This window comes from Variovorax sp. CAN15 (assembly GCF_030462475.1).
Lineage (GTDB): Bacteria > Pseudomonadota > Gammaproteobacteria > Burkholderiales > Burkholderiaceae_C > Variovorax.
Genome location: NZ_JASMRZ010000030.1, coordinates 1 through 56,061 on the forward strand (window position 1 = coordinate 1; position 56,061 = coordinate 56,061).

Annotated in this window: 52 protein-coding genes, 3 tRNA genes and 3 pseudogenes (1 of these 58 only partly in view); 30 read left to right on the forward strand and 28 right to left on the reverse strand. The window is 66.1% G+C overall.

Translation table 11 applies throughout. The annotated features are described in order from the left end of the window. A pseudogene (locus tag QMO14_RS33400) lies at positions 1-99 on the reverse strand (hypothetical protein); the annotation flags it as partial. Between the two features lie 185 nt (positions 100-284). Between QMO14_RS33400 and QMO14_RS18775 the strand changes: the two are divergent. Beyond that, a pseudogene (locus QMO14_RS18775) lies at positions 285-416 on the forward strand (IS110 family transposase); the annotation flags it as partial. A gap of 114 nt (positions 417-530) precedes the next feature. Here the strand turns inward: QMO14_RS18775 and QMO14_RS18780 are convergent. Together QMO14_RS18780 and QMO14_RS18785 are read right to left on the reverse strand one after the other, a co-directional pair. Further along, positions 531-1,226 carry a GntR family transcriptional regulator gene (locus tag QMO14_RS18780; protein ID WP_082548890.1) on the reverse strand — a complete coding sequence of 232 codons (696 nt, stop codon included), beginning with the start codon at positions 1,224-1,226 and terminating at the stop codon, positions 531-533. 282 nt (positions 1,227-1,508) lie between these two features. Next, a pseudogene (locus QMO14_RS18785) lies at positions 1,509-2,443 on the reverse strand (transposase). A gap of 249 nt (positions 2,444-2,692) precedes the next feature. Here QMO14_RS18785 and QMO14_RS18790 point away from each other — a divergent pair. From QMO14_RS18790 to QMO14_RS18870, 17 genes are all read left to right on the forward strand, one after another. Then, a complete protein-coding gene (locus tag QMO14_RS18790) occupies positions 2,693-3,448 on the forward strand; it encodes an SDR family NAD(P)-dependent oxidoreductase (RefSeq protein ID WP_056581660.1) in 756 nt (251 codons plus the stop codon). Positions 3,449-3,458: 10 nt separating this feature from the next. Beyond that, positions 3,459-4,175, forward strand: coding sequence for an alpha/beta fold hydrolase (locus tag QMO14_RS18795; RefSeq protein ID WP_082548893.1), 717 nt, complete (start codon positions 3,459-3,461; stop codon positions 4,173-4,175). A gap of 227 nt (positions 4,176-4,402) precedes the next feature. Then, complete coding sequence (locus QMO14_RS18800; RefSeq protein ID WP_066123738.1) at positions 4,403-5,347, forward strand: LysR family transcriptional regulator; 945 nt, start codon at positions 4,403-4,405, stop codon at positions 5,345-5,347. Then, positions 5,344-5,622: an EexN family lipoprotein gene (locus tag QMO14_RS18805; RefSeq protein ID WP_056581661.1), complete on the forward strand. Its 279-nt coding sequence runs from the start codon at positions 5,344-5,346 to the stop codon at positions 5,620-5,622. The genes QMO14_RS18800 and QMO14_RS18805 overlap by 4 nt, the downstream gene beginning before the upstream one ends. A 236-nt stretch (positions 5,623-5,858) precedes the next feature. Then, positions 5,859-7,859: a conjugal transfer protein TraG gene (locus tag QMO14_RS18810; RefSeq protein WP_301508960.1), complete on the forward strand. Its 2,001-nt coding sequence runs from the start codon at positions 5,859-5,861 to the stop codon at positions 7,857-7,859. Continuing rightward, positions 7,856-8,320, forward strand: coding sequence for a ribbon-helix-helix protein, CopG family (locus tag QMO14_RS18815; RefSeq protein WP_003111089.1), 465 nt, complete (start codon positions 7,856-7,858; stop codon positions 8,318-8,320). The genes QMO14_RS18810 and QMO14_RS18815 overlap by 4 nt, the downstream gene beginning before the upstream one ends. Beyond that, on the forward strand, positions 8,317-9,369 hold the full coding sequence (gene trbB / locus QMO14_RS18820; RefSeq protein WP_056581667.1) for a P-type conjugative transfer ATPase TrbB: 1,053 nt from the start codon (positions 8,317-8,319) through the stop codon (positions 9,367-9,369). The genes QMO14_RS18815 and trbB overlap by 4 nt, the downstream gene beginning before the upstream one ends. Then, positions 9,366-9,749, forward strand: coding sequence for a TrbC/VirB2 family protein (locus tag QMO14_RS18825; RefSeq protein ID WP_056581670.1), 384 nt, complete (start codon positions 9,366-9,368; stop codon positions 9,747-9,749). The genes trbB and QMO14_RS18825 overlap by 4 nt, the downstream gene beginning before the upstream one ends. Then, the gene (locus QMO14_RS18830; RefSeq protein WP_056581671.1) at positions 9,746-10,018 is read left to right on the forward strand and encodes a VirB3 family type IV secretion system protein; all 273 of its coding nucleotides are present in this window, start codon (positions 9,746-9,748) and stop codon (positions 10,016-10,018) included. Before QMO14_RS18825 ends, QMO14_RS18830 begins: the two co-directional genes overlap by 4 nt. Before the next feature lie 15 nt (positions 10,019-10,033). Further along, positions 10,034-12,493: a conjugal transfer protein TrbE gene (trbE, locus tag QMO14_RS18835; protein WP_301508961.1), complete on the forward strand. Its 2,460-nt coding sequence runs from the start codon at positions 10,034-10,036 to the stop codon at positions 12,491-12,493. Continuing rightward, positions 12,490-13,215, forward strand: coding sequence for a P-type conjugative transfer protein TrbJ (trbJ, locus tag QMO14_RS18840; protein WP_056581676.1), 726 nt, complete (start codon positions 12,490-12,492; stop codon positions 13,213-13,215). Before trbE ends, trbJ begins: the two co-directional genes overlap by 4 nt. A gap of 12 nt (positions 13,216-13,227) precedes the next feature. Further along, a complete protein-coding gene (locus QMO14_RS18845; RefSeq protein WP_056581679.1) occupies positions 13,228-13,560 on the forward strand; it encodes an EexN family lipoprotein in 333 nt (110 codons plus the stop codon). After that, positions 13,557-14,942, forward strand: coding sequence for a P-type conjugative transfer protein TrbL (gene trbL, locus QMO14_RS18850; RefSeq protein ID WP_301508962.1), 1,386 nt, complete (start codon positions 13,557-13,559; stop codon positions 14,940-14,942). Before QMO14_RS18845 ends, trbL begins: the two co-directional genes overlap by 4 nt. Positions 14,943-14,966: 24 nt before the next feature. Next, positions 14,967-15,671, forward strand: a complete 705-nt coding sequence (gene trbF, locus QMO14_RS18855) for a conjugal transfer protein TrbF (RefSeq protein WP_066116900.1) — start codon at positions 14,967-14,969, stop codon at positions 15,669-15,671. Beyond that, positions 15,668-16,672: a P-type conjugative transfer protein TrbG gene (trbG, locus tag QMO14_RS18860; RefSeq protein WP_056581687.1), complete on the forward strand. Its 1,005-nt coding sequence runs from the start codon at positions 15,668-15,670 to the stop codon at positions 16,670-16,672. Before trbF ends, trbG begins: the two co-directional genes overlap by 4 nt. A 2-nt stretch (positions 16,673-16,674) precedes the next feature. Next, on the forward strand, positions 16,675-17,943 hold the full coding sequence (locus tag QMO14_RS18865) for a TrbI/VirB10 family protein (protein ID WP_056581690.1): 1,269 nt from the start codon (positions 16,675-16,677) through the stop codon (positions 17,941-17,943). Next, positions 17,940-18,182 carry a DUF2274 domain-containing protein gene (locus QMO14_RS18870; protein ID WP_056581693.1) on the forward strand — a complete coding sequence of 81 codons (243 nt, stop codon included), beginning with the start codon at positions 17,940-17,942 and terminating at the stop codon, positions 18,180-18,182. The genes QMO14_RS18865 and QMO14_RS18870 overlap by 4 nt, the downstream gene beginning before the upstream one ends. A gap of 635 nt (positions 18,183-18,817) precedes the next feature. On the opposite strand, the gene QMO14_RS18875 is transcribed toward QMO14_RS18870, so the two are convergent. The 6 genes from QMO14_RS18875 to tig all read right to left on the reverse strand — a co-directional run bounded on the left by QMO14_RS18875 (position 18,818) and on the right by tig (position 24,969). Next, positions 18,818-18,891, reverse strand: a tRNA-Cys gene (locus QMO14_RS18875). Between the two features lie 63 nt (positions 18,892-18,954). Then, positions 18,955-19,030: transfer RNA gene (locus tag QMO14_RS18880), tRNA-Gly, on the reverse strand. Positions 19,031-19,090: 60 nt separating this feature from the next. Further along, complete coding sequence (lon, locus tag QMO14_RS18885; protein ID WP_301508963.1) at positions 19,091-21,532, reverse strand: endopeptidase La; 2,442 nt, start codon at positions 21,530-21,532, stop codon at positions 19,091-19,093. Between the two features lie 23 nt (positions 21,533-21,555). Then, positions 21,556-22,821, reverse strand: a complete 1,266-nt coding sequence (gene clpX, locus QMO14_RS18890) for an ATP-dependent Clp protease ATP-binding subunit ClpX (RefSeq protein ID WP_176666626.1) — start codon at positions 22,819-22,821, stop codon at positions 21,556-21,558. Positions 22,822-22,928: 107 nt separating this feature from the next. Further along, the gene (clpP, locus tag QMO14_RS18895; RefSeq protein ID WP_176666627.1) at positions 22,929-23,537 is read right to left on the reverse strand and encodes an ATP-dependent Clp endopeptidase proteolytic subunit ClpP; all 609 of its coding nucleotides are present in this window, start codon (positions 23,535-23,537) and stop codon (positions 22,929-22,931) included. A 115-nt stretch (positions 23,538-23,652) separates the two neighbouring features. Further along, positions 23,653-24,969, reverse strand: a complete 1,317-nt coding sequence (gene tig / locus QMO14_RS18900; RefSeq protein WP_301508964.1) for a trigger factor — start codon at positions 24,967-24,969, stop codon at positions 23,653-23,655. A gap of 267 nt (positions 24,970-25,236) precedes the next feature. Here tig and QMO14_RS18905 point away from each other — a divergent pair, with 267 nt between their 5' ends. Continuing rightward, positions 25,237-26,199, forward strand: a complete 963-nt coding sequence (locus QMO14_RS18905) for a tetratricopeptide repeat protein (protein WP_301508965.1) — start codon at positions 25,237-25,239, stop codon at positions 26,197-26,199. Positions 26,200-26,270: 71 nt separating this feature from the next. Here the strand turns inward: QMO14_RS18905 and QMO14_RS18910 are convergent. From QMO14_RS18910 to QMO14_RS18925, 4 genes are all read right to left on the reverse strand, one after another. Then, positions 26,271-26,357 (reverse strand) — tRNA-Leu (locus tag QMO14_RS18910). Between the two features lie 105 nt (positions 26,358-26,462). After that, the gene (locus tag QMO14_RS18915; RefSeq protein WP_301508966.1) at positions 26,463-29,621 is read right to left on the reverse strand and encodes an efflux RND transporter permease subunit; all 3,159 of its coding nucleotides are present in this window, start codon (positions 29,619-29,621) and stop codon (positions 26,463-26,465) included. Beyond that, complete coding sequence (locus QMO14_RS18920) at positions 29,618-30,817, reverse strand: efflux RND transporter periplasmic adaptor subunit (protein ID WP_301508967.1); 1,200 nt, start codon at positions 30,815-30,817, stop codon at positions 29,618-29,620. Before QMO14_RS18920 ends, QMO14_RS18915 begins: the two co-directional genes overlap by 4 nt. A gap of 118 nt (positions 30,818-30,935) precedes the next feature. After that, complete coding sequence (locus QMO14_RS18925) at positions 30,936-32,780, reverse strand: potassium transporter Kup (RefSeq protein ID WP_301509009.1); 1,845 nt, start codon at positions 32,778-32,780, stop codon at positions 30,936-30,938. A gap of 151 nt (positions 32,781-32,931) precedes the next feature. On the opposite strand from QMO14_RS18925, the gene hpnC reads away from it, so the two are divergent. Genes hpnC through QMO14_RS18945 form a run of 4 tightly spaced genes read left to right on the forward strand, consistent with a single transcriptional unit; the run spans position 32,932 to position 36,257 of the window. Further along, on the forward strand, positions 32,932-33,846 hold the full coding sequence (hpnC, locus tag QMO14_RS18930) for a squalene synthase HpnC (protein ID WP_301508969.1): 915 nt from the start codon (positions 32,932-32,934) through the stop codon (positions 33,844-33,846). Next, entirely contained in the window at positions 33,843-34,682 is an 840-nt protein-coding gene (hpnD, locus tag QMO14_RS18935) for a presqualene diphosphate synthase HpnD (RefSeq protein ID WP_301508970.1), read from the forward strand. The genes hpnC and hpnD overlap by 4 nt, the downstream gene beginning before the upstream one ends. A 2-nt stretch (positions 34,683-34,684) precedes the next feature. Then, positions 34,685-35,944, forward strand: a complete 1,260-nt coding sequence (gene hpnE, locus QMO14_RS18940; RefSeq protein ID WP_301508972.1) for a hydroxysqualene dehydroxylase HpnE — start codon at positions 34,685-34,687, stop codon at positions 35,942-35,944. Positions 35,945-35,948: 4 nt separating this feature from the next. Next, entirely contained in the window at positions 35,949-36,257 is a 309-nt protein-coding gene (locus QMO14_RS18945; RefSeq protein WP_301508973.1) for a hypothetical protein, read from the forward strand. A gap of 19 nt (positions 36,258-36,276) precedes the next feature. Here QMO14_RS18945 and QMO14_RS18950 read toward each other — a convergent pair whose 3' ends face one another. Beyond that, complete coding sequence (locus tag QMO14_RS18950) at positions 36,277-36,918, reverse strand: LysE family translocator (RefSeq protein ID WP_301508974.1); 642 nt, start codon at positions 36,916-36,918, stop codon at positions 36,277-36,279. Positions 36,919-37,045: 127 nt separating this feature from the next. Between QMO14_RS18950 and QMO14_RS18955 the strand changes: the two genes are divergently transcribed. Continuing rightward, complete coding sequence (locus QMO14_RS18955; RefSeq protein WP_301508975.1) at positions 37,046-37,351, forward strand: NIPSNAP family protein; 306 nt, start codon at positions 37,046-37,048, stop codon at positions 37,349-37,351. Between the two features lie 4 nt (positions 37,352-37,355). On the opposite strand, the gene QMO14_RS18960 is transcribed toward QMO14_RS18955, so the two are convergent. Further along, on the reverse strand, positions 37,356-38,087 hold the full coding sequence (locus QMO14_RS18960) for an HAD family hydrolase (RefSeq protein ID WP_301508976.1): 732 nt from the start codon (positions 38,085-38,087) through the stop codon (positions 37,356-37,358). Positions 38,088-38,102: 15 nt separating this feature from the next. On the opposite strand from QMO14_RS18960, the gene hemH reads away from it, so the two are divergent. From hemH to QMO14_RS18975, 3 genes are read left to right on the forward strand one after another with little or no spacing between them, the layout of a single operon-like run. Continuing rightward, positions 38,103-39,158: a ferrochelatase gene (gene hemH, locus QMO14_RS18965; RefSeq protein ID WP_301508977.1), complete on the forward strand. Its 1,056-nt coding sequence runs from the start codon at positions 38,103-38,105 to the stop codon at positions 39,156-39,158. Next, positions 39,155-40,003: a bifunctional 2-polyprenyl-6-hydroxyphenol methylase/3-demethylubiquinol 3-O-methyltransferase UbiG gene (locus QMO14_RS18970; protein WP_301508979.1), complete on the forward strand. Its 849-nt coding sequence runs from the start codon at positions 39,155-39,157 to the stop codon at positions 40,001-40,003. The genes hemH and QMO14_RS18970 overlap by 4 nt, the downstream gene beginning before the upstream one ends. Continuing rightward, the gene (locus tag QMO14_RS18975; RefSeq protein WP_301508980.1) at positions 40,000-41,106 is read left to right on the forward strand and encodes a hypothetical protein; all 1,107 of its coding nucleotides are present in this window, start codon (positions 40,000-40,002) and stop codon (positions 41,104-41,106) included. The genes QMO14_RS18970 and QMO14_RS18975 overlap by 4 nt, the downstream gene beginning before the upstream one ends. An 18-nt stretch (positions 41,107-41,124) precedes the next feature. On the opposite strand, the gene QMO14_RS18980 is transcribed toward QMO14_RS18975, so the two are convergent. The 13 genes from QMO14_RS18980 to QMO14_RS19040 form a co-directional block, all read right to left on the reverse strand. Then, positions 41,125-41,688, reverse strand: coding sequence for a thioredoxin family protein (locus QMO14_RS18980; protein WP_301509011.1), 564 nt, complete (start codon positions 41,686-41,688; stop codon positions 41,125-41,127). Positions 41,689-41,821: 133 nt separating this feature from the next. Then, entirely contained in the window at positions 41,822-42,328 is a 507-nt protein-coding gene (locus QMO14_RS18985; RefSeq protein WP_301509013.1) for a DUF1993 family protein, read from the reverse strand. A gap of 66 nt (positions 42,329-42,394) precedes the next feature. After that, positions 42,395-43,270 (reverse strand): alpha/beta fold hydrolase, encoded by an 876-nt coding sequence (locus QMO14_RS18990; RefSeq protein ID WP_301508983.1) that lies wholly within the window; start codon positions 43,268-43,270, stop codon positions 42,395-42,397. Positions 43,271-43,385: 115 nt separating this feature from the next. Beyond that, complete coding sequence (locus QMO14_RS18995) at positions 43,386-44,453, reverse strand: branched-chain amino acid ABC transporter permease (RefSeq protein WP_301508984.1); 1,068 nt, start codon at positions 44,451-44,453, stop codon at positions 43,386-43,388. Positions 44,454-44,472: 19 nt separating this feature from the next. Then, complete coding sequence (locus tag QMO14_RS19000) at positions 44,473-45,456, reverse strand: branched-chain amino acid ABC transporter permease (RefSeq protein ID WP_301508985.1); 984 nt, start codon at positions 45,454-45,456, stop codon at positions 44,473-44,475. Between the two features lie 154 nt (positions 45,457-45,610). Further along, positions 45,611-46,351 carry an ABC transporter ATP-binding protein gene (locus tag QMO14_RS19005; protein WP_301508987.1) on the reverse strand — a complete coding sequence of 247 codons (741 nt, stop codon included), beginning with the start codon at positions 46,349-46,351 and terminating at the stop codon, positions 45,611-45,613. Next, a complete protein-coding gene (locus QMO14_RS19010) occupies positions 46,348-47,112 on the reverse strand; it encodes an ABC transporter ATP-binding protein (RefSeq protein ID WP_301508989.1) in 765 nt (254 codons plus the stop codon). Before QMO14_RS19010 ends, QMO14_RS19005 begins: the two co-directional genes overlap by 4 nt. Before the next feature lie 44 nt (positions 47,113-47,156). Next, a complete protein-coding gene (locus tag QMO14_RS19015) occupies positions 47,157-48,608 on the reverse strand; it encodes a PHB depolymerase family esterase (RefSeq protein ID WP_301508991.1) in 1,452 nt (483 codons plus the stop codon). Between the two features lie 244 nt (positions 48,609-48,852). Next, positions 48,853-50,040 carry a substrate-binding domain-containing protein gene (locus QMO14_RS19020; protein WP_301508993.1) on the reverse strand — a complete coding sequence of 396 codons (1,188 nt, stop codon included), beginning with the start codon at positions 50,038-50,040 and terminating at the stop codon, positions 48,853-48,855. A 132-nt stretch (positions 50,041-50,172) separates the two neighbouring features. Beyond that, entirely contained in the window at positions 50,173-50,400 is a 228-nt protein-coding gene (locus tag QMO14_RS19025; RefSeq protein ID WP_301508995.1) for a hypothetical protein, read from the reverse strand. A gap of 56 nt (positions 50,401-50,456) precedes the next feature. Next, positions 50,457-50,789 carry a hypothetical protein gene (locus QMO14_RS19030; RefSeq protein ID WP_301508997.1) on the reverse strand — a complete coding sequence of 111 codons (333 nt, stop codon included), beginning with the start codon at positions 50,787-50,789 and terminating at the stop codon, positions 50,457-50,459. 40 nt (positions 50,790-50,829) lie between these two features. Further along, entirely contained in the window at positions 50,830-51,954 is a 1,125-nt protein-coding gene (locus QMO14_RS19035) for a DUF4272 domain-containing protein (RefSeq protein ID WP_301508999.1), read from the reverse strand. A gap of 89 nt (positions 51,955-52,043) precedes the next feature. Further along, a complete protein-coding gene (locus QMO14_RS19040; RefSeq protein WP_301509001.1) occupies positions 52,044-53,570 on the reverse strand; it encodes a sigma-54-dependent Fis family transcriptional regulator in 1,527 nt (508 codons plus the stop codon). Positions 53,571-53,705: 135 nt separating this feature from the next. On the opposite strand from QMO14_RS19040, the gene QMO14_RS19045 reads away from it, so the two are divergent. The 3 genes in view from QMO14_RS19045 to QMO14_RS19055 are tightly spaced (each overlapping or abutting the next) and all read left to right on the forward strand, a layout consistent with a single transcriptional unit that may run on beyond the window. Beyond that, positions 53,706-54,404, forward strand: a complete 699-nt coding sequence (locus QMO14_RS19045) for a CerR family C-terminal domain-containing protein (protein ID WP_301509003.1) — start codon at positions 53,706-53,708, stop codon at positions 54,402-54,404. After that, on the forward strand, positions 54,401-55,942 hold the full coding sequence (locus QMO14_RS19050) for an efflux transporter outer membrane subunit (RefSeq protein ID WP_301509005.1): 1,542 nt from the start codon (positions 54,401-54,403) through the stop codon (positions 55,940-55,942). The genes QMO14_RS19045 and QMO14_RS19050 overlap by 4 nt, the downstream gene beginning before the upstream one ends. Next, positions 55,939-56,061, forward strand: partial view of an efflux RND transporter periplasmic adaptor subunit gene (locus QMO14_RS19055; RefSeq protein WP_301509006.1) — the 5' portion only. Its footprint extends 1,080 nt past the window's final position; 123 of the gene's 1,203 nt are visible here — the first part of the coding sequence; it begins with the start codon at positions 55,939-55,941; its stop codon lies beyond the right edge, outside the window. The genes QMO14_RS19050 and QMO14_RS19055 overlap by 4 nt, the downstream gene beginning before the upstream one ends.

Below are 56,061 nucleotides of genomic sequence, written 5' to 3' on the forward strand. Positions count from 1 at the left end.
GTCCACGCTCGGTCCGATCTTGTCGATCAGCAGGCCCAGCGTGTTGTAGCGCAGCTCGTTGGCGTTGGTGTTGCCGTCGATCTCGCTGGTGACGTTGCCGAACGCGTCGTAGGTCTGGCGGCGAACGGTTGACCTCCAGCGCCACCTTGGCCTTGAACGCCGGTGAGAAGTTCCGGCGTGGTCTTCTGCTCATGCTCTCGCTCCATGTCAGCCCGCTCTTCGCGGACCGCTCACAGGGCAGAGTTTTCACTCATCGCCGTGTTCAGATTTCCGGGGCCACCTTTGTGGTCCAGCGGCGCAACAAGAACGTGGCGGCGGTGGCACTCGCCAGCAAGAACGCTCGAATCGTCTGGGCGTTGCTGGCCCGTGATCGGCGTGACGAGACGGGTTACAGGAAGGCGGCCGAGGTCGCGTGATCGAACCTTTGAAGTTTCCAACTTCTTGCTGTACGCGAAATCGAGGCAGGGTCAAACTGCCTGACTTAATCTCCGCGCGCCGGGGCCAATTCGCAGCACCAAGGTACCCAAGTTCTAATTGGTGATGGTCTCTCGCGCAAAGCTCTCGATGTAGTCAACAAGACGATCGGAGGCCGCAGCGGCATCCTTAGAGTGACCCCTGGCTATCGCCTCGGCCATTTTTGAATGCAATGTGGCCGCCAGCGGAAGATCTCCAACCCTGCGATAGTGCTCGAACCAGAACCTGCGCGATAAACCGCGCATGAGCGCCATCGTCTTGGTTATGAACTCATTGCGAGCCGCTTTCCACATGCACTCATCGAGTTCTCGATCTAGCTGAGCAAAAAGCCCTTCGTCGCGCGCGCTAGCTGCATGAAGCAGAGAAGCGCCGATCTGGGCAAAATGCGCCCTCTCCTCCTCTGTTGCCCGCTCTGCTGCGAGTTGTGCGAGAAGACGTTGCACTTCCCTTCGCAACTCCAGCAATCGGAGTTGGGTGCGAATATTGGTTTCGGAAACAAGAACCCCTCGCTTGGGGAGGACCACAACCAGTCCCTCTCCGGCGAGACGCTGGAGCGCCTCTCTGATTGGTGTTCTACCAATTTCCAGCAGTTCCGACAAACCATACTCAGAAAGCACCACGCCTGGTGCTAGCTGCAGAGTAATGATCATCTCCTCAAGCCTCTTATAAGCCTGCTCGGCCAGAGTCGGCGCTTCAGTTCGGTTGGAGTTGGATTTTTGTCTCCTAGAGGAAACAGCGAGCGACTTCTTCATGCAATGCCTTTGCCGGTATAAAACGAGCCCTTCGTCAGCGCGATGGGGCAAAAAACAAGTTGTGTCCTGTTGACATGCTAGCTGAACTTGGACAGCACATGGTCCTCGGCCGCTTCGCAGTGCCCTTGCTCTGGGTCCACTGTATCTGGTCCGTTGTCCGCGACCTCTGCATCACCTACGCGAGGAAAGGTCTGCGCAACGTGATTCGCAGCGCCGATTCGGAAGCATCTTGACTACGCCACGCTACGCATGGTTGCTTCAAATCACTGCCCGTACGCGGCGCTACATGATGGTTTCGGTGCCCTTCGAGGCCGCCCCGCATAAGGCTGCGGACGCACTCATCCCTGCGCGCCCCATCAAGCTGCGCCGAGCCATCCACAGGTTCGACAGCGCGAACAGCGTGACGATCTGAACTGTGTTCTTCGCCAGGCCGCGGTACCGCACCTTCGTGTAGCCGAACTGCCGCTTTAATACACGGAACGGGTGCTCGACCTGGGCTCGGATGCTCGCCGTCAGCTTCTCCGCCTGCTCTGCCAGGAAGTCGGGCTGCAGGAATGGGTTCAGCTTGCGGCGGTCGCCGGCGCGCATCGCCACGTGCCACTGCAGCCCCTGAGCCTCGCCGCGCTTGTGAACGCCGCGGTAGCCGGCGTCGCCGAAGGCGACCTCCTCAACGCCGTGCAGCAAGCTGCCTGCCTGCGTCACGTCGTTCACGTTGGCCGACCAGCCCACGACGCTGTGCACCAGTCCCGACTCTGCATCGACGCGTTCTTCGTCGAACTCGGCGCTGCGATCAGCGTGGCGTCGACCACCTTGCACTTCTTCATCAACAGGCCCTTGGCCTGCAGGATGTCGTTGACCACTCGCAGCATGTCGGTCGCCAGGTCGTGCTTCTCCAGCAGGTGGCGGAACCTCAGGATCGTCGTCTCGTCCGGCAACCGCGCCACGTCGCCTGGCTTGGCGAACTCGCGAAACACGGGCATGTCGTGCAGCGCCTCTTCCATCGCCGGGTCGCTCAGCGCGAACCACTGCTGGAGGTAATGAACCCGCAGCATCGTCTCGATGGCAAACGGCGGCCGGCCCGTCTTCGCCTTCAGGTAGTACGGCTTCACGATCTGCACCAGCGCCGACCACGGAACCACGCGCTCCATCTCCTCCCAGAACTCCCGCTTGCGCGTCTTCTTAGTCGACAGGTTCAGGCCCAGTCCGAGTTGCTTCATGCCGCAGATCATCGCAGGGCGCTGCCGTTCACGCTACGCGGCCAGCGCCTGAGTTTTGCAGACATTCCCTAGAGCCCGAATGACGTAAGCGGCGGCAAGCGAGAGTCAGCCTCGACTCGCGTCAAGCTTCTTAGCCAGCCGACAACGGAATCTTGCTGACATCTTGAATATTACCGAGATATGTGTAAGATGCTAGACGGCCGAGACTCTGAACCCCCTCTGCCCTTTTCATATTGCAAGGAGACGTGTATGAGATTCACTGGAAAAACTGCTTTCGTGACAGGCGCCGCGAGCGGCATTGGTGAAGCCACAGCAAGGATGTTTGCGCGCGAGGGCGCGCGCGTGGTCATCGCTGACCTACTAGAGCAAGAAGGCCAAGCAGTCGCACAGTCGATTACCGAGGGGGGTGGCGAAGCATGCTTCGTCAAGCTAGACGTCACTGAAGAGGAAAACTGGAAGGAAGCCCTTCAGAAGGGGGAGCAATCCTTCGAAGCCATTCATATCGTTGTAAGCAATGCCGGCATAAGCGGTATGGTTCCTGATCATGAAAAGGTCGACTATCTCGACCGACTGACGTCAATCCATATCCGCGGCACCTTCCTAGCCATCCGCCATGGCGCCCGCGCCATCACTCGTGCAGGTGGGGGATCAATCATCACGATTTCCTCCATCGCAGCGTATGCAGGCATGCCCGGTCTCCACATGGGCTATTGCGCCGTGAAAGCCGGGGTGTTGGCCATGACGCGCTCTGCTGCAGGCGAGTACGCAAGATCAGGGATCCGGGTAAACGCCATCGTTCCCGGTCTTCTGCCCCCCATGCGAACCTCAGTGGTGTCCGCTGATCCCAAAATGCGGGAAAAGTTCTTTGAAACCGTTCCACTGGGCGGCACCGGTAAGCGAGAAGACGCCGCGAACGCAATCTTGTTTCTTGCATCAGAAGAGGCTGGGTACGTGACTGGCGCCGAGATACTGCTGGACGGCGGCTTCTTGGCATATCGATACTGAGTCTCGCCCCATGAACACCTTTGTGATGGTCCATGGGGCCTGGTCAGCAGGTTGGGCGTGGTGGCGAATGCACTCTCTCTTTTTGGCAGCGCATCACCGACTCCTGACGCCAACCTGTACGGGGCTGGGTGAACGCTCGCACTTGCTTGGACCTCGTATCGACCTGCATATGCACGTCGATGATGTCGTCCGTGCTATCGAGTCGGAGAACCTCAACCATGTCATCTTGGTCGGGCACAGCTATGGGGGAATGGTCGTGACTGGTGTGGCCGACAGAATCCCCGATCGGATTCAACAGTTGATATACATCGACGCACTACTACCGGAGTCCGATGAGTGCGCATTGGATCTCATGCCAAAGGCTCAGCGAGCCGCCATCCTGGAAGACGTCAAGAACAATGGATTCGGTTGGCTGGTCCCCCCAAGCCCACTTCCGCCGGACACCCCTGACCATGATCAAAAGCTCGCCCAAGGGAGGCGCGGACCGCAACCCCTTGCTACGTTCACATCTCCTCTATGTCTAGCGGGAGAAGCTTCAAACATCCCTTCTGCGTATATTTACTGTACGAAGACTGGTCTGTATGACACCTTTGGTCTTTCGGCGTCCCGCGCTCAAGCCCGAGAAGGGTGGAAATATTATGAGCTGCCTGCTTCGCACAACCCCCACATCACCATGCCAGAGCAACTCACCACCTTGCTCTTGTCAATTGCCGATTTAACCAACTAAAAGGCTCCTCCTCGAGTATCGACGGAGTGTGTCTGCGGCCATCGTTGCACACGTAAGGCCAGGCTCTCAACGATTCGGGAAATGCAATCGTGGCGGGGCGTCATGATCGCTCCGATTTTCATCCGATCTACATCTGTACGGGACGCCAATCGTCGTCCACACAGATCGTTGTGACGAGATTGAGCATGGAGGCTCTGCGATGAAGATGCATTTTGAGAGGGCACTATATGGAGCTTCGTCATCTGCGTTGCTTCTTGGCCGTTGCTGAAGAACTCCACTTCGCACGAGCAGCGGAGAGGCTGCACATTGAGCAGTCGCCTCTGTCGCGCGCTATCAAGGAGTTGGAGGTGGAACTCGGGGCGGTGTTATTTGCTCGCACCACTCGCAGCACTCGATTGACGCTCGCTGGCCGACTGTTCTTGGAACACGTGCGTCGCGTGTTCACTGTCTTGGAGCAAGCCCGCGATAGCGTGAAAGCGGCGGCCAATGGTTTCCATGGGCAATTGCGAGTGGCATTGTCGGACGGCATCACACCGTCGCGCCTACCGGCTCTGCTGGCGCTATGCCGACAAGAAGAGCCTGAACTTGAACTCCGATTCTTCGAGGTACCGCTATCACAGCAGATCAAAGGTCTGCACGACGATCTGTACGACGTGGGGTTTGCGCAGTCTGATGAAGTAGGTGACAGCATCGCCGCCATACCTGTATGGCGAGACGCGCTCATAGTAACGGTGCCAGCCCGGCATCCGCTGCTTGCGTACAAGCGCATTCCTTTGGAGGAGTTGCTGCGCTATCCGCTGGTTCTATGCGATCCACAAGTTTGCGAAGGCCATGCCAGATTCGTAGATCGTGTGCTACGCCGGGCCGGCACGGAGCCGTTGGTCGCAGAACGGGTTGCTACGTGCGATCTGATGATGGTGCTGGTGTCGGCTGGCCTGGCGCTTGGGTTTACGGGTGCCGCGCGCATTGCCGCTAACCCTGACGCAGGTGTGGTGGCCCGACCGCTGGCATTGCGCGTGCCGCCGCTGACAACTTACCTACTGTTCCCCGAAGGCGAGCCGTCCGATGTTCTGGCCCGGTTCATTGAGCGCGTGCAGGCCATTGAATCTCCGGAACCCCCAAGGCCCAAGCCGGGCCATCATTCCGATCCCTTGGAGGAATCCACGCCATGAAGAAGCTCATCCAGTTCCTGCTGGTGGCCGCGCTGACTGCCTGCGGCAATTCCGAGACGCCACAAACGACCAACGTTCCGGAGGCGAATATCCCGACGGTGGAAGAACTGGCGGCCAACCCCGAACGGCTCAAAGAGCTGCGCCAACAATGCAAGACGGATCGCCCCAAGCTGGGCGACGTGCTGTGCAATCGGGTAGCCGAAGCCACGCGCAAGCGGTTCTATGGCGACGGTGAAACGCCGTACACACCACCGAAGGAATCAGCCAAGTTCTGATCGTTGGCGGTTCGCAGCATCGCCTCAATATTTCTGCTCGACACGCCGCAATGCGTTATCGCTTGCGGTGTTTTTCATTGGTTCGCCCCTGCACTAATTCTGTCTTTTTGCTCGACCTTTCTGCTCGAAGCAGTCTTTGACCGGCACTGACCCGACACCCATCCTGACGCCTGCGGCACGTTCTTGTGCCGCCTTCCCCATGAGGAATCAGCGCAGGAGAAATCGGAGGCCAGGTCATGCAAGGGACGAACGTGCTGTTCGGTCAGATCGCCGTGGTATTCGGCATCGTGATCGCCGGCGTGTGGGGCGCCACACAATGGACAGCAGCGGCTCTTGGCTATCAACTACGCCTTGGCTCGCCCTGGTTTGACCTTCTCGGCACACCGATCTACCACCCGTGGAAGCTGTTTGAGTGGTGGTTCGTTTTCGATGCCTACGCGCCGCGCGTGTTCGATACCGGCGGCGCCATCGCGGGCGGCAGCGGCCTGCTGGCGGTGGTGGTCGCCATCGGCATGTCGATTTGGCGCTCGCGCCAATCGCGCCTTGTCACGACTTACGGCTCTGCCCGCTGGGCGAACGCGCAGGACATTCGCATGGCGGGCCTCACGCAGCCGGCCGGCGTGTTCCTGGGCCAGCATGACCGCCAGTACCTGCGGCATGAAGGCCCGGAACATGTCCTGACCTTCGCGCCCACGCGCTCCGGCAAGGGCGTGGGCCTGGTGGTGCCCACCTTGCTGTCCTGGCCCGCATCCGCCGTCATCCACGACATCAAGGGCGAGAACTGGCAGATCACCGCCGGCTGGCGCTCGCGCTTCTCACATTGCCTGCTGTTCAACCCGACCGATGCGAAGTCGGCGGCCTACAACCCGCTGCTGGAGGTACGGCGCGGCGCGCATGAGGTGCGCGACGTGCAGAACATCGCGGACATTCTGGTTGATCCCGAAGGCGCGCTGGAGAAGCGAAACCATTGGGAAAAGACCAGCCACGCACTGCTGGTCGGGGCCATCCTGCATGTGCTCTACGCGGGMRAGGACAAGACGCTGCGCGGCGTCGCCAACTTCCTTAGCGACCCGGCYWGCCCSTTCGAGCTGACCTTGCATCGGATGATGACCACGCCGCACCTCGGCGATGGGGCGCATCCGGTCGTCGCGTCGGCGGCGCGTGAAGTCCTCAACAAGAGCGACAACGAACGCTCGGGCGTGCTGTCCACGGCCATGTCGTTCCTCGGCCTGTACCGCGATCCCACGGTGGCCGAAGTCACTTCGCGCTGCGACTGGCGCATCGCAGACCTGATCGCGGCAGCGCATCCTGTGTCGCTGTACCTGGTGGTGCCGCCTTCGGACATTTCGCGGACGAAGCCGCTCATTCGCCTGATCCTCAACCAGATCGGTCGGCGCCTCTCCGAATCGCTCGATGGCTCCGATGGCATCGAGCGCCGCCACAAGCTGCTGCTGATGCTCGACGAGTTCCCGGCGCTGGGGCGCTTGGACTTCTTCGAGACGGCACTGGCCTTCATGGCCGGATACGGCATCCGCAGCTTCCTCATCGCGCAGTCGCTCAACCAGATCGACAAAGCCTACGGCCAGAACCATTCGATTCTCGACAACTGCCATGTGCGCGTGACGTTCGCCACGAACGACGAACGCACCGCCAAGCGGATCTCCGAGACGCTGGGCACGGCCACCGAGCTGCGTGCCCAGCGCAACTACGCGGGCCATCGGCTCGCGCCGTGGCTGGGCCACCTGATGGTGTCGCGCCAGGAGACGGCCCGCCCGCTGCTGACGCCGGGCGAAGTCATGCAGCTTCCACCCGACGAGGCAGTGGTGATGGTGTCCAGCATGGCGCCGATCAAGGCGAAGAAGCTGCGCTACTACGTGGACAGCAACTTCAAGCGTCGCGTGCTGCCGCCGCCCGCGCTGGCGGACGGGCAGTACGCCGACGCGCCGCCATCGCGGCCCGATGACTGGAGCGGGCTGGCGATTCCGCTGATGCCGGCAGCACCGGGCACGGCATCCGCCGACGACTTGGACAGCACCGACGACGGCGGCCCATGCCGTCAGCCCGAACTCTCCGAAACCGTCGCCTACGACCCCGTGCTGGCCGCGCCTGCGGCCGACCTTGGGCTGCTCGATGACGACGACGACCTGCCGCTTCCCCTTCCTCGCCAGCTTGATCCAGCCATGCAGCGCACGGCCCGGCTGGCTTCCCTCGACCCCAACGACGGAATCGAGCTATGAGCCACTACCGCCTGAACCTCTTTATCCAGCCCGAGCACGCCAAGCGGCTCGATGAGCTTGCCGCCAAGAAAGGCGTGTCCAAGTCGTCCATCGTCGCGGCGGCGCTCGCATCGTGGCTGTCGCCCGATGCCGCCGACCAGCGCGAAGCGGCCATCGCCAAGCGGCTGGATCGCCTGTCGCGCCAGGCCGAGCGCATGGAGCGCGACCAGAACATCGCCATCGAAACGCTGGCGCTGTTCATTCGCTACTACCTCACGGTCAGCACACCAGTCCCCGAGGCGCACCAAGACGCGGCACGCGCGCAGGGCAAAGCGCGCTTCGAGCAGTTCACCGAGCAGCTTGGCCGCCACCTGCTGCGGGGCCGCAGCCTGGTGCGCGACGTGGTGGAGGAACTGCATCCCGACCCGATGCGGATGGAAGACGCGGCGGCAGCCGCGCAAGCGCAGGAGCGTGCGTCATGAGTGCCGTTCCGCAGTCCATGACCGCCACGTCGCTCGACCGCCGCATCCAGATGTTGCGCACGGCGATGGGGCCGCTGATCGCCGCCGCGCTCGAAGACCCGGACGTGGTGGAGGTGATGCTGAATCCTGATCGCACCCTTTGGGTGGATCGGCTTTCTAGTGGGCGCGCGCCGATGGGCGTGGAACTGTCCGAGGCGGACGGCGAGCGAATCATCCGCCTGGTCGCGGCCCACGTCGGCGCAGAAGTCCATCGCGGCCAGCCGCTGCTGTCCGCCGAGTTGCCCGAAACCGGCGAACGCTTCGAGGGCATCTTGCCGCCGGCAGCGCCGGGGCCGGCCTTCGCGCTGCGCAAGCGTGCCATCGGCGTAATTCCGCTGGAGCGGTACGTCATCGACGGAATGATGACCAGCGCGCAAGCGGGCTTTCTCGTTCGCGCCGTGCGCGAGCGGCAGAACGTGCTGATCGCCGGCGCCACCAGCAGCGGCAAGACCACGCTCGCCAATGCTTTGCTCGCCGAAATCGCCGCCACCGGCGACCGCGTGCTGGTGCTCGAAGACACGGTGGAGCTGCAATGCGCGGCCCGTGACCACGTTCCTCTGCGCACCCGCGCAGGCGTGGTGTCCATGACCGAGCTGGTGCGCTCGTCCATGCGCCTGCGGCCTGATCGCGTCGTCGTTGGCGAAGTGCGCGGCGCCGAGGCGCTGGATCTCATCAAGGTGTGGGGCACCGGCCATCCCGGCGGCATCGCCACGATCCATGCCGGCTCCGCACTCGGCGCGCTGCTGCGCTTGGAGCAACTGATTCTCGAAGTGGCGGTGAACCCGCCCCGTGCGCTGATCGCCGAGGCGGTCAACGTGGCGATCCACATCGCCGGGCGCGGGCGCAAACGCCGCATCGAGAGCATCGCCCGCGTCGTCGGCTTCGACGGCGTGGGCTACCAACTGGCGGACGCGCTGGAAACGCCGTTTCCCGAGCTGCCGCCGCTTCCCAATGCCGCACCCGCTGCGGCGACTTCCCCATCCCCTGACTCACTTGGAGAACTGCCATGACGCAGATGACCATTCCTGCTTTCCGTTTTTCTGCAAATCCGGCTTTGCGCCACGCGCGGCTGCGCTGCCTGGCCCGCCCTGCGGGGCAAGGGCTGCTGCTGGCCGCGCTGCTGCTGTTCCTAGCCGGAACCGCGCAGGCCGCCGGTTCCTCGATGCCGTGGGAAGGCCCGCTGCAATCCATCCTCGAATCCATCCAGGGGCCGGTGGCGCGAATCGTCGCGGTCATCATCATCATCGCCACGGGCCTCGCGCTCGCCTTCGGCGACACGTCCGGCGGATTCCGCAAGCTGATCCAGATCGTCTTCGGTCTGTCCATCGCGTTTGCGGCTTCCAGCTTCTTCCTGTCGTTCTTCAGCTTCTCCGGCGGGGCGGTCGTATGAGTGCCCCGGACACCTTCAGGGACGGCTTCGAGGTGCCGCTGCATCGCTCACTGACCGAGCCGATTCTGCTTGGCGGTGCGCCGCGCACCGTGGCGATCGCCAACGGCACGCTGGCCGCCGCTGTCGGCTTGGGCCTGCAACTGTGGATTCCCGGCGTGGTGCTCTGGATCGTCGGCCATTCGCTGGCGGTGTGGGGTGCGCGCGTCGATCCGCAGTTCATGCAGGTCTTCGCCCGGCACATCAAGCACCGCCCGCTGCTGGACGTGTGAGGGGAGGACGCCGCGATGCTGAATCTCGCCGAATACCGCCAGCGCCCGGCCTTGCTTGCCGACTGGCTGCCCTGGGCCGGGCTGGTCGCGCCGGGCCTCGTCTTGAACAAGGACGGCAGTTTCCAGCGCACGGCCCGGTTTCGCGGGCCTGACCTCGACAGCGCGACGCAAGGCGAGCTGGTCGCCACGTCGGCGCGGTTGAACAATGCGCTGCGCCGCATGGGATCGGGCTGGGCGCTATTCATCGAAGCCGAGCGCCGGCCTGCGGCCGACTATCCGCACTCGGAGTTTCCCGAGCCGCTTTCGTGGGTGGTGGAGGAAGAACGCCGGGCCGCCTTCGAGGAATCGGGTAATCACTTCGAGAGCGGCTATCACCTGACGCTGCTTTACCTGCCGCCGGAAGAATCCCGCGCTCGTGCAGCCAGGATGCTCTACGAGAACACGCCGACGAATGGCGTGGACTGGCGCGAGCGGCTGCAAGCCTTCGTCGCGGAAACGGATCGCGTCATCGACCTGCTCGACAGCGTGATGCCGGAAATTGACTGGCTCGATGACGCGCAGACGCTGACCTACCTGCACGCGACCATCTCGACGCTGCGCTATCGCGTGGGCGTGCCCGAAGTGCCGTTCCACATCGACGCGCTGCTGACCGATTCCGCGCTGGTCGGCGGCCTGGCGCCCATGCTGGGCGACCAGCACCTGCGCGTGGTGTCGGTGCGAGGTTTCCCGACCTCGACCTGGCCGGGGATTCTGGACGACCTCAACCGCCTGGGGTTTGGGTATCGCTGGAGCACGCGCTTTCTGTGCCTCGACAAATCCGAGGCGGAACGGGGGTTGGGGCGCTTGCGCCGCCAGTGGTTCGCCAAGCGCAAGAACGTCATCGCGCTGTTGCGCGAAACGATCTTCCAGCAGGAAAGCCCGCTGGTCGATACCGACGCGAACAACAAGGCGGCGGACGCGGATGCCGCCTTGCAGGAACTGGGCAGCGATCAAGTCGCCTTCGGCTACCTGACGGCGACCGTCACCGTCATGGACGAGGACGCCGGCGCAGCCGACGAGAAGCTGCGCATGGTGGAGCGTGCCATCCAGGGCCGGGGCTTCGTCACCATTCCCGAAACGCTCAACGCCGTGGATGCGTGGCTGTCGTCCATTCCGGGCAACGCCTACGCCAACGTGCGTCAGCCCATCGTCTCGACGCTGAACCTGGCGCACATGATGCCGGTATCGGCGGTATGGGCCGGGCCGGAGAAGAACGACCATCTCGACGGCCCGCCGCTGATCGTCACGCGCACCGATGGCGCCACGCCGTTCCGGCTGGTGACGCACATCGGCGACGTGGGCCACACGCTGGTCGCGGGGCCGACTGGCATGGGCAAGTCGGTCTTGCTTGCCACGCTGGCGATGCAGTTCCGCCGCTACCGCGGCTCGCGCATCTTCGCCTTCGACATGGGGCGCTCGATGCGAGCCACGATCCTCGGGCTGGGCGGCGAGCACTACGACCTCGGCACGGATGGCGAAATCGCTTTCCAGCCGCTCGCACGCATCGACCGCGAGGGCTACCGCACCTGGGCCGCCGAATGGATCGAAGGCCGCTTGCTGCACGAAGGCGTGGCGGTCGGCCCAGACGAGAACGCGGCCATCTGGTCGGCGCTGGGAAGTCTCGCCGGTGCGCCGGTGGAGCAGCGCACGATGACCGGGCTTTCCGTGCTGCTGCAATCGAACACGCTTCGGCAGGCGTTGTCGCCCTATGTGCTGGGTGGCGCGCACGGCAAGCTGCTGGACGCCGACCACGACCGGCTGGGCATGGCCGACGTGCAGTGCTTCGAGATGGAGGAGCTGATGCACAGCAAGGCCGCCGTCATGGCCGTGCTGCATTACCTTTTTGCGCGTTTCGATGAACGCTTCGACGGGGCGCCCACGCTGCTGATCCTCGATGAAGCGTGGCTGTTCCTCGACGACCCGGTGTTTGCCGCACGCATCCGCCAGTGGCTCAAGACGCTGCGCAAGAAGAACGTCAGCGTCATCTTCGCCACGCAGAGCCTCGCCGACATCAAGGATTCGAGCATCGCGCCCGCGATCATCGAGAGCTGCGCGAGTCGGATTTTCTTGCCCAACCCGCAGGCGACGGAACCGCAGATTCGCACGATCTACGAAGGCTTCGGCCTGAACAGCCGGCAGATCGAGATCGTCGCCACCGCGAGCCCCAAGCGCGACTACTACTACCAATCCCGCCTCGGCAATCGCCTGTTCGACCTCGACCTGGGGCAGGCGGCGCTGGCCTTCGCGGGCGCTTCCACGCCGCAAGACCAGCGCGACATAGACCGCGTGCTGCTGGACGCCGGCGTGCCCGGCTTCGCGGGCGCCTGGCTGCGCCATCGCGGCCTCGATTGGGCGGCCGACCTGCTGGCCTCGTTCCCCGGCCTCGCGCCGGGTTCTTTCCGTACCACCGACCACCCACAGGAGAACCTGCCATGAAAAAGCGTCTTGTCGCCGCCGCCATCTCGGCCATGCTTTGCACTGCCACCGCCCACGCGCAATGGGTTGTGATCGACCCCACGAACCTCGTGCAGAACACGCTGACCGCGATCCGCACGCTGGAGCAGATCAATAACCAGATCCAGCAGCTCCAGAACGAAGCGCAGATGCTGATGAATCAGGCGCGCAACCTCGCCAGCCTGCCGTCCAGCGTGGTCGGCCAGTTGCGCGCCAATCTGGCGACCACGCAGCGGCTGATCGACCAGGCGCGCGGCCTGGCCTACGACGTGACGAATCTGGATCGGGAGTTCCAGCGCCTGTATCCCGAGCAGTACGCCGCCACCGTCAGCGGCGACCAGATGTACCGCGATGCGCAGGAGCATTGGCGGAACACGCTCAACGGCTTGCAGACCACCATGCGGATGCAGGCCCAGGTGTCGCAGAACCTGGGCGAAGACGAAAGCGTGCTGGCCGACCTCGTGGGCAAGAGCCAGTCGGCCGAAGGCGCGCTGCAAGCCATGCAGGCCATGAACCAGTTGCTGGCCTTGCAGGCCAAGCAGTCGATCCAGTCGCAGCGGCTCCAGATCACGCAAGATCGGGCCGCCTCGCTGGAGTTGGCACGGCAGACCGCGGCCACGGAACGCGCCCGCGAGGTGCGGCGGCGTTTCCTGGGCGATGGCACGCCATACACGCCGCAGCGCGTGGATTTCTACGGCAACTGACGGGAGGCCGCTATGCGATGCGTCCTCGTCCCGTCTGTTCTGGTACTTGCTGCGCTGCTGGCCGCTTGCAGCGAACAGCCGGCTGACCACCTTGCCGATGCCTTGGCCGCCGATCCCTTGCGGCTCAAGGCATTGCGCGCGCAATGCGCGGACGACCGGCAGGCCACGGGCGAGGACGCTTGCCGCGCCGCCGCCGAAGCCTTCCGGCGGCGCTTCTTCTCCGGCCAGGCTGGGCCGGATGAATACCAGACGCTGGCCGACCTGCCGCCGATCCCGCCGAGCTTCGAGGAACCGGCCGATGGCATGGCGCCGGCCGTTCCCGCCGAACCGAAGGACACGCCATGAATGACGTGACCATCATCGACCAATTCCTCAACACCTTTGCCGCTTATATCGACTCGGGTTTCGGGCTGCTGCGGGGCGAAGTGGCGTTCCTCACGGCCACGCTGATCGTCATCGACATGACGATCGCCGGCCTGTATTGGGCCATGAGCCATGCCACCGGCCAGGGCGAGGACGTGATCGCCAAGCTGCTGCGCAAGGTGCTCTACGTCGGTGCCTTCGCCTACATCATCAATAACTTCAACTGGCTGGCCAGCATCGTGTTCCGCTCGTTTGCGGGATTGGGCATCACAGCCACCGGCTCGGCCATCACGATGGAGAACTTCTTGCAGCCGGGCCGGCTGGCGAAAACCGGCATCGACGCCGGGGCGCCGATTCTGGAGCAGATCGGCGAGATGGCGGGCTTTCCCGAAGTGTTTGTGAACCTCGACCCCATCGTGGTGATGTTCCTCGCGTGGCTGGTCGTGGTCTTGTGCTTCTTCGTGCTGGCGATCCAACTGTTCATCACGCTGATCGAGTTCAAGCTGACCACGCTCGCCGGATTCGTGTTGGTGCYGTTCGCGCTCTGGAACAAGACCGCGTTCCTCGCCGAGAAGGTCTTGGGCAACGTGGTGGCCTCCGGCGTCAAGGTGCTGGTGCTGGCCGTGATCGTCGGTATCGGCTCAGGCTTGTTCGCTCAGTTCCAAGTCCATCCTGCCGAGCCGTCCATCGACCACGCGCTGGTCATCATGCTGGCCTCGCTCACCTTGCTGGCGCTCGGGATCTTCGGCCCCGGCATCGCCACGGGCCTCGTCTCCGGTGCGCCGCAGCTCGGCGCTGGCGCAATGGCCGGTGCTGCTGTCGGCGCTGCCGGCACGGCCGTCGCCATCGGCGCCGCCGCGACGGGCGTGGGTGGCGCCGTGGCTGCTGGTGCGCGCATGGCCCCGGCTGCCGCCAAGCTGGCCGGTAGCGGTGCGCGCGCCGCTACGTCGGCGGCCAGCAGTGCGAAGTCGGCGTTTCAGGCCGGTTCCGCCGCCGCTGGCGGCGGCGCAAAGGGCGCGATGGCGGGCCTGGGCAACGTCGCCAAGACCGGCGCGCGGGCGGCCGGGCGAGGCGCTGCATCCCGCGCTTCCGCTGCCGGGCAACGCATGGCCGCTCCCTTCCACGCTGGCTGGAATGGCGCTGCTGCCGATGGTGGCGCGGGCGCGGCATTCGGTCAGGGTGCCGCAGGCGAGGCCGCATCCGGCGCCGCTACGGCGCAGACACAGGAACGGCCCGCTTGGGCCAAGCGCCTGCATCGCCGCCAGCAACTCACCCACGCCGCGACCACCACCGCCCACACGCTGCGCGGTGGCGATGGCGGCGGCTCCGGCCAGGGGCCGAGCCTGCGCGGCTCCGACGAATAAAGCGATTCATAAGGAGAACTGACCATGCGATTCAAGAAGCCGCAGGTGCGCTATGCCGACACGCCGCAACCTGCCACGCCGTACCAAGCCGCCGGCCAGGTGTGGGACGACCGTATCGGCTCGCCGCGCGTGCAGGCGAAGAACTGGCGGCTGATGGCCTTCGGCTGCCTGACGCTCGCGCTGCTGATGGCTGGCGGCCTGGTGTGGCGCTCGGCGCAGTCCATCGTGACGCCCTACGTCGTGGAGGTGGACAACGCGGGCCAGGTCCGCGCCGTGGGCGAGGCCGCCACGTCGTACCGGCCCACTGATGCGCAGCAGGCGTACTACATCGCGCGCTTTGTGACGCTGGTGCGCTCGCTGTCCATCGACCCCATCGTCGTCCGCCAGAACTGGCTGGACGCCTACGACTACACGACCGACAAGGGCGCAGCGGTGCTCAACGACTACGCGCGTGTGAACGATCCGTTCGCACGCATCGGCAAGGAGTCGGTGACGGTGCATATCACCAGCGTCGTGCGAGCCAGCAACACCTCGTTCAACGTGCGCTGGACGGAACGCCGCTACGTCAACGGCGCCGCGGCCGGGCTGGAGCGGTGGACGGCCGTGGTGACCATCGTGCTCCAGCTACCACGCACCGAAGAACGCCTGCGCCGCAATCCCTTGGGCATCTACGTCAATGGTCTGTCGTGGAGCCGCGAGCTGGATTCTTCCGAAGGAGCCAAGCCATGAATGATCTTCTCCGTAAATCCGCTTTGCCAGTGATCCTGCTTGCATCCACCGCCTTGTTTTCGGGCTGCGCCACGCAGGGCAAGCCGCCGCCCGTGATCTCGCTCGATGAGCCGGTGCTTGCCCAGCCGCTGCCAGAACCTCCTGCGCCGGTGGAGGTGGTGGCCGTGCCCGAGGTGCTGCCGATGCCGGCGCAGTTGAAGCCGTTGCCCGAAGCCGAGGACGCCAAGCCCATGCCGGAGCCGGCAGACGAGAAGGTGCGCGTCTCGCGCGCCAATGCCGAGGCCCGCGTCGCACCTACGCGCGAGGGCTACGTCAACGCGATTCAGGTGTGGCCGTTCACCGACGGCGCGCTGTATCAGGTCTATGCGGCCGTGGGCCGCGTGACCGTGGTTTCGCTCCAGCCGGGCGAGGAGCTGGTGACGGTCGCCGCCGGAGATACCGTGCGCTGGATCGTGGGCGACACGTCCAGCGGACGCGGTGCCGAGTTGCGCGTGAACGTGCTCGTTAAGCCGATCCGCTCGGGCCTCAGGACCAATCTTGTCATCACCACCAGCCGCAGGACGTACCTGTTGGAGCTGGCCTCGACGGAAAAGACGTGGATGGCGTCGGCGTCCTGGGAATATCCGCGCGACCGGATGCTGGCCTTGCAGCGCCAGGCGCAGGCGGCCAGCGCAGTCGCGCCGGTGGATTCCGGCTTGTCGTTGGAGAACCTGCGCTTCCGCTACGCGGTCAGCGGCAGTAATCCGCCGTGGAAGCCGCTGCGCGCCTTCGACGACGGGCAGAAGGTCTATATCCAGTTCCCCGCCGGCATCGCGCAAGGCGAGCTGCCGCCGCTGTTCGTGATCGGGCCGGAAGGCGACGGGCAACTGGTCAATTACCGCTTCCGCTCGCCGTACTACATCGTGGATCGGCTGTTCGGCGCGGCCGAACTGCGCCTGGGCGGTGACAAGGGCGACGTGGTGCGGATCAAGCGCACGGACGGCGTCGCGCGGAGGAACTGACCATGAGCCAGGACGACACCCCCGACCTCGCCACGCCGCAGGCGGACAAGGTCGCACCGGAGGCGGTGGCGCTGCGCGCCCAGCCGCGCCCGGTCACACGCCTGAACCGGCGCACGCTGGCCATCCTCGTTGGCGGCCTATCGGTCGCCGTGCTCGGCGCCACGATTTGGTCGCTGCAGCCCCCGCGGCGCGCGGCCAGTGAGCAGACCGAGCTTTACAACGTCGAGCGCGTGTCGAAGTCCGAAGGTCTGGATGGCCTGCCGGCGGACTACTCGAAGCTGCCGCCGAAGTTACCCGAATTGGGGCCGCCGCTGCCGGGCGATCTTGGCCCCGCCATCGTCAACTCGCAGCAGCCCGTGACGCCAGCATATGCGCCACCGGGCCATGATCCCGAGGATGCCTTGCGCAAGGAGGCCGATGCAGCGGCGGCTTCGTCGGTGTTCTTCCGCTCGGGTGGCCAACGTGCAGCCACGGTGGCGCAGGCAGCGCCGGTGGCGCCTGGCGCAGCAAGCACGCTCGCGGCCTTCGATCCGCTCGCCGGCGGGCCGGCCTCGACGGCGGCCCAGCCTGCCGACCCGACTGCCGTGCAGAACCGGCAAGACCAGAAGGAGGCGTTCCTGAAAGGCGGCGCTACGGAAACCCGCAACTCCGGCAACTTGGCGCTGCCGGCGTCGCCCTATCAGGTGATGGCCGGAACGGTGATCGCTGGCGCCTTGGTCACGGGCATCAAATCAGACTTGCCGGGCGACGTGATCGCCACGGTGACAGAGCCGGTCTTTGACACGGCCACAGGCAAGTTCCTGCTGATCCCGCAGGGATCGCGCATCCTCGGGCGCTACAACAGCCAGGTCAGCTACGGGCAGAGCCGCGTACAGGTAGTGTGGAACCGGATCATCCTGCCCGACACGTCCTCGCTCACGCTCGACAACCTTGTCGGCACCGACCCGGCCGGTTACGCCGGCCTGGAAGACGATGTGAACTGGCATTGGAATCGCATCGTCGCGGGCGCTGTGCTGACGACGCTGCTGGGCGTCGGCGCCGAGCTGGCCGCGCCTGATAACCGCCAGAACGGCAACCGCATCGTCATCGCCGGCCGTGACAGCGCCCAGGACAGCATCAACCAGGTCGGCCAGGAGATCACCCGGCGCAACATGAACATACAGCCGACGTTGACGGCGCGCCCCGGCTTGCCGGTGCGAGTCATCGTTAACCGGGATCTCGTGCTGCGGCCCTATCAGCCGCTGTTCTTCAACCGGGGAGCTTCGCAATGAGCACGACCAAGAAGCTGCGGCTCGGGCCGCTGCCCAAGACCGAGAGCGTCAAGCTGACATTCGCGTGCCCGGCCAGCCTGAAAGCCGACCTCGACCGCTATGCCGCGCTGCACGCGCAGTCGTATGGCGAAGCGGTCGATGCCGCGACGCTGATCCCGCACATGCTGGAGGCATTCATGGCTGGGGATCGAGGCTTCAAGCGCACGCAGCCCAAGAACGGAAAAGCCGCCCCTGCGTGAACAGGGGCGGCTCTAGATTGGTGCCCGAGGCCGGAATCGAACCGGCATGACCGTAAGGTCGAGGGATTTTCTTACCACTTCGACTTTCGCCGCCAACGCGCATGCGCTGTTCGTGGTCTGGAGCACGCCTTCACCATAGCCTTGCGGCCGTAGGTGCCCGCCGTCTGCTCTCTACACCTTCCCAAACTGTTGCTTGGGCTTGGCTCGGCGTTGGCTCGGGTGCAGAAGCATCCAGGGCTTTCGCCGATTTTGACGGGCTTCACTCCGGGCGTTTCCCCCCGAAGGCTCAAATTGTTCAAGTCCCTTGTGTCTACCGATTTCACCACTCGGGCGTAGCGTGCAATGCGCTGGAAACACCTACCTCCATCTACTGGCGCCTAGCTGGCTCCTGACCGTCAAGCCAAGCTATGAAGCTGCATCATGGACGCTCGCAAACCGTTGTCACTATTGGCCTTCTGGCCCGTTGGCGCAAGCAAGAAGGACTTGACAAAACAGATTTTAAGTCCGATGTGTCTACCAATTTCACCATCCGGGCGTCAGGTTGGACATCGACGATAACCCAAACAAAACAAGCCCCGGCAACGTCGGTTGGCGGGGCTTGGTATTCGGGGTCGAATCAGTTTGAACCGAGAGAGTGGAGGCGCGATCCGGAGTCGAACCGGACTAGACGGATTTGCAATCCGTTGCATAACCGCTTTGCTATCGCGCCACGCAGAAATACGAAATCAAACTAGCGAAAAAAAGGGAAGCTGGAGCTTCCCTTTTTCAAAACTGGAGCGGGAAAAGAGTCTCGAACTCTCGACCTCAACCTTGGCAAGGTTGCGCTCTACCAACTGAGCTATTCCCGCGTTTCGAGCCTTGAAGTATATACCAATTCTTCGAGGCCCCGCAACTCTTGAAGGCGCCGATCAGTGTTTGACCGAGCCTTCAGAAGCCGGTGAAGTACCGCGCTGCTTGGCCAGTTCGGCCATTGCAGCAGCGGATGCAGCCACTTCCTCATCGGACAGCGGTTCGGGCATTTTCTCGAGAGCGATCTCGAGCACCTTGTCGATCCACTTCACAGGCACGATCTCGAGGCCGTTCTTCACGTTCTCGGGAATGTCCTGCAGGTCCTTGGCGTTCTCTTCCGGAATCAGCACGGTCTTGATGCCGCCACGCAGGGCCGCCAGCAGCTTTTCCTTCAGGCCGCCGATGGCCGTGACCTCGCCTCGCAGCGTGATCTCGCCCGTCATGGCGACGTCTCCGCGTACGGGGATGCCGGTGAGCGCCGACACGAAGGCCGTCGTCATCGCTGCACCGGCGCTCGGGCCGTCCTTCGGCGTCGCTCCATCGGGCACGTGGATGTGGATATCGCGCTTCTCGAACACTTCGTCCTTGATGCCCAGGCGGCGCGAGCGGCTGCGCACCACGGTGCGCGCGGCCTCGACCGATTCCTTCATCACGTCGCCCAGCGAGCCGGTGCGGCTGATGATGCCCTTGCCGGGCATGGTGACCGCCTCGATCGTCAGCAGGTCGCCGCCAACTTCGGTCCAAGCGAGGCCGACCACCTGGCCGACCTGGTTCTGCTTCTCGGCCAGGCCGAAGGTGTACTTGCGCACGCCGAGGAAGTCGTTGAGGTTCGCGCCGGTGACCGTGACCTTCGGCGTGAGCTGCTTCAGCAACAGCCCCTTCACCACCTTGCGGCAGATCTTCGACAGCTCGCGTTCGAGCGAACGCACACCCGCCTCGCGCGTGTAGTAGCGCACGATGTCGCGCACCGCTTCCTCGGTGACCGCGAGCTCTTCGTCCTTGACGCCGTTGTTCTTCATCTGCTTGGGCAGCAGGTACTTGATCGCGATGTTGGTCTTCTCGTCCTCGGTGTAGCCCGAGAGGCGGATGACTTCCATGCGGTCCAGCAGCGCCGGCGGGATGTTCATCGAGTTCGAGGTGGCGACGAACATGACGTCGCTCAGGTCGAAGTCGACTTCCACGTAGTGGTCGCCGAAGGTGTGATTCTGCTCGGGGTCGAGCACCTCGAGCAGCGCGCTCGAAGGATCGCCGCGGAAGTCCGTGCCCAGCTTGTCGATTTCGTCGAGCAGGAACAGCGGATTGCGCGTGCCGATCTTGCTCAGCCCCTGCAGCACCTTGCCCGGCAGCGCGCCGATGTAGGTGCGGCGGTGGCCGCGGATCTCGGCTTCGTCGCGCATCCCGCCCAGCGCCATGCGGGTGTACTTGCGGCCGGTCGCCTTGGCGATCGACTGTCCCAGCGAGGTCTTGCCCACGCCCGGAGGCCCCACGAGGCACAGGATCGGCGCCTTGACCTTGTCCACGCGCTGCTGCACCGCGAGATATTCGAGGATGCGGTCCTTGACCTTCTCCAGGCCGTAGTGGTCGGCATTGAGCACGGCCTCGGCATTGGCGAGGTCGTGCTTGATCTTGGTCTTCTTGCTCCAGGGCAGGCCAACCAGCACGTCGATGTAGTTGCGCACCACGGTGGCCTCGGCCGACATGGGCGACATGAGCTTTAGCTTCTTGAGCTCGCCCTCGGCCTTCTTCAGGCCTTCCTTGGACATCTTCGCGAGCTTGATCTTCTTCTCGATCTCCTCGATGTCCGCGCCCTCTTCGCCTTCGCCGAGCTCCTTCTGGATGGCCTTGACCTGCTCGTTGAGGTAGAAGTCGCGCTGGTTCTTTTCCATCTGGCGCTTCACGCGGCCGCGGATCTTCTTGTCGACGTTCAGGATGTCGACCTCGCGCTCGAGCTGGCCGAACAGGTTCTCCAGGCGCGCCTTGACGTCGTCGAGGTCGAGCACGGCCTGCTTGTTGTCGAGCTTGAGCGGCAGGTGTGCGGCGATGGTGTCGGCAAGGCGGCCCGGATCGTCGATGCTCGAGATCGAGGTCAGGATCTCGGGCGGAATCTTCTTGTTCAGCTTGACGTACTGGTCGAACTGCTGCATCACCGCGCGGCGCAGGGCCTCGACCTCGGTGCCTTTCTCGCCGCCTTCGGGCGCCTCCAGGGGCGTCACGTTGGCCGAGAAATGGGTCTCGCCGTCATCGATGCGGTTCACGCGGGCGCGCTGCTGGCCTTCGACCAGCACCTTCACCGTGCCGTCGGGCAGCTTGAGCATCTGCAGGATGGTCGAGACGCAGCCGACCTCGAACATGTCCTCGACGGAGGGCTCGTCCTTGGCGGCGGCCTTCTGGGCTACCAGCATGATGCGGCGCTCCGCCTCCATGGCCAGTTCGAGCGCCTTGATGCTCTTGGGGCGACCCACGAACAGCGGGATCACCATGTGGGGAAACACCACGACGTCGCGCAGCGGCAGCAGCGGCAGGTCGAGGGCCTCGGGAGGCAGAGGGGTATGGCCAGACATGCAGATCCTTCGCGTCTTTGGCTTTAAGCCTTTTTCGCAGCTTCGCGGTACACGAGCAGCGGGGGCTTGTTTTCGTCGATGGTCGATTCCTCGACCACCACCTTGTCGACATTGGTCGCGTTCGGCAATTCGAACATGGTGTCGATCAGCGACTGTTCAAGGATCGAGCGCAAGCCGCGTGCACCGGTCTTGCGGGCCAGCGCCTTGCGGGCGATCGCCTTGAGCGCCGCCGGACGGATCTCGAGGTCCACGCCTTCCATCTGCAGCAGCTTGGTGAACTGCTTCACCACGGCATTCTTGGGCTCGGTCAGGATCTGGACCAGCGCGTCTTCGGAAAGCTCGGCGAGCGATGCGACCACGGGCATGCGGCCCACGAGTTCGGGGATCAGGCCGAACTTGATCAGATCTTCGGGCTCGACTTCGCGGAACACCTCCGTGAGGCTACGCTGTTGCTTGCTCTTGACCGAAGCGCCGAAGCCGATGCCCGAGGCCTCGGTGCGGTTTTCGATGACCTTCTCGAGGCCCGCGAACGCGCCGCCGCAGATGAACAGGATGTTGGTCGTGTCGATCTGCAGGAAATCCTGGTTCGGGTGCTTGCGCCCGCCTTGCGGCGGCACGCTGGCCATGGTGCCTTCGATGAGCTTCAGCAGGGCCTGCTGCACGCCCTCGCCCGACACGTCGCGGGTGATCGAGGGGTTGTCGGACTTGCGCGAGATCTTGTCGATTTCGTCGATGTAGACGATGCCGCGCTGGGCGCGTTCGACCTCGTAGTTGCAGCTCTGCAGCAGCTTCTGGATGATGTTCTCGACGTCCTCGCCGACGTAGCCGGCTTCGGTCAGCGTGGTGGCGTCGGCCATCACGAACGGCACATCGAGCATGCGCGCCAGCGTTTGTGCCAGCAGCGTCTTGCCCGAGCCCGTGGGGCCGATCAGCAGGATGTTGCTCTTGCTGAGCTCCACGTCGTCGCCCTTGGCCTTTTCCTTGTGGCGCAGGCGCTTGTAGTGGTTGTAGACGGCCACCGACAGCATGCGCTTGGCCGGCTCCTGGCCGATCACGTAGTTGTCGAGGTTGGCCTTGATCTCCAGCGGCGTCGGCAGGTCGTTGCGCGCCTCGCGCGCTTCCTCACCCGCCGGGAGTTCGTCGCGGATGATCTCGTTGCAAAGGTCGATGCACTCGTCGCAGATGAAGACCGAAGGGCCCGCGATCAGCTTCTTGACCTCGTGCTGGCTCTTGCCGCAGAACGAGCAATAAAGCGTTTTTTCGCTGGAGGAGCCTTTTTTATCGGCCATGGACATTTGCCTCGTTACAGGGTAGGGACAATGATAACTAAACAAAAACGGCGTTTCCCGTGTGGAAAACGCCGTTTTTTGCCAATTGGCGCCCTCGGCGCCGGCGTTCAACCGCGCTTGGCGACGACCTGGTCCACCAGGCCGTAGTCCTTGGCCTCGTCGGCGGTCAGGAAATAGTCGCGTTCGGTATCGGCCTTGACCTTTTCCAGCGGCTGGCCGGTGCGCTCGGCCAGGATGCGGTTCATCTGGTCCTTGGTGCGCAGGATGTCGCGCGCGTGGATCTCGATGTCGGTGGCCTGGCCGCGTGCGCCGCCGAGCACCTGGTGGATCATGATCTTCGAGTTGGGCAGCGAGAAGCGCTTGCCCTTCTCACCGGCCGCCAGCAGGAAGGCGCCCATGCTGGCCGCGAAGCCAAGACACATGGTCGACACGTCGGGCTTGATGAACTGCATGGTGTCGTAGATCGCCATGCCGGCGCTCACGCTGCCGCCCGGGGAGTTGATGTAGAACGAGATGTCCTTGTCCGGGTTCTCGCTCTCGAGGAACAGCAGTTGGGCCACCACGAGGTTGGCGGTCTGGTCGTTGACCTCGCCCACCAGGAAAATGATGCGCTCCTTGAGGAGACGCGAGTAGATGTCGTAGGACCGCTCGCCGCGGCCCGACTGCTCGATGACCATCGGGATCATGCCGAGGGCCTGGATATCCTGTGCGCTCATGAATTTGCTCTCCGGGAAATGGGATCGTTCGCTGTTTCTGAACTGTACGCCTGAGTGAAATGGGGCTCGTGCCGCAAAGCACAAGCCCCATCGGCGTAGCGGGCAGCCAGGGAGATCAGCCCTGCTGCTGAGCCATCAGCTCGTCGAACGAGACCGACTTTTCGTTGACCTTGGCCTTGCCCAGCACGAAATCGGTCACGTTGTTCTCGATGACCACGGCTTCGACWTCGGCCAGGCGGTTGTTGTCGCTGAAGTACCAGCGCACCACGTCGGCCGGCTTTTCGTAGCTGGCGGCCAGCTCGTCGATGTGGGCCTTGATCTGCTCGGGCTTGGCCTGCAGGTTGTTGGCGCGCACCAGTTCGGCCACCACCAGGCCCAGGCGCACGCGGCGCTCGGCTTGCGGACGGAACACTTCCTCGGGAATCGGGGCCTTGTCGGCGTCCTTGATGCCGCGCTGCTTCAGCTCGGCGCGGGCGCCTTCGATCATGCGGCTGACTTCGGACTGCACGCTGGCGTTGGGCAGGTCGAGCTCGGCGTTGGCCACCAGGGCGTCCATCACGGCATTCTTGTTGCGAGCCAGCAGGCGGAACTTCACTTCGCGCTCGAGGTTGCGCTTGATGTCGGCGCGCAGGCCTTCCACGGTGGCTTCGGCGATGCCGAGCGACTTGGCGAGCTGCTCGTTGACTTCGGGCAGGTGCGAGGCTTCGATCTTCTTCACGGTGACGAGGAAGTCGGCCTGCTTGCCGGCCACGTCCTTGCCGTGGTAGTCGGCGGGGAACGACAGCGGGAAGGTGCGGCTGTCGCCCGACTTCATGCCGCGCACGGCGTCTTCGAATTCCTTGAGCATCTGGCCTTCGCCGACGACGAACTGGAAGTCTTCGGCCTTGCCGCCCTGGAAGGGCTCGCCGTCGATCTTGCCTTCGAAGTCGACCGTCACGCGGTCATCGTCCTGTGCAACGGCGTCTTGCGCGCGCTGGGCGAAGGTACGGCGCTGCTTGCGCAGGATGTCGAGCGTCTTGTCGATGGCTTCTTCGCCGACTTCGGCCGAGAGCTTCTCGACTTCGGCGCCCGACAGGTCGTTGATCTTGACGTCGGGGAACACTTCGAAGACGGCGTCGAAAGCCAGCTGGCCTTCGGGCGACTCTTCCTTCTCGGTGATGCGGGGCTGGCCCGCGACGCGCAGCTTGGCTTCGTTCGCGGCTTGCGAGAAGGCCTCGCCGACCTTGTCGTTCATGACTTCGTAGTGCACCGAGTAGCCATAGCGCTGGGCCACGACGTTCATCGGCACCTTGCCGGGACGGAAGCCGTCCATCTTGACGGTGCGCGCGAGCTTCTTGAGGCGCGAATCGACTTCGGACTGGATGGTGCCGACCGGCAGGGTCAGCGTGATCTTGCGTTCGAGCTTCTCGAGAGTTTCAACGGTCACGGTCATGATGTCTTCCTGGTAAGGGGGCTGGTGCGCGGGGCCTGCATCTTCTTTATCAATACAGATCAAGGACTTACACGCGCTCGCGGGATTTATGCGGAGGCAAGCGGATGCCGCCTGCAAAACTGGGCAACCTGCGATTCTAATCCGGCGGGAAAGCGGGTTTTCACCGGGATGAGCCACGGTGCTGACACTGGTCAGGTTTGGCCAATATTGGGCTCCTAGAGTGGCCATCATTCATCGTCCTGCCCAGGAACGCACAGGAAAACCCTCATGCTCCAGCGAATGCTCGCCGTCCTCGCCCTCACTCTCGCCGCGGCATTCGGCCTGCCCTCCCTCGCGCAGGCCAGGACCGACGCACCAACCCCGAAAGAACCGACCATCCAGCAGATCTACGAGGCTGCCAACGGCGGCCGCATGTCCGACGCCGACGCGATGATCTCGAAGGTCCTGAAGGACCATCCCAACAGCGCCAAGGCGCATTTCGTGCACTCCGAACTGCTCGCGGCCGAAGGCAAGCTCGACGACGCGAGAAGCGAACTGACGAGGGCGAGGACGCTGTCGCCCCAACTCGACTTCGCAAAGCCCGAGGCCGTCGAACGGCTCACGAACAAGCTCGACAAGCCGGTGCCACAGGCCAGGAGCACGCCCTCCCGCGTGAGCGAGCCCGCTGCGCCGGCACCGCGCGTCACAGAGAGCAGAACGAGTTCCGTACCGTGGATGCCCATCGCCCTGCTGGGGCTGCTGGTCGTCGGCTACCTCGCCTTCCGGCGCCGGGTCGCGCCGCCCGCGGCACCGGTCGCCCCGTCGTACGGCCCCGCACCGGGCATGCCCGGCATGCAGGGCGCGCCAGCAGGCTACGGAAGCTACGGCCCTGGCGGCAACTGGACGCCCGCGCCACCGCCCGCCGCCAGCCCCGGCATGGGCCTCGGCTCGGCCCTTGCCACAGGCGCGGCCGTGGGCGTCGGCGCGATGGTCGCGCAGGAGGCTGTACGCCACTGGATGCACGGCAGCGACAGCAACGTGATCGACAACAGGGACAGCGGCACGACCCGCATCGCCGACAACGGAAACACCGAAATGGGCCGAGGCCTCTGGCCCTCGTCGACCACCCCGGAGCCTGAGCGCATCGTCGACAACGATTTCGGCATCAAGGACACGAGCTCCTGGGACGACGCAAGCAGCAGCGGCGGCAGCTTCGACAGCGATAGCGGCAGCAGCGACAACGACTGGTGAAAAGAAAAAGCCCCGTTCCTTGCGAAACGGGGCTTCATGACTGCTCGATAGATCAGGCTACATAGCAGGGCTGGTGCGCGGGGCCGGACTCGAACCGGCACGTTCTTGCGAACGTCAGGACCTAAACCTGGTGCGTCTACCAATTTCGCCACCCGCGCGATGCCAATCTTTTTTTCAGGTGAATGCAAAAGCGGACGGGCTTTCGGCATCACGGATTCCCGTGGGCCAAAGACCATCCGCTTGAAATCGGTCAGCCAGCGATTTTAGACGCTAATCGGGTGCGTTTCCGGCTCGCGCTTCACACGGAATGCGGCGGCGTACATCGCGGGCAGTGCAAGCAGGGTCAACACCGTTGCCACGATCAGGCCGCCCATGATTGCGACGGCCATCGGCCCCCAGAACACGCTGCGCGACAGCGGGATCATCGCCAGCACCGCCGCGGCCGCCGTCAGCACGATGGGCCGCAGACGCCGCACCGCCGACTCCACGATCGCGTCCCACGCCGGCACGCCCGCCGCGCGGTCGAGCTCGATCTGGTCGATCAGGATCACGGCGTTGCGCTGGATCATGCCCATCAGCGCGATCACGCCCAGCAGCGCAACGAAGCCGAAGGGCCGGTTCAGCACCAGCAGTGCGCCGGCCACGCCGGCAATGCCCATCGGGCCGGTGATGAACACCAGCAGCGAACGGCTGAAGCTGTGCAGCTGCAGCATCAGCAGCGTGAACACCAGGAACAGCATGATCGGCACGCCCGCCACGATGGAGGCCGAGCCCTTGCTGCTTTCCTCGACCGCGCCGGCTACCTCGATGCGGTAGGCGCCCTGCCCGGCCGCAACCCAGCCGGCTTCCATTTCGCGCAGCTTCGGCAGCAGTTGCGTGGTCACGGTGGCGCCCTGCAGGCCCTCGACCACGTCGCCCTGCACGGTGATGGCGTAGTCGCGGTTCTCGCGCCACATCACGCCCGGCTCCCAGGTGAACACCGGCTTGGCGATCTGCGTGAGCGGGATCGAACGGCCCGAGGTCGTCGGGATGTAGGCGTTGCCGATGTCCGAGATGGCCTGGCGCTCGTCAGGCGCCTGGCGCAGCACGATGTCGATCAGCAGGTCGTTCTCGCGGTACTGGCCCACGGTGGTGCCGCTGAACATGGTCTTGGAAGCCTGCGCGATGGCCTGGCTGGTCACGCCGAGCGCGCGCGCCTTCGCCTGGTCGATCTCGAGGCGGATCACCTTCACCGACTCGTTCCAGTTGTCGTTCACGCCACGCATGTTGGCGTTGTCGCGCAGCACGGCCTTCACCTCGTCGGCATGGCCTCGCAGCAGCGCCGGGTCGGGGCCGATCACGCGGAACTGCACCGGATACGGCACCGGCGGCCCGTTGGGCAGCAGCTTGACGCGGCCGCGCACCTCGGGGAACTCCTGCGCCAGCACCTGCGGCAGCTTGATGCGCAGGGTCTCGCGCACCTTCAGGTCCTTGGGCAGCACGATGAGCTGCGACACGTTGGTCTGCGGGAACACCTGGTCCAGCGGCAGGTAGAAGCGCGGCACGCCGGAACCGATCCAGGTGCTGACAGTGCTCACGCCGGCCTCCTGCATCACGCGCTTCTCGACGCGCCTGGCCACTTCCTCGTTCGCAGCGAACGAGGTGCCCTCCGGGAACCAGAGGTCGACCAGGATCTCCGGCCGGCTCGAATCAGGGAAGAACTGCTGCTGAACCTTGCCCATGCCGACGATGCCCAGCGCGAAGATCAGCACCGTGGCGCCGATGGTCATCCAGCGGTGCTGCACGCACCAGTTCACCGAGCGGCGGAAGGCGTTGTAGAACGGCGTGTCGAAGAGCTCGTGCGGCGGCGCGTTCGCGTCGTGCGGCTTCACCTTGAGCAGCAGCGTGCCGAGGTACGGCACGAAGTACACCGAGACGATCCACGACAGCACCAGCGCGATCACCGTCACCGCGAAGATGGCGAAGGTGTACTCGCCCGTCACCGACTTCGCGATGCCGATCGGCAGGAAGCCCGCCGCCGTGATGAGCGTGCCCGTGAGCATCGGCTTGGCCGTCACGTCGTAGGCGAAGGTGGCGGCGCGGACCTTGTCGTAGCCCTCCTCCATCTTCCGCACCATCATCTCGACCGCGATGATCGCGTCGTCCACCAGCAGGCCCAGCGCGATGATGAGCGAGCCCAGCGATATCTTGTGCAGCCCGATGCCGAAGTAGTTCATCGCGAGGAAGGTCACGGCCAGCACCAGCGGAATGGTGATCGCCACCACCAGCCCCGGGCGCATGTCGATGTACCAGCCGAAGCGCCCGCCCTTGTGCAGGCCCAGCGAGATGATGCTCACGGCCAGAACGATGGCCACGGCCTCGATCAGCACGCCCACGAATTCATTGACCGAACTGGCCACCGCCACCGGCTGGTCCTGCACCTGCGCCAGCTTCACGCCGGCCGGCAGGCGCTGCCCGATGGTCACGGCGGTGGCCTTCAGCGCCTTGCCCAACGCGATGATGTCGCCGCCCTTGGCCATCGACACGCCCAGCGCGATCACTTCCTTGCCCTGATGGTGCACCTTGACCGACGGCGGATCGATGTAGCCGCGGTGGATGTCGGCGATGTCGCCGAGCTTGAGCTGGTTGCCCGAGCTGCCGCGGATGGGCATCTCGCGCAGCTGGTCGACGCTGGTGAACTGGCCCGCGACGCGCACCTGCACCACGTCCAGCGGCGACTGGATCGTGCCCGCGCTCTCGATGGCGTTCTGCGAGCCGAGCTGCGAGAGCACGGCGTTGAAATCCAGCCCCAGCTGCGCCAGGCGCTTCTGCGAGATCTCGATGTAGACCTTCTCGTCCTGCACGCCGAACTGGTCGACCTTGGCAACGTCCTTCACGCGCAGCAGCTGCTGGCGCACGTCGTCGGCCATCGTCTTGAGCTCGGCGTAGCTGAAGCCTTCGCTCTCCAGCGCGTAGATCACGCCATAGACATCGCCGAAGTCGTCGTTGAAGAACGGCCCCTGCACGCCGGCTGGCAGCGTGGCGCGCATGTCGCCGATCTTCTTGCGCACCGTGTACCAGACGTTGGCCACCTCGGTGGACTTCGACGAGTCCTTGATGTTGAAGATGATCTGCGACTCGCCGGGCTTCGAATAGCTGCGGATCTTGTCGGCGTAAGGAGCTTCCTGCAGCGTGCGCTCGAGCTTGTCGGTGACCTGCTCGGCCACCTGCTGCGCGGTGGCGCCGGGCCAGTAGGTGCGCACCACCATCGCGCGGAAGGTGAAGGGCGGGTCTTCGTCCTGCCCGAGCTGGAAGTACGCGAAGGCGCCCAGCACCATCAGCACCACCATCAGGTAGCGCGTGAGGGGCGCGTGGTCCAGCGCCCATTTGGAGAGATTGAAGCCGGAGGGCTTGTCGGTGGGGGTCGCCGCGCCGCCGCTCATTTGGCGGCACCCGCTGCGATCTCCTTGTTCGTCGCGGCAACGGCCGTGACGGGCTGCGCCGACTCCTTCGCACCGGCACCGGCGGCAGCAGCAGCCGCCTCCCTGGACTGGTAGATGGTGACCTTCTGCCCCGGCGACAGCACGTGCACGCCGGCCGCCACGACCATCATGCCGGGCGAGATGCCGCCGGCGATCACGGCCTCGTTGCCGTCGGCGGTGGCCACCTGCACGGTCTGCGAGCGCACCGTCATGGTCGACTTGTCGAGCACCCACACGGCCGAGCCCTTGCCTTCCTGGCGCAGCGCGCTGGTCGGCAGCTTCATCACCGGGGCTGCCGAATGCGCCAGCGCCTGCGGGCGCGCGTAGACAGTGGCCCCGATCGGCGGCGCGGTGGCCGCGTCGATGGAAACCTTGACCGAATAGGTGCGCGTGACCGCATCGGCGCTGGCCGCCACCTCGCGGACCTGGCCCTGCAGTTCGTTGCCGCCTGACCAGCCGCGCACCGTGACGGGTGAGCCGGCCTTGATCAGCGTGGCGCGGTCTTCAGGCACCGCGAACACCACGTCGCGCGCGCCGTCCTGGGCGATGCGTACGACCGGCGTGCCGGCCTGCACGACCTGGCCGGGCTCGGCCTCGATGGCGGTGACGATGCCGGCCACGTCGGCCACTAGCGTCGTGTAGTTGGCCTGGTTGCCCTGCGAGGCGAGTTGCGCCTGCGCCTGTTCGAGCTGGGCCTGCGCGGCCTTCCAGGTGGTTTCGCGGCGCTCCAGCTCGGCGCCGCTGATGAAGTTCTGGGCGCGCAGCTCGGTGTAGCGCTTGAGGTCGGCCGCCGCCAGGTCACGGTTGGTCAGCGCGGCGGCCTGCTGGGCGCGTGCCGCTTCGGCGGCGAGGCGGTAATCCTGCGGATCGAGCTGGGCAAGTACCTGCCCTGCCTGCACATGCTGGCCGAGCTCGGCCTGGCGCCTGGTGATCTTGCCCCCGACGCGGAAGCCCAGGCGCGATTCGACCCGGGCTCGCACCTCGGCCGAGAACTCGGGCTGGGCGTCGAATTCGCTCGTGCCGACGGTCACGAACTTGACCGCCCGGACCGGGTCTTCGGCCGCGGGCTTCGGGGAGCAACCGGCAAGAAGCACGGCGGGAAGCAGCAGCCAGGCGGCGCTGCGCACACGGAACGGGGAGACGATGGAGGCGGTCATGAGACACCCTGGAGAGGACGAACCGAGTCATTACTGACCCACTGGTTAGTAATCTAGGGTAAACGTGAACCAGTGTCAATGACCCGCTGGTCACTAGGGCGGCCGGCCGCCAAAAAACCTAGGTGCGCTGGCCCATTTCCACGAGGCGGTTGTCGGGCAGCTCGAAATAGTCGGAAGCCCGCCCCGCATTGCGCTGCAGCCAGCCGAAGAGCGCACGCCGGACCGGGTTCATGCCCGGCAGGTTCTCCTCCCCCACCGAGGCACGCGAGACGAAGTACGAAGTCTTCATCGAGTCGATCGCCAGCGTCTTCTGGTAGGCCAGGATGCGGATGAATTCCGGCACATCGGGCCGCTCCATGAAGCCGTGGCGCGCCGTGACCATCCAGATGCCCTCCATCAGCTGCTCCGCCTCGATGCGGATGCGTGCATCGACGCGCGGCGTGTCGCAGGGCAGCACGCGCAGCACGATCACCTGCTCATGCAGCACCTGGTTGTGCTTGAGGTTGTGCAGCAGCGCATGCGGCACCGCCGTGGCGTCGGGGTTCAGGAACACCGCCGTGCCGCTCACCCGATGCGGCATGTGCTGCGCCAGCGATTCGACGAAGGGCCGCAACGGCAGGCTTTCGGCCGCGGCCGCCTCCAGCCCCAGGCGGCGGCCCTTGGCCCAGGTGGTGAAGACCACCATCACCACGACCGCTACCGCCAGCGTGAGCCAGCCGCCCTCTGCGATCTTGAGGCTGTTGGCCACCACGAAAGTCAGGTCGACCACCGCGAAGGCCGTCACGCCGATCACCACCGCCACCTTGTTCCAGCGCCACAGCCCCCAGGCGACGATGCCGGCCAGCAGCGTGGTCGTCACCATGGTGATCGACACCGCGATGCCGTAGGCCGCCGACAGCGCCCCGGAGCTCCTGAAGCCCAGCACCAGCAGCAGTACGCCCACCATCAGCAGCCAGTTGACCGCCGGCACGTAGATCTGCCCGATGGCCGTGCCCGAGGTCTGGATCACCCGCATGCGCGGCAGGTAGCCCATGCGCATCGCGTGCGCCGTGAGCGAGAACGCGCCCGAGATCACCGCCTGCGAGGCGATGACCGTCGCCGTCGCGGCCAGCACCACCATCGGCAGCACGCCCCACGAGGGAAAGAGCCGGAAGAACGGGTTGTCGATGGCAGCCGGGTTCGCCAGCACCAGCGCGCCCTGCCCGAAGTAGTTCAGCACCAGACCCGGCAGCGCGATGAAGAGCCACGCCAGCCGGATCGGCTTCGCGCCGAAATGACCCATGTCGGCATAGAGCGCCTCGCCGCCCGTGAAAGCCAGGAACACCGCGCCCAGCACCGCCAGTGACTGCGCCCGATGCTCGACAAGGAAGCCCAGGGCGCGCCGCGGATCGAGCGCCGCCAGCACCTGCGGCTGCTGCAGCACCTGCCACGCGCCGGCCACCCCCAGCACGACGAACCACAGCAGCATGACCGGCCCGAAGATCTTGCCGACCGTGCCCGTGCCCTTCTTCTGCACCATGAAGAGCGCGATCAGGATCGCCACCGTGATCGGCAGCACCGCGCGCTGCAGCACCGGCGCCTGCACCTCCAGCCCCTCGACCGCCGACAGCACCGAGATGGCCGGCGTGATCAGGCTGTCGCCATAGAACATGGCAGCGCCCACCAGGCCCAGCAGGCCGATGGCGTTCCACACCCACGGCCTGGTCTTCGGCCCCGCCACGGCGCTGCGCGCGAGCGCCTGCAGCGCCAGGATGCCGCCTTCGCCGTCGTGGTCGGCGCGCAGCACGAACACCACGTACTTCAGCGTGACCACGAACATCAGCCCCCAGAAGATCAGCGAGAGCAGCCCCAGCACCGAATCGGGCGAGAACGGCACGCCGTGCTCGGGGTTCATCGTTTCCTTGAAGGCGTACAGCGGCGAGGTGCCGATGTCGCCGAAAACGACGCCCAGCGCCGCCACCATGAGCGCCGGGCCCGCCGGGTGCGCCGCCTCGCCGTACGCTGAAACCTGGGACCCGGAAGCCGGAGCGGATGCTTTCATGAAGCGGGAAGTTCGTAGTGGCGACGCTGCGAGCATAGTGCCGGGGCATTGCGCCGTCGCTGACAATCGTGGCGTGTCCGCCACTCCCCAACATGCCGCGCCGCCGGCGCACTACGAAAACTTCCCCGTAGCCTCCTGGCTATGCCCGCCGCATCTGCGCCCGCCGATCGCCGCGATCTACCACTTCGCCCGCACCGCCGACGACATCGCCGACGAAGGCAGCGCCTCGCCCGCCGAGCGCCTTGCCGAACTGCGCGCCTACCGCGAAGAACTGGCCACCGCCGCCCGGGGCGAAGTGCTCCCCGAATCCCGCTGGCCCCATGTGTTCGGCCCGCTGGCCCACAGCATCGTCCGGCACGGCCTGCCCGAGGACCTGCTCGCCGACCTGCTGAGCGCCTTCATGCAGGACATCGAGAAAACCCGCGACCACGGCACCTATGCCGACCGCGCCGAACTGCTCGACTACTGCCGCCGCTCCGCCAACCCCGTCGGTCGCCTGCTGCTGCACCTGTACGGCGTGCACGACGCCGAGGCGCTGGTTCAGAGCGACGCCATCTGCAGCGCCCTGCAGCTCATCAACTTCTGGCAGGACCCGAGTGTCGACCTGCCGCGCGGCCGCTTCTACTTTCCGCTGACCGACTGCGACCGGCGCAGCCTCTCGCCCGAGAACTTCAAGGTCTTCGCGCCGCTTTCGCAAGCGGAGCCTCCGCAGGAAGCTATCAATCTGATAGCAGTCGTGTCGCACTGGGCGCGCGAACTCATGACCGAGGGTGCCCCCCTCGTGCACCGCCTGCCCGGCCGCGCCGGCTGGGAGCTGCGCTTCGTGGTGCAGGGCGGGCTGCGCATCCTCGACAAGATCCAGGACCTGGGCTTCGACACCTTCACCCAGCGCCCCGCCATCGGCAAGCTCGACGCGCCGGTGCTGCTCTGGAAGGCCCTGCGGATGCGGAGACAATCACGCCCCATGAAAGCAGCGCCTCCCCGATGACCCCCGAGCAATACGTGCAAGACAAGGCCGCCGCCTCGGGCAGCAGTTTCTATTACGCCTTCCTGTTCCTTCCCAAGCCGCGCCGCGCCGCGATCACGGCCTTCTATGCCTTCTGCCGCGAAGTCGACGACGTGGTCGACGAGGTCAGCGACCCCGGCGTGGCCGCCACCAAGCTCGCCTGGTGGCGCACCGAGGTTGCCCAGTCGTTCGCCGGTACGCCTCGCCATCCGGTGATGCAGGCGCTGATGCCGCACGCCGCGGCCTACGGCATCGAGGCCCGCCAGCTCAGCGAGGTGATCGACGGCTGCCAGATGGACCTCGACCAGACGCGCTATCTCGACTTCCAGGGCCTCGCGCGCTACTGCCACCTCGTGGCCGGCGTGGTCGGCGAGGTCGCCGCCCGCATCTTCGGCCAGACCGATGCCCAGACCACCGCCTACGCCCACAAGCTCGGTTTGGCGCTGCAGCTCACCAACATCCTGCGCGACGTGGGTGAAGACGCCCTGCGCGGTCGCATCTACCTGCCCGTCAACGAGTTGCAGAAATTCGACGTGAAGGCGCACGAGCTACTGAACCGCGTGCACTCCGAGCGCTTCGTCGAGCTGATGAAGTTCCAGGCCGCCCGCGCCCACTCCGCCTACGACGAAGCGCTCGCCCTGCTCCCGCTGGCCGACCGCCGTTCGCAGAAGCCCGGCCTGATGATGGCCAGCATCTACCGCACCCTGCTGCGCGAGATCGAACGCGACAACTTCCAGGTGCTGAACCAGCGCGTGAGCCTGACGCCGGTGCGCAAGTTCTGGCTGGCTTGGAAAGTCCAAGCCCTCGGACGCATCTGAGCTTGAGCAAGAAGACCGCCGTCATCGGCGCCGGCTGGGCCGGCCTTGCCTGCGCGGTGGAGGCCACGCGCCTCGGCCATGCCGTCACGCTGTTCGAGGCTGCGCACATGCCGGGCGGCCGGGCGCGGCGGGTCGACAACATGCACGGGCTGGCGCTGGACAACGGCCAGCACATCATGATCGGCGCGTACACCGCCACGCTGCAGCTGATGCGCGATGTGGGCGTGGATGTCGAAGGCGCGCTGCTGCGGCTGCCGCTCTCGCTGCGTTTTGCCGATGGCGGCGGGCTGAAGCTGCCCCGGCTGCCTGCGCCGCTCGACCTGCTGGCGGGCATCTTCACGGCGCGCGGCTGGACGTGGCGCGACAGGTCGTCGCTGCTGCGCACCGCCATCGGCTGGAGGCTCTCGGGCTTTCGCTGCGAGCGCGGCACGACGGTTGCCGATCTGTGCGCCGGGCTCACTCCGCGCGTGATGCGGGAGCTGATCGAGCCGCTGTGCGTTTCCGCGCTCAACACGCCCGTGGCGCAATCGAGCGGTGAAGTCTTCCTGCGCGTGCTGAAGGACGCGCTGTTCAGCGGAAGCGGCGGCGCCGACCTGCTGCTGCCGCGCGCCGATCTCGGGGCGCTGCTGCCCGATGCCGCGATCCGCTGGCTGACGCAGCAAGGCGCCACGGTGCGCACCGGCACGCGCGTGCGTGCCATCGCATCCGAAGCCGGGCTGTGGCTGGTCGACGGAGAAGCCTTCGACCAGATCGTGCTGGCCTGCGCGCCGTGGGACGCGGCGCGGCTGGTCCGCGCCTCGGGCCTGCCTGCGGACCGCTGGTGTGAAACCACCGAGGCGCTGCGCTTCGAGGCCATCGCGACCATCTATGTGCGTGGCGCCAGGCCGCTGGCCGAGCCGATGCTCGCGCTTCGCAGCGATCCGGCCAAGGCACCGGCCCAGTTCGTTTTCGACAGGAGCCGGCTCGGCGGCATGCAGGGTGTGCTTGCGATGGTCGTGAGCGCGAACGAGGCGTCGCGCGAGGTGCTGGAAGAACAGGTCATCGCACAAGCCGCCGCCCAGCTGGGCCAATCGAACCTGCAGCTGGTGCAGACCGTGATCGAGAAACGCGCCACCTTCGCCTGCACGCCCGGCCTCGCGCGGCCGCACTCGGTCATCGCACCGGGCCTGCAAGCCTGCGGCGACTACATCGAAGGCCCCTACCCCGCCACGCTCGAAGGCGCGGTGCTCAGCGGGCTCGCCGCCGCCAGATCGCTGGATTGACGCCATGACGACCGGACTGCGCTACCTCGACTTCGACTACAGCGAAGACACCGAAGGCCACGGCACCTTCGACGCCATGGCATCGACTCCGCCCGACAAGACGCCCGAAGTGCGGGCCGAAGTCGCCCTGTTGCTGGCCTGGGCCGAGGCGACCTTTCCCGATGCGCGCGGCGCCCTCGACGAAGGCGCGGCGTGGGACTTCGACCTGCAGGAATCGAGCGAGGACGATCCGCGCTACGACACCATCACCCTCTCGATCAGCGGCAACGCCGACTTCTGCGCGGCACTGCGCGAGCGCTTCGGGCTCGACTGAGGAAGGCGGAAAGCGGGAATCAGGCCGCCTTGTTGCGCAGGCGCAGCAGGCTCAGCCCCAGCAGCACGAAGGCTCCGCCCGACACCTTGTTGAAGATGCGCGTGCGGCGCGGGTCGGAGAGCTGCCTGCGCAGCAGCCGCGCCAGCAGCACATAGAACGAATGCGCGATCACCGAGGCAGCTGCGAAGGTACCGGTCAGCACCGCGAACTGCGTGAGGATCGGCGCGTCCTGCGTGAGGAACTGCGGGAACAGCGCGGAGAAGAAAAGAATGCCCTTGGGGTTGGTCAGCGCCACCGTCATCCCGTGGCCGAAGAGGCGCCAGCTCGAACGCGGTGCCGCGCCGCCCTGGCTGCCCTGCACGTCGGCGAACACGCTGCCCTGGCTGCGCCATTGCTTGATGCCTAGGTAGATCAGGTAGGCCGCGCCAGCCAGCTTCAGCACCATGAAGGCATGAGCCGAGGTGGAAAGCACCACGCCCAGCCCGGCCATCGCGGCGGCCGACACCATGAAGAGCCCCGCCGCGTTGCCCAGCGAACTGATCATCGCGCGTCGCGGCCCCGCGCTCATCGAGTTCGAGACCGCGAGCAGCACGGCCGGCCCCGGGGTGAAAGCGACGAGCAGCGTGACGCCGCAGAAGATGAGCCAGTTGGAGAGATGCACTTTGGGGTTCCTGCCCGGCGCGAAGCCGCAAGACGTTGAGACAGCCGGGAAACTATAGTCAGCCCGGCGCGCGGCTGCAGACGCCGCGCCAATATCCCTCGGCCCGCATCACGGAAAAACGGACACCATGGTCACCTGCTACCTGCGATACATCGTCGACGCCTACAAGCTCAAGGAATTCGAGCACTACGGCAAACTCTGGATTCCACTGGTCGAGAAATTCGGCGGCAAGCACCACGGCTACTTCCTGCCCTCGGAGGGCACGAACAACGTGGCGCTCGCGATGTTCACCTTCCCGAGCCTGGCCGCCTACGAGAAGTACCGCGCCGACTCGATGCAGGACCCGGAATGCCAGGCCGCGTTCAAGTACGCGGAAGAAACCCGCTGCATCGTGAGCTACGAACGCAGCTTCTTCCGCCCGGTCTTCAGCTGACGCCTCAGCCGCCCAGCGCCATGCACAGCGCGTGCAGGTTCGGCACGATCAGCTGTGGCCGCGCGCCGTGCACCCAGGGGCGTTCGTCGCGCACCAGCCAGGCGGCCTGCATGCCGGCATTGAGCGCGCCGACCACGTCCAGCTCGGCATCGTCGCCCACGTGCAGCACATCCTTGGGCAGCAGGCCGACCGACGCGGCGGCGGCGCGGAAGATGGGCGCGTGCGGCTTGCCGCTGCCGAAGGCGCGTGCGTTGAAGGCGGTGCGGAACCAGCGGCCCACGCCGGTCTTGTGGATGTCGGCGTTGCCATTGGAGACCGCCACCAGCGGATAGCGTTCGCTGAGCCACTTCAGCGCCGGCAGCGCGTCGTCGTACAGCGTCACGCGCTGGCGCTCGGCGAAGAAGGCGTCGAAGGCCGGGTCGGCCAGCGCCGGGTCTTCGCCCGCGCGGGTGAGTGCGGTGCGGATCGACTCTCGGCGCAGTGCGCTCAGGTCGTGCGCGAGGTCTGAGCGCTCCTTGGCGGTGGCTTCGCGCAGCTCGCGCAGGATGCCTGGCGTCATCAGCAGCGTGGCCGTCTTGGGCGCCTCGCGCAGCAGCCACGCATGCAGCACGGCCTCGGCGCGTTCGATGGTCGGCCAGATCGGCCAGAGGGTGTCGTCGAGGTCCAGTGAGATCGCCGAGATGCGCTTGAGATCGAGAGGCGCGGCGCCCGCGGGCACCGGGGAAGCGGAAGTCATGCCTGAGAATATCGCATGCCTTCGACCCAAGAGAACGCCTCTCCGAGTACCCCCGGTTCCCCAAGTGCCCCCCGCACCGCGGTGCTCTGGTGCAACCTCGGCTCGCCCGACGCCCCCACCGCGGCCGCCGTGCGCCCCTACCTCGCCGACTTCCTGGGCGACCCGCGCGTGGTCGAGATCCCGAAGGTGCTGTGGGCACCGATCCTGCACGGCATCATCCTTCGCACGCGGCCTGCCAAGTCGGCCGCCAAGTACGCGAGCATCTGGATGCGCGAAGGCTCGCCGCTCAAGGTATGGACGCAGAAGCAGGCCACGCTGCTGGCCGGCTGGCTCGGTGAGCGCGGCCATCGCGTGACGGTGCGCGACGCGATGCGCTACGGCAGCCCCTCCATCGCCTCCCGGCTCGACGCGCTGAAGGCCGATGGCGCCACCCGCGTGCTGGTGCTGCAGGCCTACCCGCAGTACTCGGGCACCACCACCGCGAGCGTGATCGACGCGGTGAATGCCTGGAGCAGCAGGCAGCGCCGCGTGCCCGAATTCCGCTTCGTCAACGACTACCACGACGACCCCGCCTACATCGAGGCGCTGGCGCAGAGCATCGAGAAGCACTGGAAGACCGACGGCCGCGGCGAGGTGCTGCTGATGAGCTTCCACGGCATTCCCGCGCGCAACATCGCGCTGGGCGACCCGTACCAGGCGCAGTGCCTCGAAACCGCACGCCTGCTCGCGGCACGGCTGGGCCTTTCGAGCACCCAGTACCGCGTGACCTTCCAGTCGCGCTTCGGCAAGGCCAAGTGGCTGGAACCCTACACCGAGCCCACGCTGCGCGAACTCGGCGCCTCCGGCGTGAAGCGCGTCGATGTGGTCTGTCCGGGCTTCCCGGCCGACTGCCTCGAGACGCTCGAAGAAATCGCCATGGAAGGCCGCGAAGCCTTCCTGCACTCGGGCGGTGAAGCCTTCAGCTACATCCCCTGCCTCAACGACAGCCCGGCATGGATCACCGCGCTAGCGGGCATCGCCGAACGCAATCTGGCGGGCTGGCCCACGCAAGGAACAAGCACCACCCAATGAAGCAGGACCTGCACGAAGCCAACCGGGTCTCGTGGAACGCGGCCACCGTCGCGCACAACAGCCACAAGGGCGACCAGGCCGCCTTCTTCCGCAAGGGCGGCTCCACCCTCTTTCCCGAGGAAGCCGGTCTGCTCGGCGACGTGACGGGCCTGTCGGTGCTGCACCTGCAGTGCAATGCCGGGCAGGACAGCCTGAGCATCGCGCGCCTGGGTGCCGAGGTGACGGGCGTGGACATCTCCGACGAGGCCGTCGACTTCGCGGCGCGGCTGTCGCAGCAGTCGGGCATCGCGGCGCGCTTCGTGCGCTCGGATGTCTACGACTACTTCCGCGATGCGCAGGCGCGCGGCGAGCGCTTCGACATGGTGTTCTGCTCGTACGGCACGCTGTGCTGGCTCTCCGACATCGGCGCCTGGGCGCGCGGCGTGGAGCAGTTGCTCAAGCCCGGTGGCCGCTTCGTCTTCATCGAGTTCCATCCTTTCGCACTCGTGTTCGACCCCGCCTGGAAGTTCCACTACGACTACTTCAACGAAGCTCCCGTGCCCGAGGAAGGCGTGAGCGACTACGTGGCCGAGTCCGGCGACGGCCTCGTGCGCGAGGGCTACGAGCGTGGCGTGGAAAACTTCAGCAACCCGCATCCGAGCTTCGAGTTCACATGGGGCGTGGGCCAGGTGACGACCGCGCTGTCGCAGGCCGGCCTCGTCATCGAGCGGCTCGACGAGTACCCGTACGCCAACGGCTGGAAGCCCTTCGAAGGCATGCGCGACATCGGCGGGCGCCGCATGGCGCCGCCCGAGGGCATGCCGCGCATTCCGCTCATGTATTCGATCTCCGCACGCAAGCCATGAAGCTCTTTCACGCCCTCGGTGGCCTCTTTCTGCTGGCGCCCTTCCTGGCCAGCGCGACCGGAACCGTCGAAGTGCCCAAGGGCGTGTGGGAAGGCACGCTCGGCACCAAGGCCATCGTGGCCTGCTTCAACGCCGAATTCCCGAGCGGCAGCTACTTCTACAAGCAGTACAAGAAGGCGATCCCGCTGAGTCGCGTCGAAAAAGACAGCTTCTGGCACGAAGCCGGCGACACCGGCCTGTGGTCGCTCGACCCTGCCAAGGGCAACACGCTGACCGGCACCTGGAAGAGCGTGAAGGGCACGCCCGTGACGCTGCCGATCAGGCTCGACCTGGCCGACACCACTGGCGACGACCGGGCCTGCGGCAGCGAAGGCTACGCGGGCCAGCTCGAAGCGCCGCCAAAGATCGAAGTCGGCAAGAAGGAGGAATACGCGCCCGGCCGCAGCTTCCGCCGCCTGCGCTTCGCCGGCCAGGAAACCATCGAGCTCTCCGGCCCCGAGCCCACGCTGGCGGCCATCAACCGCGAGCTGCGCCGCGACTTCGACACCAGCAAGGACACGATCAAGGAGTACTTCGACAAGCGCCGCGAGTTCCTCGGGCGGGTCGGCGTGCCGGCGGAAGACGAGAACACCGCCGATCCTTCTTACTGGAGCTCGCAGTGGCTCAGCATCCGCAACTACACCTGGGCGGCGGGCATGGGCCGTAACGGCATCTCCTGGTTCTATCGCACCTGGGACCTGCAGACGGGCAGGCAGGTCGACCCATGGTCCTGGTTCGGCCTGCGCTCGCTGTCGAAGTCGCGCCCGGCCGAGGCAGGGAGGATCTCCGGCACCGGAGGCGCCTCGATGACACCTAAGCTGCGCCGCTTCCTGTTTCGCTACGCGGGCATCGACGCGTCGAAGGCCGAGGACAACTGCCGGTCCAACTACGAAGAAGGCGCCTACTACGACCTGACGCTGGAAGCCAAGGGCATGCGATTCGCCCAGCCCGCCTATGGCAACGGCTGCGAAATCGAGGTCGAAGTGCCCTACGCCGACCTCGATCCGGTCCTCGCGCCCGCAGGCAAGGCCGCGGTGCGGCGCATCCTCGAATCGGGCAAGTAAAGCTGGCTCTGCCCAGGCTCAGGCCGGGGGCCTGCGCGCCAGCAGCACCTCGATCGCGGCCTCCATCTCGGCGTATTCCCCTTCGCCGAAGTGCTGCCGCATCACCTGCCCGTTGCTGTCGGCCAGGTAGAACGCGGGCCAGTACTGGTTGTTGTAGGCCCGCCAGGTGGCGAAGCCGTTGTCCTGCGCCACCGGGTAGCGGATGTTGAAGCGCTCGATCGCGTCCTGCACATTGCGCGTGAGCTTCTCGTAGGCGAACTCGGGCGAATGCACGCCCACCACGGTGAAGCCCCGGTCCTTGTAGGTCTCGTACCAGCGCACCACGTGCGGCAGCGTGCGAATGCAGTTGATGCAGGAGTAGGTCCAGAAGTCGACCAGCACCACCTTGCCGGCCAGCCCCTTCATCGTGAGCGGCCCGGAGTTGAGCCACTTGTCGATGCCCGTGAACTCGGGGGCCTTGCCGTAGTCACGCAGGCCCGGCGAAGCGGCCAGCGCGCTGCGCACCGGCCAGGCGCCGCCCGCGGCGGCGGCCAGGGCGGAAGCTCCGGCGGCGAGCCCCGAGAACGCCCTTCTGGACATCATGTTCATGATCGCAAACCTCGCTCGTGTGTCAGACCGACAGCGGTCAGGCGCGATTGTTCGCGGCGCACGCGCTGCGTGCGCATGTGTCACGGCAATTTGAAGTTTGTCCCGGCGGCGTGAAGGGCCGCCCTGGTCAGAACTTGCCCAGGTAGTCCATCTTGCCGATGGGCATGCCCTTGTGGCGCAGCACGTCGTAGGCCGTGGTCACGTGGAAGAAGAAGTTGGGCAGCGCGAACTGCAGCAGGTAGCGCTGCGCCGTAAAGGTGGCCTCGCCCTCGCGCGTCTTGATGGTCACGGCCCGGTCTTCATGGCCGTCGATCAGCGCGCGGTCGACCGTCTCCAGGAAGTCCTGTGTCTTCGCGATGCGCGCGACCAGGTCGTCCCAGGTCTTTTCCTCGTCGGCAAAGCTCGGCGCGGTGACGCCGGCGATGCGGGCCGTGCCGAGCTTGCAGGCATCGCTCGCGCGCTGGATCTGGCCGGCCAGCGTCAGCATGTCGGGCGCGAGGCGCGCATCGACCAGCGTGGCCGGGTCGATGCCGTTGGCCTTCGCGTGCGCGAGACTCTTGTCGAGGATATGGGTGAGCTGGCCGAGTCCGCGCGTGAAGACGGGCACGGACAGGTCGTACATCGAGAGCGCCATAGTGTTCGAGGCCTTGTGGTCGGCCGTGTGGTTGAGGTGGGCGGCGATTTTCACGCCGCCGCTGCCTCAGCGGCCGGCCGCCCGGATAAACCCCTCGATGGGATCAAGTTGTTCGGGCACGTTCAGCGCGGGAGCGTGACCACAGGCAGGAACTTCGATCACCTGCAGCCGGCCGGCCGCGCCGGGACCGCGCCGCTTCATCTCCTCGATCACGCCGGGCAGCACCAGATCGGACTCGACCCCGCGCAGGCACAGCACCGGCACCTCGATGGCGTCGTAGTGCGGCCAGATCAGGTAGTCGTTGTCGTGCGCGCTGAACTGCCGGACCATGGCCGGGTCGTAGTGCGGCGTCACGCGGCCGTCGGGCAGCCTGCGCGTGGAGGTCTCGGTCAGCCGGCGCCATTGCGCGTCGCTGAGCCAGCCGTAGGGCTTGTAGACAGTGCGGAAGAAGGCTTCGAGCTCGGCCACCGTGTCGAATGCCGGCGGCTCGCCCGCGTAGGCACGGATGCGCTCGATGGCCGGCTGCGCCAGTTCGGGCGCGTTGTCGTTGAGCACCAGGCTCGCGATGCGCGCCTTCATGCGCGGCTCGAAGAGGCCCGAGGCGCAGACGGTGCCGATGGCCCCGCCCATCGAGGTGCCGACCCAGTGCACCCGCCCGAGCCGCAGCTCGTCGCACAGCGCATTGGCGATGCGCGCATAGAACGAGAGCTTGTATTCCTCGTCGGGCAGCGGGCTCCATTGGCTCAGCCCACGGCCGATGGTGTCGGGGCAGATCACGCGGAAGCCGCGCGAGGCGAAGTGCTGCGCCAGCTCGTCCATGTCGCGGCCGGTGCGCGCCAAGCCGTGCCAGGCAATGACCACGGGCGCCTCGGGCGAGCCCCATTCGAGCCAGTGGATCTCGCGGCCGGCAAGCTGCGCGTAGCGGGAGAGTGGCAAGTTCATTTCTGTGAGTTCCGTTCAGGCGTGCCGCGGAACCGGCTTCGCCGGGCCGCTGGCCCGGCCGCCTGCAAGGGGGTAGGAGTAGCGACACGAAGTGCGTAAAGCCTGGGGGTGAGCTTCATTTGGCAGCCCTTGCTCGCAGCTTGCCGACGATGCCGGTGGGGAAGTAGTAGACGGACAGCACGAACAGCACGCCCAGCCACAGCAGCCAGCGGTCGGGCGACAGCAGCGCGGCCAGCCACGGCAGGCCGCTCGCGGCCTCGCTGCCGATGCGCAGCAGGTCCTGCAGGTAGCTCTGCGCCACCACGAACAGCACCGCGCCGATGGCCGCGCCGTAGATGGTGCCCATGCCGCCGATCACCACGATCAGCAGCACGTCGATCATGATCTCGAAGCTCAGCGAGGTGTCGGGACCGTTGTAGCGCAGCCAGATGGCGAGCATCGCGCCGGCCAGCGTGGCAAAGAGCGCCGACAGCACGGCGGCCGTGGTGCGGTACACCACCACCCGGTAGCCGATGGCCTCGGCTCGGAACTCGTTCTCGCGAATGGCCTGCAGCACGCGGCCGAAGGGCGAGTTCACGATGCGCAGCAGCGCCAGCACCAGCACCACCGCCGCCACGAACAGCAGGTAGTAGCACAGCAGCCGGCCGTCGAGCGAAACGCCGAGGAAAGGCTCTTCCGCGAACTCGAAGGCAGGCGAGATCAGCTCGGGCAGCTTGAAAGTCAGGCCGTCTTCGCCGCCGGTGAAGTCGGACATCTGCGAAGCCAGCGTCTGGAAGGCCGAGGCCACGGCCAGCGTGATCATCGCGAAGAAGATCGCGCGCACCCGCAGCGAGAACAGCCCGATGGCGAACGAGAGCAGCAGCGAGATCGCCAGCGACGCGCCCAGCCCCACCAGCACCGCGCCCCAGTTGGGCCCGAGCCGCGAAGCCGAGATGGCGATGCCGTAGGCCCCGATGCCGAAGAACATGGTGTGCGCGAAGCTCACGATGCCGGTGTAGCCCAGCAGCAGGTCGAAGCTGGCCACCAGCACCACGAACACCAGGATCTTGGCCGCGACGCTCAGTGCCTTCACGCCCGGGAAGATGAACGGCGCGAAGGCCAGCGCGACGAACATCGCCAGCAGCAGCACGGCGAGCAGCCGACTGCGAGGCATGTCGTTGGAGAGGAGTCGTTTCAGGAACATGTCTTCTTCCTCCTCTTCTTCAGCGGTTCGCCACCGGGTACACGCCCTGCGGGCGCCACAGCAGCACGGCCACCATCAGGAAGATGCTCGCGAACTGCGTGAGCGTGGGCACCAGGAAGCCCACGTAGTTGGTCATCAGCCCCACCAGCAGCGCGCCGATGAGCGCCCCACCCGTCGAGCCCAGCCCGCCGATGATGATGACGATGAAGATCAGCACGTTGACCTGCGCGCCCATCTGCGGCACCAGGTTCTGCTGGAACAGCCCCCACATCACGCCGCCCAGGCCGGCCAGCGCGCTGCCGACCACGAACACGCCGACGAACAGGCGCCCGATGCGGTAGCCCAGCGACTCGACCATCTCGCGGTCCTGCACACCGGCGCGTATGAGCAGGCCGATCTTGGTGCGCCCCAGCGTCCACGCGAGCACGCCGAACACCACCACGCCCACGGCCACCGCGAGCAGGCGGTATTTGCTGATGGCCGCGTCGCCCACCAGCAGCGAGCCGCGCAGCGCCTCGGGCAGCGACAGCGGAATCTGCGCCGGCCCCCAGATCACCTTGATGAGTTCCTCGCCGATGATCATGCCGCCCATCGTGATGAGGATCTGCTTCAGATGCTGGCCGTACACCGGCCGCACGATGAAGCGCTCGAAGGCCAGCCCCACCGCGCCGGCCACGAGCATCGCGACCAGCATGGCCGGGAACACAGCCACCAGGTTGCGCCACAGCTCGCCGGAACCGGTCCAGTCGCCCATCAGGCCGAGCACGCTGCTGGCCACGAAGGCGCCCAGCGCGATGAACACGCCGTGGCCGAAGTTCAGCACGTCCATGAGGCCGAACACCAGCGTGAGGCCCGAGGCGATGATGAAGATGATCATGCCCATCGCCAGCCCCGCCACGGTCAGCGTGAGCCAGGTGGAGAAGGAGCCGGTGAGCGGCAGCGCGGCGAGCGCGAGCACCGGGGCCAGCAGCAGCGGCTTCCAGTCGAAGTCGAGGGCTTTCATTGCTGCGCCTCCTCTTGCCCCCTCTCCCGCTTGCGGGAGAGGGTTGGGGTGAGGGCCGACGGCGCCGAGACAAAAGCACAGCCGTTGCACAGGCCGCCTGCCCTCACCCTAGCCCTCTCCCGCAAGCGGGAGAGGGAACAAGACACGGAATACGTCATAGCGCGAGACCCAATAGAGATTGCTGAAGTTGCGCGTCAGCGGAGAACTCCGCCATGGAACCGGCGTGCACCACCCGGCCGTTGTCCATCACCGCGACGGTGTCGCCCAGCCGCTGGGCGAAGTTGATGTTCTGCTCCACCAGCAGGATGGTCACGCCGCTGCGCTTGAGCTCTGCGAAGGCGTCGATCATGTTGTTGATCATCACGGGCGCCAGGCCCTTGCTGGGCTCGTCGATGATGAGCAGCTCGCGCGGCTCCACGATGGCCCGCGACACCGCGAGCATCTGCTTCTGCCCGCCCGAGAGCTTGCCCGCCGGGTGGTTCCAGAACTTCTCGACCGCGGGGAAGAGCTTGAAGATCCACTTCAGCCGCGTGTCGTCGATCTGCTGAGCGTTCTTGGCGCCGCGCGCGGCCAGCAGCATGTTCTCCTTCACCGTGAGGTCGGAGAAGATGCCCATGTTCTCGGGCACGTAGGCGATGCCCAGGCCGGCGATCTGCGGCGTGTGCTGGGCGGTGATTTCCACGACCTTGTTGCCATGGCCGAAGCGCACCCTGCCCTGCGACGCATGCCACAGGCCCATGATGGTGCGCAGCGTGGTCGTCTTGCCCGCGCCGTTGCGGCCCAGCAGCATGGTGAGCTGGCCGCGCGGCACGGCAAGGTCCACGCCGTGGAGGATGTGATACGCCCCGATGTGCGTGTGCACGCCTTCGAGGGTCAGCAGGTTGTTCGTGCTCATGCGGCCTCCTTCGCGACGCCCAGGTAGGCTTCTTGCACCACCGGCGAGGCAATCACCTCGGCCGGTTCGCCGTCGGCCACCAGCGTGCCGTTGTGCAGCACGATGATGCGGTCGGCAAGCTCGCGCACCACGTCCATCTTGTGCTCGACCAGCAGGATGGTCTTGCTCTTGTCCTGCTTGAGCTTGCGGATCAGGTCGAGGATGACGGGCGCCTCGGCCGCATTCATGCCGGCCGTGGGTTCGTCGAACATGAAGACCTTGGGCTCCAGCGCCATCAGCAGAGCCACTTCGAGCTTGCGTTGGTCGCCATGCGGCAGGCTCGCCACCGTGGCGTGCTCGCGCGACTTGAGCGCCACGTCGGCCAGGATCTGGTCGGCCCGCTCGGTCAGCGCCTTGTGGTCGCTCCAGATGCTCCACAGGTTGAGCCCGCGCCGGTGCGCGCCCTCGCGCGTGGCCTGCACCGCGAGGCGCACGTTCTCCAGCACCGTGAGGTTGGGAAACAGGTTGGTGAGCTGGAAGGCCCGCCCCAGCCCCGCGTGCGTACGTGCGGAGGGGGACAGGCCCGACAACGAATGCCCGTCGAGCGACACGGTGCCCGCGCTCGCCTTGAGCTGGCCCGAGATCAGGTTGAAGTAGGTGGTCTTGCCCGCGCCGTTGGGGCCGACGATGGCCGTCAGCGTGCCCGGCGCGAAGGCGCAGCTCACGCTGTTGACGGCCACGTGCCCGCCGAAGCGGATGGTCAGATCTCGGGTCTCAAGCATCGTCGTTGGTCATTGCGAATCGAAAGGAAGAAAGGGCGGCGGCCTCAACAGGTGCCGATCACGTAGTAGTTGGGGCCGGTCTGCTTCAGCGTGGTGATCGCGTAGATGTTCCACAGCCCCATGGACTGGCCCGAGCCATAGGCATAGGTCAGGCCCCACAGCGCGTAGGCGCGCCCGGCCACGGTGTGCGTGTAGTTGCTCGCGGTGTAGCACGTTCCGCTGCCGGAGCCGCCGAGGGTGGTGCCGCTGGCGGGCGCCGACATCGCGCCTTCCACGTTGCTCGCGTCGAGCGCGGCCACGGTCCAGCTGTAGGTGGTGGAGGCTGCCAGGCCGGCGTCGGTGTAGCTGGTGGCGGCCACCGGAGAGGCGTTGACCTTGCTGCCGCCGCGGTACACGTTGTAGCCGCTGGCGCCGCTCACGCCGGCCCAGCCGATCACCATGCTGCTGGCGGTCGCGCCCGAGGTGCCGACGCCGGTGGGCGCCGGCAGGCCGCTGCCGCCGGAGGAGCCCGTGACACGGTCGATCATGGCCTTCATCGCGGCCATCTGCGGGCCCGACTTCTTCGCGTAGGCGGCGTTGTCGTAGCCCCACCAGTCCCAGCAGCTGTTGGTGGCCGCCGTGCTGGTCTGCGGATAGATCAGCACGATGTTGTTGGTGTCGGCCCAGCGGTTGTAGCCGGTCTTGCGCACGTACTGGTCACTCACGTCGGTGTAGTTCTGCTTGCAGCCGTGCAGCACCAGGTGCACGCGGCACGAGGTGGTGGTGCAGGCCTGGGGCACGTAGATCCAGCCGGTGGCGGCCATGCCGTGGCCGCTGATGAATTCAGACTGGTTGAACTCGGTGAAGGTGCCGCCCAGCGTGCCGTTGTTGCGCGGGTTCAGTGGTCCGTAGAGCTGCGTGAGGATCTCGCCCGCGAGGTCGAAGCCGCAGTTGTTGATGTAGGGCGCGGCAGTGGTGCTGCAGGCGCTGCCATAGTCGTCCGTGACCATCGCGTGGCCGGCGCCGATGTTGTTCTTGTAGACGATGTTGGCCGCGGGCACGAAGCTCTGGTAGTAGGTCTTCAGGTCGTCCATCACCGCCTGCTTGACGGTGTTGTCCGAGGTGCCCGAGAACATGTAGACCCTGGAGCCGCTCATGTTCGACACCGGGTCGATCGCGCCGCTGGCGGCCCAGCTGTTGGTGGTGCTCACGAGCGACGAAACCGGGATGCTGGTGCTGTGGGTCATGCAGCGCCCGGTGGCATTGAGCACCGAACCTTCGGCGCAGTAGTACGGGCCGCCCGCCACCACGCCCGCACCGCGCTTGAAGGTGGCCGAGTACGCCACGTGCAATTGCACCGCCATGAAGCCGCCGGCCGACAGGCCCGACACGCTCACCTCCGCCGGGTTGGCGCCGAGAGACGGCAGCGGCACCGCCGCCGTCGCGGCATGCGCCGCCACCGTCATCGCCGCGGCCGCGGCAAGTCCCTTCCAGTTCTTCCATTTCATCGCTGGCATCGCTGTCTCCTTCTGTTGTGGGTATCGAACGCTTGCTTTGCTGACTGACGAATCGATTCGGCCGTGGGAACAACACGCCGCCGCGAAGAAAGGCGCAGGCTGGCGCTTCGCCCGGCGGCCTTCCGGGGCGAAACAGAGAACATTCAAGAAGCACCGCGGAACCGGCTTTGCCGGGCCGCAGGTGTTGCCCCCGGTAGGGGGTTGGCGCAGCGACACGAAGTGCGCGCAGCCTGGGGGCGAGCTCTTACCTCTTGTTCTTGATGGGGATGTCCATCTCTTCGGGTTTGATCTCGTGCACCAGCTCCGGCACGCCCCAGGCGAATGCCGGGTCGACCTTGATCTTGAAGTGGTACATCGACTGCATCGCCTGGTGGTCTTCCTTGCGGAAGGTCATCTTGCCCTTGGGCGTGTCGAAGCTCATGCCTTCCATGGTGCTGATGAGCTTGTTGGTGTTGGTGTCGCCGCCCGTCTTCTTGAGCGCGGTCACCACCGCCATCGCGGCCGAGAAGCCGCCGGCCGTGAAGAAGTCCGGCGGCGTCTTGAATTCCTTGTAGTGGGCCGACACCATCGCGTCGTTCACCGGGTTCTTCGGGATGCCGAAGTAGTAGTAGGCCGCGCCCTCCATGCCCGGCAGCGCCTTGTAGGCGGCCATGGCCGGAAGGATGTTGCCGCCGGTGGCGATCTCGATGCCGTAGCGCTTGAGGTCGAGGTCGACGATCTTGAACGGGTTGCCCGCGCCGGCCCAGACGATCCAGATGATCTTGCGGCCCGGCTGGTCCTTCAGCTTGTCGATCAGGCGCTGTGCGCCGGCGGTGAAGTCGGTGGTGGCGGGCGGCAGGTACTCTTCATGCACCAGCTTGGCCTTCTTGAGCGCGGAGCCGAAGGCCTTCACGCCGTCGCGGCCGAAGGCGTTGTCCTGTGCGAGTGTGGCGACGGTGACGCCGGGCTTGTCGATTGCCACCGCGTTGGAGATCGCGTCCTGGCTCGAATTGCGGCCAGTGCGGAAGATGTACTTGTTCCACTTGTCGCCGGTGATCGAGTCGGCCACTGCCGGCTCGACCAGCAGGATCTTCTTGTATTCCTCCGCCACCGGCAGCATGGCCAGCGCCACGCCCGAGGCGGTCGGGCCGATGGCCAGCGCGGCCTTGTCGTCGGAATAGGCCGCCGCCAGCAGCGACTTGCCGAGGTCGGGCTTGCCCTGGTCGTCCTTCTCGATGACGACGATCTTCTTGCCGTTGACCATCATCGTGCCTCCGGTGGCGTAGTTCAGGCCCATCATCAGGCCGGTCTGCGTCTGCTTGCCGTAGGCTTCCAGCGCGCCCGTCTTGCTGTAGATGTGGGCGATGCGGATTTCGTTGGACTGAGCCCAGGCCGGAGCGGCGGCTGCGCAGGTGGCAAGCGTGGCAAGGGCAACGAGGTGGCGACGGTTCATTCTTTGTCTCCTGGAAAAGGTGACTGAATATTGCACAGTTCGTGCCATCCGCTAAGCCATTGATAACAAACGTTTCTCCATTCGGAAGGAACGCTCTTCGACTGAATTCAGAACACTTGCGATGTCTGGATTTCAGTCGAATGTCTGATTTTCAGTCAGGGTTTTCGCGGAGGCCTTGCGCTCGGCGATCCACTGTTCGAACTGGCGCTCGGCCTGCATCCGGAACTCGTTGCGCGCATGGTTGCAGGCCGCATGCGCGAGGCGCCGGTGCTTCGAGGAGCGCACGCCGCCGAAGGTCGAATCCACCAGATGCTCGATGGTGGCGGACTCGGGGCGCCCCGCGGGTTCGTCGAAGTCCATGGCCAGCCCGCACCAATGGCAGTTGGGCCCGAAGGTGGAGCGCAGTGCCTTGACGCTCACAGGTTCGCGTACTCGAGGATTTCCTGGCCCATCAGCGTGCAGTCATTGCCCGACACGTAGTAGATGAGCCGCATCCGGTACTCGCCCTTGTAGACACTGCCCCACACCTCCAGCACCTTGAACTGCTGCTTCTTGTTGGCTGGGTTGCGGATCGGCGGCAGTTCCTTCACGTCGGGGCTGATGCGGATGCGGTCGTCCTCGCCGAAGTGGAAGGTCAGCAGCTTCTTTGCGCGGGCGACGGCTTCGCCGGAGCACTGGGGCGCGGCGTTGGCCAGGCCGGCGGCGCAGCACGCCGCGGCAAGGACGAGGGAACGGATCGGTGTTTTCATTGATGGCGGGGTCACGGAATGACAGGAACGAATGCGATTGTCATGTGGGTGTGTCGACGTCATCCCAGGCGCTGTCCTCGAAGCGCACCAGCCAGTTCAGCACGCGATGGCGCTCCAGCACGACGCCGGCATCGACGCCCTGCACAGGCCCCTGGTCCTTGAGGCGGGCCTGGCGCACGAGCCAGTGCAGCCGGTAGTGCATGTCCAGCGCATCGAGGATCTCGCCGTTCGAGCGCATCTTCATGGCGTGCATCACGCCTTCCGTGTCGCCGGCCTCCAGCATCAGCCGCGCGGCCAGCGGCACATCGCAGATGGCCGATGGAAACGGCAGCGCATCGGCCAGCCCCAGCGCCCACTCCAGGACGAACAGGCATTCGTAGCGCCACACGAACTGCGCCACGGTCGACTCGTCCGGCGCGTCGTCGGCCAGAAAGGCCTGCTCCGCGGGCGACAGGCTGGCCTGCGCCGAGCGCAGCCGGTCGAACAGCATGCCCGTGGACAGAGGCTCCCCGGTGCCAACTGACTCCGCGCGCGCGGCTACCGCCAGCAGCGCGAACGCCCTGCCCGCCATGTCCTGCGGCGTGCGCGGGCGCAGCTCCGGCTCGCAGACGAGCGGCGGCAGGTGCGAGGGCACCGCGAGCCGGCGTGCGGCGAGCAGCGCCTCGGTGCGCGCCTTGCGCTGCCAGGCTTCTTCGGGGTATGGCACCGCGGCCTCGGGATCGGGCTCCTGGCCCCCTGCGGACAGCAGCACCCGTCCGTTTGGGTCGCGAATGTCGCCATCAGGCAGGAACACGAGCGCATTCGCTCGTTCCGCCCACGACGACAACGCGTCGAGTTGCGACTCGTCGACCGACAGGCTCAGATGCTGCTGCACCCGCTGGATGTGGCGCATCGCGTGATAGCGGTTGCGCGACATCTCGCCGTCTCCCCTGCTCAGCACGTAGCCCACGAAGCCCGAGAGATGCGGCGCGAGTTCCGGATCAGACAGGTCGCGGCGCGCATGCAGCGTGTGGGGGAAGTCGAGCGCCGGCACGTCGGCTCGCGTGCAGTAGGCATTGACGAGCACGCCCTCGGCGTGCTCCGGTGCAGTTGGCGCCGTGGCCGTCGGAGCCGGTGCGTTGGCCGAGCCAGTCAGCGCTTTCAGTCGTGTCAGCAAACCCTTCATGGAATCCTCTCCCGTTCGATTGAATCCGGCCGGATCCTGTCGAGATCCGGCAACGTTGGGCGACCTCGGCTGCCATCGGCCGCCGCCGTTCACTGGTTTGTCATGCGCTCGTACAGCGTCGCCCGCGAAATCCCCAGCAGCCGTGCGGTCGCCAGCTTGTTGCCGCCCGTCGACGCCAGCGCCGCCGCAATCGCCTTTTGCTCCAGTTCGGCCACCTGCTGCGCCAGTGGGCGCAGCAGCGCGGCTTCTTCATCTGCGTCGTGGCCGCTCTGCAGGGTGGCCGGCAGTTCGATCTGCTCCAGCCCGGCTTCGCGCAGGATGCGCTCGAGCTGCACGGCGTCGATGCGCTGGGAATCGCTTCGCATCGTGACTTGCTCCAGCACGTTGCGCAGCTCGCGAATGTTGCCGCGCCAGTGCTGGCCGGCGAGCAGCGCGAGCGCATCGGGCGTGAGTTCGGGCGGCGCCTCGCCGCTGCGCAGCGCCATGTCCTCGCCCAGCGCCTCGACCAGCGCGGGAATGTCGGCGCGCCGCTCTCGCAGCGGCGGCACGCGCAGCGGCAGCACGTTGAGGCGGTAGTACAAGTCTTCGCGGAACTGGCCGCGGCGCACCAGCTCCGGCAGGTCGCGCGAGGTGGCTGCGATCACGCGGGCGTCGAAGGGGACGAGCTTGTTGGAGCCCAGCGGCTCGATCTCGCCTTCCTGCAGCGCGCGCAGCAGCTTGGCCTGCAGGCCCAGCGGCATGTCGCCGATCTCGTCGAGGAACAGGCTGCCGCCATCGGCCAGCTTGAACTTGCCTTCGCGGCCCTTGCGGTCGGCGCCGGTGAAGGCGCCGGGTGCGAAGCCGAAGAACTCGGCCTCCAGCAAGGTGTCGGGCACGGCCGCGATGTTCACGCTGACGAACTGGCCCTTGGCTCGTGCGGACGAGGCATGAATGGCGTGCGCCAGCAGCTCCTTGCCGGTGCCGGTCTCGCCCAGCAGAAGCACCGGGCTCGTCGATTGCGCCGCGCGACGCGCATGCCGCTTCACCTCCACCGCCGCCGGGCTGCTGCCGATGAAGCTCGCGAAGGTGTACTTGGAGCGCCGCTGGCCATCGCCGGAGTGCTGGTAGAGCGGGTTGTTGCGCTGGCTCGCGAGTTCGCGGCGCGCGTCGTCGAGGTCGCGCTGCAGCAGCGCGAACTTGCTGATGAGCGGCTGCAGCGTGGTCTCGGGCTGGTCGAACAGCACGATGCCGATCGCGCCGATGACCTTGCCCATGCCGCCCTCCGCGCCCTCGCGCTCTTCGCGCAGCGGAATGCGGCTGACGACGAAGGTGCCGGCCTTGTTGGTCAGCAGGTCGACCAGGATGGGCTCGCCGGTTTCGAGCACGCGCCGCATCTGGGTGTTGGGAATCACGTCCTCCACCATGTGGCCCATGAACTCGTCGATGGACGAGAAGCCCAGCGCCGGCAGGAAGCGCCGGTAGCCTTCGTTCACCCACACGATGCGCCCGGTGCTGTCGACCAGGAACATGCCCTGGCTGATGCTCGAAAACAAATGAAACATCGAGCGCGCGGCGAGCGCGAGAATGCCCTCGGCATCGAGAGGCAGCGAAGGTGTTGCGGTGGGGGCTGCAGGCATGCCGGGATCGTAGCGCGGGCAGGACCCGCTCCTTAAGCCTTAAGGATTCGCTTCGACGAGCACAGTCCGGAAAAGACCTTCAGGAAGCCTTAAGTTAATCAATCGTTTGATTTTGTGCATGGTGTAATGCCGGGCATGAACGCGAGAGACCCGACCACCCAGGCACCTCGCCGCGCGCCGCGCGCAGACGGCGCCGAGGCGCGCCACCGGCTGCTGCATACCGCCTTGAGGTTGTTCGCGCAGAAGGGCTTCGCCAAGACTTCCACGCGAGAGATCGCCCGCGAGGCCGAGGTCAACATCTCGGCCATCAGCTACTACTTCGGCGACAAGGAGGGGCTCTACGCGGCCACCTTCAGCGAACCGATGGGCGGCGACTCCAGCGACCTGATCGCCGCCTGCAACGTGCCCGGCCAGCCGCTCGAAGCCACGCTGCGCATGTGCATGGTGTCGATGATCGATCCGCTCAAGCAGGGCGAGATCGTGCGGCAATGCATACAGCTGCACATGCGCGAGATGCTCGAGCCCACGAGCCGCTGGGCCGAGGAGCTGGAGCGCGACATCAAGGGACCGCACCGCGCCATCGCCGAGCTGCTGTGCCGCCACCTGAAGGTGGACCGGGCGGACGACGACATCCACCGCCTGACCTTCGCGATCACCGGGCTGTCGATGCAGCTCTACGTGAGCCAGGACTTCATCGAGGCCATCCGCCCCTCGCTGCTGCGCACGCCGCGCGCCATCGACGCCTGGGCCGACCGGCTCACGGCCTATGCGCTGGCGCTGGTCCAGACCGAGGCCGCGCGCAGGCAGGCCGAGAGAAAGCAGAAGAAACAATGAGAAAACTCCGATTCAGATCCAGACTGACGGCCACCCTCTGCATGGGCGTGGGCATCGGCCTGTCGGGCTGCTCGCTGACGCGCCCGCCCGCGCAGGTCGAGGCACCGATGCCTGCGCAATGGCACGCCCCCCTGCCTCATGGCGGCTCGCTGGCCTCGCTGGCCAACTGGTGGAGCCAGCTCGACGATCCGCTGCTGGTCGAACTCATCGCCGCAGCCGAGGTCGCAAGCCCCAACGTCGCGAGCGCCGCCGCGCGCGTGGCCGAGGCCCGCTTCACACGCGTGCAGGCCGGTGCGGCGCTGCTGCCCAGCCTCGACGGCACAGCCTCCGCAAGCCGAGGGCCGGTGGGCGTCTCCGGCGGCAGCCCATCAGGGGCGGGTGCGGGCGCGGGTTCGGGTAGCAGCAGCGGCGGCCTGTCTTCCAGCACCCCGATCACCACGCTGCAGGCCGGCCTGCAGTCGAAGTGGGAAGTCGACCTTTTCGGCCGCCTGCGCGCCGACCGCGACGCCGCCGAAGCCAAGCAGAACAGCGCCAATGCCAAGTGGCACGACGCCCGCGTGGCGGTAGCGGCCGAGACGGCCAACGCCTATTTCGCCGAGCGCGCCTGCCAGCAGCAGCTGCGTGTGTCCGAATCGGATGCGCGCTCGCGTGCCGAAACCTCGCGGCTCACCGATCTGTCGGCAAAGGCCGGCTTTACCGCGCCCGCCGATGCGGCACTGGCCCGTGCCAGCGCCTCCGACGCCTCTGGCCGGCTCACGCAGCAGCGCGCCCAGTGCGCCGTGCAGCGCAAGGCGCTGGTCGCGCTCAGCGGCATCGATGAAAGCACGCTCGAACAGAAGCTCGCGGCAGCGCCGGCGCAGCGCGCACTGCCGGCCGTGGGCAGCATCGCCAGCGTGCCGGCCGAGGCGATCTCGCAACGCCCCGACGTCTACGCGGCCGAACTCGGCGTGGCATCGGCCAGCGCCGACGTGGGCTCGGCCGAGGCCGAGCGCTACCCCAAGCTCACGGTGTCGGGCTCCATCGGCCGCTCGCAGTACCGCGTGAGCGGCGCGCGCCAGTCGCTCGAAACCTGGACTGTGGGTCCCGTCGCGCTGACGGTGCCGCTGCTCGACGGCGGCGCGCGCAAGGCGAACGTCGATGCCGCCAAGGCGCGCTATGCCGAGGCCGTGTCGCTCTACCGTGCCAACGTGCGGCAGGCCGTGCGCGAAGTCGAGGAGGCGCTGGTCAACCTCGACGCCACGAATACCCGCACGGCAGACGCCGATGCCGCGGTGAAGAACTACCAGGCCTCCTTCGACGCCGCGCAGGCGCGCTACAGCAGCGGCCTCGCGAGCCTGTTCGAGCTGGAGGACTCGCGGCGCACGCTGTTCTCGGCGCAGACCGCGCGCGTCTCGCTGCAGCGCGAACGCACCGAGGCATGGGTGGCGCTGTACCGCTCGATGGGCGGAGGCTGGAATCGCCAGGCCGCCCAGGGTCCCTCTTTCGAATCGTCCTCAATGACCACCTCCCCGGCCGCCAAGGTCGCGACGTCGCCATGAAAACAATGAAGCGTTCCACTCTCGCCATCGCGCTGATCGCGCTGGCCGTCGTCATCGCGGCGATCTTCTTCATGAGGGGCGGCAAGCCGTCGGACAAGGCCGGCGAGCAGGTCGCGGCA

Bases quoted from the DNA above. Each gene is read 5' to 3' on its own strand.
- QMO14_RS18780 (WP_082548890.1), bottom strand. From the start codon at position 1,226: ATGAAGAAGTCGCTCGCTGTTTCCTCTAGGAGACAAAAATCCAACTCC.
- QMO14_RS18790 (WP_056581660.1), top strand. From the start codon at position 2,693: ATGAGATTCACTGGAAAAACTGCTTTCGTGACAGGCGCCGCGAGCGGC.
- QMO14_RS18795 (WP_082548893.1), top strand. From the start codon at position 3,459: ATGAACACCTTTGTGATGGTCCATGGGGCCTGGTCAGCAGGTTGGGCG.
- QMO14_RS18800 (WP_066123738.1), top strand. From the start codon at position 4,403: ATGGAGCTTCGTCATCTGCGTTGCTTCTTGGCCGTTGCTGAAGAACTC.
- QMO14_RS18805 (WP_056581661.1), top strand. From the start codon at position 5,344: ATGAAGAAGCTCATCCAGTTCCTGCTGGTGGCCGCGCTGACTGCCTGC.
- QMO14_RS18815 (WP_003111089.1), top strand. From the start codon at position 7,856: ATGAGCCACTACCGCCTGAACCTCTTTATCCAGCCCGAGCACGCCAAG.
- trbB (WP_056581667.1), top strand. From the start codon at position 8,317: ATGAGTGCCGTTCCGCAGTCCATGACCGCCACGTCGCTCGACCGCCGC.
- QMO14_RS18825 (WP_056581670.1), top strand. From the start codon at position 9,366: ATGACGCAGATGACCATTCCTGCTTTCCGTTTTTCTGCAAATCCGGCT.
- QMO14_RS18830 (WP_056581671.1), top strand. From the start codon at position 9,746: ATGAGTGCCCCGGACACCTTCAGGGACGGCTTCGAGGTGCCGCTGCAT.
- trbE (WP_301508961.1), top strand. From the start codon at position 10,034: ATGCTGAATCTCGCCGAATACCGCCAGCGCCCGGCCTTGCTTGCCGAC.
- trbJ (WP_056581676.1), top strand. From the start codon at position 12,490: ATGAAAAAGCGTCTTGTCGCCGCCGCCATCTCGGCCATGCTTTGCACT.
- QMO14_RS18845 (WP_056581679.1), top strand. From the start codon at position 13,228: ATGCGATGCGTCCTCGTCCCGTCTGTTCTGGTACTTGCTGCGCTGCTG.
- trbF (WP_066116900.1), top strand. From the start codon at position 14,967: ATGCGATTCAAGAAGCCGCAGGTGCGCTATGCCGACACGCCGCAACCT.
- trbG (WP_056581687.1), top strand. From the start codon at position 15,668: ATGAATGATCTTCTCCGTAAATCCGCTTTGCCAGTGATCCTGCTTGCA.
- QMO14_RS18865 (WP_056581690.1), top strand. From the start codon at position 16,675: ATGAGCCAGGACGACACCCCCGACCTCGCCACGCCGCAGGCGGACAAG.
- QMO14_RS18870 (WP_056581693.1), top strand. From the start codon at position 17,940: ATGAGCACGACCAAGAAGCTGCGGCTCGGGCCGCTGCCCAAGACCGAG.
- lon (WP_301508963.1), bottom strand. From the start codon at position 21,532: ATGTCTGGCCATACCCCTCTGCCTCCCGAGGCCCTCGACCTGCCGCTG.
- clpX (WP_176666626.1), bottom strand. From the start codon at position 22,821: ATGGCCGATAAAAAAGGCTCCTCCAGCGAAAAAACGCTTTATTGCTCG.
- clpP (WP_176666627.1), bottom strand. From the start codon at position 23,537: ATGAGCGCACAGGATATCCAGGCCCTCGGCATGATCCCGATGGTCATC.
- QMO14_RS18905 (WP_301508965.1), top strand. From the start codon at position 25,237: ATGCTCCAGCGAATGCTCGCCGTCCTCGCCCTCACTCTCGCCGCGGCA.
- QMO14_RS18915 (WP_301508966.1), bottom strand. From the start codon at position 29,621: ATGAGCGGCGGCGCGGCGACCCCCACCGACAAGCCCTCCGGCTTCAAT.
- QMO14_RS18920 (WP_301508967.1), bottom strand. From the start codon at position 30,817: ATGACCGCCTCCATCGTCTCCCCGTTCCGTGTGCGCAGCGCCGCCTGG.
- QMO14_RS18925 (WP_301509009.1), bottom strand. From the start codon at position 32,780: ATGGTGGCGGCGCTGGGCGTCGTTTTCGGCGACATCGGCACCTCGCCG.
- hpnD (WP_301508970.1), top strand. From the start codon at position 33,843: ATGACCCCCGAGCAATACGTGCAAGACAAGGCCGCCGCCTCGGGCAGC.
- QMO14_RS18945 (WP_301508973.1), top strand. From the start codon at position 35,949: ATGACGACCGGACTGCGCTACCTCGACTTCGACTACAGCGAAGACACC.
- QMO14_RS18955 (WP_301508975.1), top strand. From the start codon at position 37,046: ATGGTCACCTGCTACCTGCGATACATCGTCGACGCCTACAAGCTCAAG.
- QMO14_RS18960 (WP_301508976.1), bottom strand. From the start codon at position 38,087: ATGACTTCCGCTTCCCCGGTGCCCGCGGGCGCCGCGCCTCTCGATCTC.
- hemH (WP_301508977.1), top strand. From the start codon at position 38,103: ATGCCTTCGACCCAAGAGAACGCCTCTCCGAGTACCCCCGGTTCCCCA.
- QMO14_RS18970 (WP_301508979.1), top strand. From the start codon at position 39,155: ATGAAGCAGGACCTGCACGAAGCCAACCGGGTCTCGTGGAACGCGGCC.
- QMO14_RS18975 (WP_301508980.1), top strand. From the start codon at position 40,000: ATGAAGCTCTTTCACGCCCTCGGTGGCCTCTTTCTGCTGGCGCCCTTC.
- QMO14_RS18980 (WP_301509011.1), bottom strand. From the start codon at position 41,688: ATGATGTCCAGAAGGGCGTTCTCGGGGCTCGCCGCCGGAGCTTCCGCC.
- QMO14_RS18985 (WP_301509013.1), bottom strand. From the start codon at position 42,328: ATGGCGCTCTCGATGTACGACCTGTCCGTGCCCGTCTTCACGCGCGGA.
- QMO14_RS18990 (WP_301508983.1), bottom strand. From the start codon at position 43,270: ATGAACTTGCCACTCTCCCGCTACGCGCAGCTTGCCGGCCGCGAGATC.
- QMO14_RS18995 (WP_301508984.1), bottom strand. From the start codon at position 44,453: ATGTTCCTGAAACGACTCCTCTCCAACGACATGCCTCGCAGTCGGCTG.
- QMO14_RS19000 (WP_301508985.1), bottom strand. From the start codon at position 45,456: ATGAAAGCCCTCGACTTCGACTGGAAGCCGCTGCTGCTGGCCCCGGTG.
- QMO14_RS19005 (WP_301508987.1), bottom strand. From the start codon at position 46,351: ATGAGCACGAACAACCTGCTGACCCTCGAAGGCGTGCACACGCACATC.
- QMO14_RS19010 (WP_301508989.1), bottom strand. From the start codon at position 47,112: ATGCTTGAGACCCGAGATCTGACCATCCGCTTCGGCGGGCACGTGGCC.
- QMO14_RS19015 (WP_301508991.1), bottom strand. From the start codon at position 48,608: ATGCCAGCGATGAAATGGAAGAACTGGAAGGGACTTGCCGCGGCCGCG.
- QMO14_RS19020 (WP_301508993.1), bottom strand. From the start codon at position 50,040: ATGAACCGTCGCCACCTCGTTGCCCTTGCCACGCTTGCCACCTGCGCA.
- QMO14_RS19025 (WP_301508995.1), bottom strand. From the start codon at position 50,400: ATGGACTTCGACGAACCCGCGGGGCGCCCCGAGTCCGCCACCATCGAG.
- QMO14_RS19030 (WP_301508997.1), bottom strand. From the start codon at position 50,789: ATGAAAACACCGATCCGTTCCCTCGTCCTTGCCGCGGCGTGCTGCGCC.
- QMO14_RS19035 (WP_301508999.1), bottom strand. From the start codon at position 51,954: ATGAAGGGTTTGCTGACACGACTGAAAGCGCTGACTGGCTCGGCCAAC.
- QMO14_RS19040 (WP_301509001.1), bottom strand. From the start codon at position 53,570: ATGCCTGCAGCCCCCACCGCAACACCTTCGCTGCCTCTCGATGCCGAG.
- QMO14_RS19045 (WP_301509003.1), top strand. From the start codon at position 53,706: ATGAACGCGAGAGACCCGACCACCCAGGCACCTCGCCGCGCGCCGCGC.
- QMO14_RS19050 (WP_301509005.1), top strand. From the start codon at position 54,401: ATGAGAAAACTCCGATTCAGATCCAGACTGACGGCCACCCTCTGCATG.